The organism is Cerasicoccus frondis (assembly GCA_031296915.1).
In the GTDB taxonomy this organism is placed as follows: Bacteria; Verrucomicrobiota; Verrucomicrobiia; order Opitutales; family Cerasicoccaceae; genus Cerasicoccus; species Cerasicoccus frondis.
This window is the reverse complement of record JAVDPC010000039.1, coordinates 1-41868: the sequence shown is the minus strand read 5'-3', so window position 1 is coordinate 41868 and position 41868 is coordinate 1. Positions and strand designations below refer to the sequence as shown.

At 47.7% G+C, this 41868-nt stretch carries 45 protein-coding genes; 14 read left to right on the top strand and 31 right to left on the bottom strand.

Going from position 1 to position 41868, the window contains the following annotated elements; all coding sequences use genetic code 11:
• The first annotated feature begins 256 nt into the window (after window positions 1-256).
• Window positions 257-574: a hypothetical protein gene (locus RBB63_RS21455; protein WP_309387302.1), complete on the top strand. Its 318-nt coding sequence runs from the start codon at window positions 257-259 to the stop codon at window positions 572-574.
• Window positions 575-618: 44 nt separating this feature from the next.
• Window positions 619-819 carry a ribbon-helix-helix protein, CopG family gene (locus RBB63_RS21450; RefSeq protein ID WP_309387301.1) on the top strand — a complete coding sequence of 67 codons (201 nt, stop codon included), beginning with the start codon at window positions 619-621 and terminating at the stop codon, window positions 817-819.
• 412 nt (window positions 820-1231) lie between these two features.
• On the opposite strand, the gene RBB63_RS21445 is transcribed toward RBB63_RS21450, so the two are convergent.
• The gene (locus tag RBB63_RS21445; RefSeq protein WP_309387299.1) at window positions 1232-1504 is read right to left on the bottom strand and encodes a hypothetical protein; all 273 of its coding nucleotides are present in this window, start codon (window positions 1502-1504) and stop codon (window positions 1232-1234) included.
• Between the two features lie 200 nt (window positions 1505-1704).
• Window positions 1705-1914, bottom strand: coding sequence for a hypothetical protein (locus tag RBB63_RS21440; protein WP_309387297.1), 210 nt, complete (start codon window positions 1912-1914; stop codon window positions 1705-1707).
• A 212-nt stretch (window positions 1915-2126) separates the two neighbouring features.
• Between RBB63_RS21440 and RBB63_RS21435 the strand changes: the two genes are divergently transcribed.
• Window positions 2127-2927: a hypothetical protein gene (locus RBB63_RS21435; RefSeq protein ID WP_309387296.1), complete on the top strand. Its 801-nt coding sequence runs from the start codon at window positions 2127-2129 to the stop codon at window positions 2925-2927.
• A 280-nt stretch (window positions 2928-3207) separates the two neighbouring features.
• On the opposite strand, the gene RBB63_RS21430 is transcribed toward RBB63_RS21435, so the two are convergent.
• Together RBB63_RS21430 and RBB63_RS21425 are read right to left on the bottom strand one after the other, a co-directional pair.
• Window positions 3208-4251: a helix-turn-helix domain-containing protein gene (locus tag RBB63_RS21430; RefSeq protein WP_309387294.1), complete on the bottom strand. Its 1044-nt coding sequence runs from the start codon at window positions 4249-4251 to the stop codon at window positions 3208-3210.
• Between the two features lie 199 nt (window positions 4252-4450).
• Complete coding sequence (locus tag RBB63_RS21425; RefSeq protein ID WP_309387292.1) at window positions 4451-4771, bottom strand: hypothetical protein; 321 nt, start codon at window positions 4769-4771, stop codon at window positions 4451-4453.
• Between the two features lie 113 nt (window positions 4772-4884).
• On the opposite strand from RBB63_RS21425, the gene RBB63_RS21420 reads away from it, so the two are divergent.
• Complete coding sequence (locus RBB63_RS21420) at window positions 4885-5328, top strand: hypothetical protein (protein WP_309387289.1); 444 nt, start codon at window positions 4885-4887, stop codon at window positions 5326-5328.
• 91 nt (window positions 5329-5419) lie between these two features.
• On the opposite strand, the gene RBB63_RS21415 is transcribed toward RBB63_RS21420, so the two are convergent.
• The 8 genes from RBB63_RS21415 to RBB63_RS21380 all read right to left on the bottom strand — a co-directional run bounded on the left by RBB63_RS21415 (window position 5420) and on the right by RBB63_RS21380 (window position 9812).
• Window positions 5420-5593 (bottom strand): hypothetical protein, encoded by a 174-nt coding sequence (locus RBB63_RS21415; RefSeq protein WP_309387287.1) that lies wholly within the window; start codon window positions 5591-5593, stop codon window positions 5420-5422.
• 11 nt (window positions 5594-5604) lie between these two features.
• Entirely contained in the window at window positions 5605-6636 is a 1032-nt protein-coding gene (locus RBB63_RS21410) for a hypothetical protein (RefSeq protein ID WP_309387284.1), read from the bottom strand.
• Entirely contained in the window at window positions 6617-6907 is a 291-nt protein-coding gene (locus RBB63_RS21405; RefSeq protein ID WP_309387283.1) for a hypothetical protein, read from the bottom strand. Before RBB63_RS21405 ends, RBB63_RS21410 begins: the two co-directional genes overlap by 20 nt.
• A 104-nt stretch (window positions 6908-7011) precedes the next feature.
• Window positions 7012-7986: a tyrosine-type recombinase/integrase gene (locus RBB63_RS21400; RefSeq protein WP_309387280.1), complete on the bottom strand. Its 975-nt coding sequence runs from the start codon at window positions 7984-7986 to the stop codon at window positions 7012-7014.
• A gap of 106 nt (window positions 7987-8092) precedes the next feature.
• Window positions 8093-8512, bottom strand: coding sequence for a hypothetical protein (locus tag RBB63_RS21395; protein ID WP_309387278.1), 420 nt, complete (start codon window positions 8510-8512; stop codon window positions 8093-8095).
• Window positions 8509-8874: a hypothetical protein gene (locus tag RBB63_RS21390; protein ID WP_309387277.1), complete on the bottom strand. Its 366-nt coding sequence runs from the start codon at window positions 8872-8874 to the stop codon at window positions 8509-8511. Before RBB63_RS21390 ends, RBB63_RS21395 begins: the two co-directional genes overlap by 4 nt.
• A gap of 88 nt (window positions 8875-8962) precedes the next feature.
• On the bottom strand, window positions 8963-9142 hold the full coding sequence (locus tag RBB63_RS21385) for a hypothetical protein (RefSeq protein ID WP_309387275.1): 180 nt from the start codon (window positions 9140-9142) through the stop codon (window positions 8963-8965).
• 97 nt (window positions 9143-9239) lie between these two features.
• Window positions 9240-9812 (bottom strand): tyrosine-type recombinase/integrase, encoded by a 573-nt coding sequence (locus RBB63_RS21380; protein WP_309387273.1) that lies wholly within the window; start codon window positions 9810-9812, stop codon window positions 9240-9242.
• A 110-nt stretch (window positions 9813-9922) separates the two neighbouring features.
• Here RBB63_RS21380 and RBB63_RS21375 point away from each other — a divergent pair, with 110 nt between their 5' ends.
• Together RBB63_RS21375 and RBB63_RS21370 are read left to right on the top strand one after the other, a co-directional pair.
• Window positions 9923-10570, top strand: a complete 648-nt coding sequence (locus tag RBB63_RS21375; protein WP_309387272.1) for a hypothetical protein — start codon at window positions 9923-9925, stop codon at window positions 10568-10570.
• 478 nt (window positions 10571-11048) lie between these two features.
• Window positions 11049-11861 (top strand): hypothetical protein, encoded by an 813-nt coding sequence (locus RBB63_RS21370; protein WP_309387270.1) that lies wholly within the window; start codon window positions 11049-11051, stop codon window positions 11859-11861.
• Window positions 11862-11874: 13 nt separating this feature from the next.
• On the opposite strand, the gene RBB63_RS21365 is transcribed toward RBB63_RS21370, so the two are convergent.
• From RBB63_RS21365 to RBB63_RS21325, 9 genes are all read right to left on the bottom strand, one after another.
• Complete coding sequence (locus RBB63_RS21365; RefSeq protein ID WP_309387269.1) at window positions 11875-12414, bottom strand: hypothetical protein; 540 nt, start codon at window positions 12412-12414, stop codon at window positions 11875-11877.
• A gap of 12 nt (window positions 12415-12426) precedes the next feature.
• On the bottom strand, window positions 12427-18696 hold the full coding sequence (locus RBB63_RS21360; RefSeq protein ID WP_309387267.1) for an RHS repeat-associated core domain-containing protein: 6270 nt from the start codon (window positions 18694-18696) through the stop codon (window positions 12427-12429).
• A complete protein-coding gene (locus tag RBB63_RS21355; protein WP_309387266.1) occupies window positions 18693-19073 on the bottom strand; it encodes a hypothetical protein in 381 nt (126 codons plus the stop codon). Before RBB63_RS21355 ends, RBB63_RS21360 begins: the two co-directional genes overlap by 4 nt.
• A 23-nt stretch (window positions 19074-19096) precedes the next feature.
• A complete protein-coding gene (locus RBB63_RS21350) occupies window positions 19097-19885 on the bottom strand; it encodes a hypothetical protein (RefSeq protein ID WP_309387265.1) in 789 nt (262 codons plus the stop codon).
• Complete coding sequence (locus RBB63_RS21345) at window positions 19882-20697, bottom strand: hypothetical protein (protein WP_309387264.1); 816 nt, start codon at window positions 20695-20697, stop codon at window positions 19882-19884. Before RBB63_RS21345 ends, RBB63_RS21350 begins: the two co-directional genes overlap by 4 nt.
• Window positions 20698-20835: 138 nt before the next feature.
• Window positions 20836-21756 carry an N-6 DNA methylase gene (locus RBB63_RS21340; RefSeq protein ID WP_309387263.1) on the bottom strand — a complete coding sequence of 307 codons (921 nt, stop codon included), beginning with the start codon at window positions 21754-21756 and terminating at the stop codon, window positions 20836-20838.
• 160 nt (window positions 21757-21916) lie between these two features.
• Entirely contained in the window at window positions 21917-22267 is a 351-nt protein-coding gene (locus RBB63_RS21335; protein WP_309387261.1) for a hypothetical protein, read from the bottom strand.
• Window positions 22264-22581, bottom strand: a complete 318-nt coding sequence (locus tag RBB63_RS21330) for a type II toxin-antitoxin system RelE/ParE family toxin (protein ID WP_309387260.1) — start codon at window positions 22579-22581, stop codon at window positions 22264-22266. The genes RBB63_RS21335 and RBB63_RS21330 overlap by 4 nt, the downstream gene beginning before the upstream one ends.
• Window positions 22578-22814, bottom strand: a complete 237-nt coding sequence (locus tag RBB63_RS21325; protein ID WP_309387259.1) for a hypothetical protein — start codon at window positions 22812-22814, stop codon at window positions 22578-22580. Before RBB63_RS21325 ends, RBB63_RS21330 begins: the two co-directional genes overlap by 4 nt.
• Window positions 22815-23246: 432 nt before the next feature.
• Between RBB63_RS21325 and RBB63_RS21320 the strand changes: the two genes are divergently transcribed.
• The 4 genes from RBB63_RS21320 to RBB63_RS21305 all read left to right on the top strand — a co-directional run bounded on the left by RBB63_RS21320 (window position 23247) and on the right by RBB63_RS21305 (window position 27591).
• Window positions 23247-23819, top strand: coding sequence for a ParA family protein (locus RBB63_RS21320; RefSeq protein WP_309387256.1), 573 nt, complete (start codon window positions 23247-23249; stop codon window positions 23817-23819).
• Window positions 23816-24175 (top strand): hypothetical protein, encoded by a 360-nt coding sequence (locus RBB63_RS21315; RefSeq protein ID WP_309387253.1) that lies wholly within the window; start codon window positions 23816-23818, stop codon window positions 24173-24175. Before RBB63_RS21320 ends, RBB63_RS21315 begins: the two co-directional genes overlap by 4 nt.
• Before the next feature lie 63 nt (window positions 24176-24238).
• Entirely contained in the window at window positions 24239-25183 is a 945-nt protein-coding gene (locus tag RBB63_RS21310; protein WP_309387251.1) for a DUF3991 domain-containing protein, read from the top strand.
• A 932-nt stretch (window positions 25184-26115) separates the two neighbouring features.
• Entirely contained in the window at window positions 26116-27591 is a 1476-nt protein-coding gene (locus RBB63_RS21305; protein WP_309387250.1) for a replication initiation protein, read from the top strand.
• Window positions 27592-27605: 14 nt separating this feature from the next.
• On the opposite strand, the gene RBB63_RS21300 is transcribed toward RBB63_RS21305, so the two are convergent.
• The 3 genes from RBB63_RS21300 to RBB63_RS21290 are packed head-to-tail and all read right to left on the bottom strand — an operon-like array spanning window position 27606 to window position 31150.
• Window positions 27606-28031 carry a type II toxin-antitoxin system VapC family toxin gene (locus tag RBB63_RS21300; RefSeq protein WP_309387248.1) on the bottom strand — a complete coding sequence of 142 codons (426 nt, stop codon included), beginning with the start codon at window positions 28029-28031 and terminating at the stop codon, window positions 27606-27608.
• Between the two features lie 3 nt (window positions 28032-28034).
• Window positions 28035-28250 carry a type II toxin-antitoxin system Phd/YefM family antitoxin gene (locus RBB63_RS21295; RefSeq protein WP_309387246.1) on the bottom strand — a complete coding sequence of 72 codons (216 nt, stop codon included), beginning with the start codon at window positions 28248-28250 and terminating at the stop codon, window positions 28035-28037.
• A complete protein-coding gene (locus tag RBB63_RS21290; RefSeq protein WP_309387244.1) occupies window positions 28229-31150 on the bottom strand; it encodes a type IV secretory system conjugative DNA transfer family protein in 2922 nt (973 codons plus the stop codon). Before RBB63_RS21290 ends, RBB63_RS21295 begins: the two co-directional genes overlap by 22 nt.
• A gap of 168 nt (window positions 31151-31318) precedes the next feature.
• On the opposite strand from RBB63_RS21290, the gene mobF reads away from it, so the two are divergent.
• The 3 genes from mobF (at window position 31319) to RBB63_RS21275 (ending at window position 36081) form a co-directional block, all read left to right on the top strand.
• The gene (mobF, locus tag RBB63_RS21285) at window positions 31319-34732 is read left to right on the top strand and encodes a MobF family relaxase (protein ID WP_309387242.1); all 3414 of its coding nucleotides are present in this window, start codon (window positions 31319-31321) and stop codon (window positions 34730-34732) included.
• Window positions 34732-35280, top strand: a complete 549-nt coding sequence (locus tag RBB63_RS21280; protein WP_309387241.1) for a hypothetical protein — start codon at window positions 34732-34734, stop codon at window positions 35278-35280. Before mobF ends, RBB63_RS21280 begins: the two co-directional genes overlap by 1 nt.
• 78 nt (window positions 35281-35358) lie before the next feature.
• The gene (locus RBB63_RS21275) at window positions 35359-36081 is read left to right on the top strand and encodes a hypothetical protein (RefSeq protein ID WP_309387240.1); all 723 of its coding nucleotides are present in this window, start codon (window positions 35359-35361) and stop codon (window positions 36079-36081) included.
• 51 nt (window positions 36082-36132) lie between these two features.
• Here RBB63_RS21275 and RBB63_RS21270 read toward each other — a convergent pair whose 3' ends face one another.
• From RBB63_RS21270 to RBB63_RS21260, 3 genes are all read right to left on the bottom strand, one after another.
• Window positions 36133-36345 (bottom strand): hypothetical protein, encoded by a 213-nt coding sequence (locus RBB63_RS21270; RefSeq protein ID WP_309387239.1) that lies wholly within the window; start codon window positions 36343-36345, stop codon window positions 36133-36135.
• Window positions 36346-36669: 324 nt separating this feature from the next.
• Complete coding sequence (locus tag RBB63_RS21265) at window positions 36670-36936, bottom strand: hypothetical protein (protein ID WP_309387238.1); 267 nt, start codon at window positions 36934-36936, stop codon at window positions 36670-36672.
• Window positions 36937-37142: 206 nt separating this feature from the next.
• Entirely contained in the window at window positions 37143-37433 is a 291-nt protein-coding gene (locus RBB63_RS21260) for a hypothetical protein (RefSeq protein ID WP_309387237.1), read from the bottom strand.
• 8 nt (window positions 37434-37441) lie between these two features.
• Between RBB63_RS21260 and RBB63_RS21255 the strand changes: the two genes are divergently transcribed.
• The gene (locus RBB63_RS21255; protein ID WP_309387236.1) at window positions 37442-38821 is read left to right on the top strand and encodes a DNA polymerase Y family protein; all 1380 of its coding nucleotides are present in this window, start codon (window positions 37442-37444) and stop codon (window positions 38819-38821) included.
• On the opposite strand, the gene RBB63_RS21250 is transcribed toward RBB63_RS21255, so the two are convergent.
• The 4 genes from RBB63_RS21250 to RBB63_RS21235 all read right to left on the bottom strand — a co-directional run bounded on the left by RBB63_RS21250 (window position 38822) and on the right by RBB63_RS21235 (window position 41732).
• Window positions 38822-39253 (bottom strand): hypothetical protein, encoded by a 432-nt coding sequence (locus tag RBB63_RS21250; protein ID WP_309387235.1) that lies wholly within the window; start codon window positions 39251-39253, stop codon window positions 38822-38824.
• Between the two features lie 77 nt (window positions 39254-39330).
• Complete coding sequence (locus tag RBB63_RS21245; protein WP_309387234.1) at window positions 39331-39540, bottom strand: hypothetical protein; 210 nt, start codon at window positions 39538-39540, stop codon at window positions 39331-39333.
• A gap of 18 nt (window positions 39541-39558) precedes the next feature.
• Complete coding sequence (locus RBB63_RS21240; RefSeq protein ID WP_309387233.1) at window positions 39559-39708, bottom strand: hypothetical protein; 150 nt, start codon at window positions 39706-39708, stop codon at window positions 39559-39561.
• A gap of 149 nt (window positions 39709-39857) precedes the next feature.
• On the bottom strand, window positions 39858-41732 hold the full coding sequence (locus RBB63_RS21235) for a ParB/RepB/Spo0J family partition protein (RefSeq protein ID WP_309387232.1): 1875 nt from the start codon (window positions 41730-41732) through the stop codon (window positions 39858-39860).
• Window positions 41733-41868: the final 136 nt, after the last annotated feature.

The following is a 41868-nucleotide window of genomic DNA, read 5'->3' as shown; positions in this document are numbered from 1 at the left end:
AAACCTGCCCTTCGGCGAGAACGGGGAGGCAACGCGCAATGCCAGGCCGCCGGAGGCGGGGCCGGTTTGGAGGGCATTGCGCGGCGCCAGGGGCGGCGCCCCTTAGCCTTTATCCATCAAATTGTGGGGGCGTTGCGGGGATCTCCCCGCTAGAATGGGGTGCGCTCAAGACTTCGGCTTGAGCCAGGGGAAAAGCCTTTCCCCACCAACAAAGGAGAACAGTCCATGAGGGGATATAATAAAGAATCTCATCACCATGTCTGAAAAAATCACCTTTAGTGAATCCATATGGCGATGGCTCGCTGTCACTGGTATGACCACGACGATTGTCTCAGTAATATTCTGGCACATCATCGGGGGGTGGGTAGTCACGCGCCTTTACCTGACACGGTCGGTCATGAGGCTCGATCTGGAAGGAACCCTGATAGGAATGCACTTTGGGGCAACGGTGATATGCCTCATCGCCGGCATTAAGCTACGATCGATCGACAGACAAAAGGACATGGGAAATTGCTCGATGGCGGCTTTTTGCCTGGCTATTGCTTTCAGCCCAACATTAACTGTGGGCATCTAAACTAGCTTGTGCTGAAGCACCGAATACTTTACTGCCTGAGTGCTATGGCGAAAAAGAAAACAGTAAAACGGGCTGCCAAAAAGGCCGCTAAGAAAAGTGCGGTCAACCGCGCAGCTGGTAAGACCCAAATTTCGATCAGCCTTCCTCAAGAGCTGGTTCATAAAATTGATATGATGGCTGCGGCCGAGAACCGCAACCGTTCCAATTTTATTGCGACGGCTCTGGAAAACCTAACCGAACAATAGCGCGGACGCGATCAACACCATGTTCAGCTCGGAACTCGAAGCCCTTCAAATCATCCACCAAAATGGCGATGAAATGGCATTTCGTCCTGAATCGGACTCCAGGTCCGACATACAGGCTTTCCAGGAAGACATTAAATTACTCAGGAATCTGAAGAATAAACTCCTGATTCGTTTTGTCGGGGAACCACACCGATCTGCCCGAACCGCAAAAACTACCTACGATAGTGTCAGCGTCTTTCTGACTGAAAAAGGGATAAAGCACCTTGAAAGTGTAACCGATTAAGTCAGCCACCGAAGACCATATGCCTCGGGAAATAGTTATTAGGCTGCAATAGCGGCTATCTTCGATCTCGATGGCAATGCCAGTGCGAGGCGTCGAAATCGAAGCCGGGGCAATAGGAAAATAACGGCTTTAGAATGGCATCAGTTCGTCTTCGAGGTGTGGGTGATATTTAACTTTGACGATGCGCTCCTTGTAGCTAATGCGGGCAGAACGAGTGTCCTCGTGGACCTTGATTGCCTGCTCAATGTCTTTGATTAAACTGACTGGGAAAGTGTCACTGCATTCGAGAGCCGCTGCCAGAAGGCCGTAAGCATAATCAAGGTTGGCCAGGATCGTTAGGGAATAGTGGACGGATTGCTCAATGGACTCTTTGAGGTCATTTTTGCTTTGTTGGTCTGTCATTGGAACTCCTTCGTTTAGTAGGCCATGGTTATCACGGCCTTTCTGGCTTCTCCGCGACAGGGAGCCCAGTGCAAGAACGCAACAGCCTTCTCGGGAGACCGCTCTGCGGCGGAAGGCTATTGTGGCGAAGCACGCTTCCTGTAGGAGTAACCAGATGAAAGGCCGGTAGTATGGCCTACCCGGAGGAGTTCCTGCGGCAGTTATCTAAGCGTCTGATATGGGTTGATGAGCGTTTTACCACGACTCGGTTGAGCGGCGACAGCCTTGTCGATTTCGGCTCTGACCTTGGCTTCGATGAACTCAAGGAATTCACTGGATACGCGACTCCTGGACAGGTGTGGCCGCGTGCGTTTGATGGTGCCGAGCGCGTAGGCTCGGACTTGCTTCTTGTTGATGAGTTTGGGTGACATTGAACCCTCATTATATCAAACGGCCTTGGCGCAATCCGCTATTTAAAGCGGATTTAGAGGCCTCGTCGGCCTCTAAGCCTGATAAACACTAGGGTAAGAATATCCCTTGACACCGTGGCTACTGGCCCAGCGCGTGGCAATTACGGGATTTACGACTCGCCAGCCCTCTATCCATGCGGATAAATATTTAGGAATGGAGGGAAAATAACATTATGAATGAAGAATTCAATAAGCTGTTTGATGAAGTCGATTCTGCACTGTCGAAGGCTCAAACCACTGCTGATCTTGCAAAACGGACAGAAAATCTAGAAATCGCACTCAATCTTCTTTGCAATTATACTAAGAAACTGAAGCGAGATCTAAGGGAAATAGCAGCCACAGTGGTCGAGGTCCTCATGGAAGAAGATGCAAAACCAACGACGATTCTTGACCTAGCAGCAGGCGATGATCGCCTGATTACATTTCGTAGTGAACAAAACTTCGCACTTTTTCTTGATTCAACTTTGGACACTTTAGAGATGCAGGGGCGATTCGAGAAAGAAGTTTATGGGCGCATTTTCTCTGATCTCAAATCGAGCTACTCCGAGATTGTAGAGAGTAAATTGTCAGTTGATTATATTGAAGTGGAAATTTTTAAGAGACTTGAAAGTTTCTTCTGCCGACCACCCTGGGGGCCTGGCGGCTTCGGAAACATAGTTAAGCCGGATGGGCCCACAGGAGGGGGAGGCGTCGGGGAAAAAGCGGTCAAAGTCTTAAAGGAATACGGAGCTTTATTTGTGCATACCGCATACGTCATTGTTCAGGTCGTTGAGAAATGCATTACGATGCAGAATAAAGAGTTTATGAAAGTGTCTGACCGAACTTTTAACTACGACGATCCCATGACATACCAGGTATTTAGACTATACGCACTCAAAGCACTGGTTAGCGATATTGAGGATGATTTGGGTTTTGATCTACTCAAGAACAAGCCCAAAATCAAAGTGCCAGTTCGGGGATACGCCGGAGCTTAAGCGAGATCATCGGAAATGACACAGAATAAACCTTATATCTAGAACACGTTCCCATCACCATATCAATAATTAATTAAGAAAAAGGGGGAGTCCGCCAAGACTACCCCTTGAAAAGGAAATTACTAAGCTAAAACTTTACTAAGTTTAAACTTAGTCAATAACCTCAATTGCTTTCGCTTGAAAGCGGTCATCAATGCAATTTTGGCTTATACTAATTGCGTTTAGCGCCGTTGCTAAGCATACAAAAGCCACTAGCACTAATGCCTTATATGGTTTCATTTTACCTCCTTTCATTGTCTTTTAAGCTGCCTGAATTAGCAACAAATCCCCAAGAGAAAACTATCCTAAAAGTCTTTACGTCTTTTGACTCATTAAACTTGGCTCTATATTGATCCGCAAATATCTTAATGTCATCAATTCCTTTATTTATATGCTTCTCGACATAACCGACAAGGAGATCATCCATATGCAACATAAGCAAAACCGACATTGCTTCCGTGTTCCTACCAAGACCTAAAGCCCCATCGATGATATCACTAGGCTTCTTTGACGCAACATCACTACTTACGAAATCTCCTAATACTGATGTACAAAAATTTGGATCTTCACCATCGCGTCCAAGCGACGCGTTTTTACTTACTCCGACTAAGCTTTCGTATAGAGCAATATTTTTTTTCCTTGGATAGAGGTCGTCACGAATGGCTATAGCAGCTTCAAATGGAAGCTCCAAATCTATGTATGCATGCTTCAACCCATCCAAAATATCACCACATTGCTTTTTTCTGTGAAGCAACTTTAGGTGCCGCTGTATTCCGGTTTGTGGTGTTGGTGCGACATACTCTGACTGTATCCGATATGTGGTATCTCCATTGATGTCGACGATAGCTAACGCCTCAGACAAGACAAACTCTCTAATGATAGCACTTCGTTCGAGATGTGACACCCCCAAATCTTTTAGTTTACTAATAACTGAGCTCTTGCTTAATTCATCGCCTCTCTTTTTACCTGAGAAACAGCTGCCAAACACTCGCCCTAGCTCAGAGCGCCTTTTCTCCGACAGAAGACTAGTCGGACCCTGTTCTAAAAAGCGTTTCTTGATTTTCCGAACCGAGCTCTCGCTTATCCCAAGAATTGCTGCAATATCAGTTTGGGTTCGACCTTCAAGGTTATCTATCCTTAGAAACTGAATTAAGTCACATAAATATTTGCTATCAATGTGAAAATTGTTGGCTGCTTGAATGAATTCATCAGCGGAATCAAGCAATAGCTTAAACTCATCTGTAGAAATCTCCTCTGGAGTGAACTGTATCTCTCGGTCTGACATAGCTCTGAAGTTCTCGTTATAATACGGATTCTCATCGAACAATGAAACTGGAATGTTTTGCGGCTTAAATGCGTGACGCGATGCCGGTTACAACCGGTAAAGAATTACCGGCTGGAGACCTTCCGATCGTGTGAAAAATTGATGGAAACTGTTCCTATATGCAATTTATGGCAAACGGGTGTATAACTTCCAAACGCATTTAACCATTAAATTCTAAATCATGCTCAACAATCCGTTTTCTGTATCCGTATTTTTGGGGTTCACACTCATTTTGATGGGCTTCTATCTGGCAGTGATCGAAATGAAGCGTCCTCCGACAGATAGTCCAGGCGAACTCACAATCAAGGTTCTTGGTAGCAACTTCACATTTCGTGGAAACCGCTCTTCCCGATTTTTCTTGGTCGGAGGTATCATTGTTATCCTTGTTGGCTTTTTGATTGCCGCAAGTTCTTAATAGCTGATCAATCATCAGCATTAACTTTCCGCCAATCATAGCCTCACGTGGTGCTGATGTCGACATGACCAGCTATCTCCTGCACCTTGGCCAGATCTATATCACTGGTAAAAAAACATATTTCTTGAATATTATTGCGATAATAGTATTGAATCTAGCCTGTGTCACCTAGAAGAATAATGCTTATCATTAAGCTTTCATGGGCAATTATTTGGACATCATTATTGCTTTTCTTGATGGTTTGGCTGCTCGATGCCTTTTGGACAGAGGAAGACATTAAAGATAAAGATGGTTTTGCATTGGTAGCAATTATAGGATGCTTAGGCGGATTTGCTCGCTGGTTGCATGATATGGGCAAGGACATCAAGTACGCCCTTAGTTATAGATCTTGCATCGATCTCCTTATTAGCCCTCTGAAGAGTGCCGTGCTAGCGGTGATCGTTGCCTATGCACTTAAAGGTGGCGTGCTAGCTTTGGGAGCTAAGGGAAGCGATGGGAATTGGGAATTCCTATATGGAATCGCTGGTTTTGTTGGTCTATTCGCCCCACAAACTTTCATTTGGCTTGAGAACGCCTTCCGCAGTAAGGCAAACGAAAAAGTGCCTCCGTCAGATAACGATTAGGTATTGCTACAGAGAATATGTGATTGGGGATTGGGCTTCTACTCAGGCAAAATCATCTGTCAGATCAGATAGAAGCTTTTACACAAAATATTCAGTCTTCATAATGTCGAATCCAGGCCCCTTTTCTAGGTGGCGGATGGTCTTCACGCTCTATTGAAACGATTGGCACATCAAACCATGGTCCATTAAGCAAATCAACCAATGCAGCATTCTTTTGCATGTCATTCTCAAGAACTTTTTCGTCTCTTTGTCTGTCAGTTTCCATATCGCTATTAACTAAGATGATTCTGATTTCTCCAAATATCTAACCATTTCAATAACTGCGGAATTCTCCCTCATAGACTTTCTCGCTGAATCTAGGAGCTCGACCTGCCGATTTCTTTCCTCGATTAGCTTGATAGACTTTCCTGCATCGATCTCGCCACCGTCTGGTGCAGGAGCTATCAGCTGGACTTTCTGTCCCCCACTGACGGCATCTAATGCAGCATTAAGGTTTCGAATGCTCGATGTAAGGTCACCAATGTAACGAACACTGTTAGCATAATCAATTGAATTGCTCCTTAGCGAGCTCTCGTCCTTTTCGGTATACTTAAGCTCATGATCCGGCATCGCATTGTCATCGTATTTGTATATTTTTATTTTGGTATTGTCCGGTATAATATTAACTTTATTAACTTTGGACAAAATTGCTGCTGCTTCCGGATCAGTATCTTCATTGGCAATAAGCGCCGCACGATACATGTTGAGAATACCTTGCTCAGTTAATGGAATTGTCTCGGTTTTTTTCGCAATCTCATCAAAAGCAGCCTTAACCGCTTCTGGATTAGTGTTACCAGATTCATCGCGAGAAAACATAAGAGCAGCACCAGGCTGACCGACCGCGTTTTTACCTACTGCAAGACGCTGATAGATACTAGCATTGAATGAAAGCAAGCTAGTCGCCTTAAGCTCCATTAAGACATCCGTGGATTTATCCGAACCTTCAATCTTACCCAGTCCATTTGCGTTAACTGTTCGAGTTTCTTTGGTAATTTTACCTTTATCATTATACTCGACAGCATATACCTCTGATCGTGGTTCGTTGTCAGGCTGCATCCGATCCGTAGGCACAAGAGCTAGCTCTTGCCTGGCATAGCCAACCTCACCCTCAGGAAACTGGGTTCCTGGGTTTTGGGCTACCTTTACACCGATCAAAGTATTCGAGGCAGCAACAACGTAATGGCCTTTACTAGAACACCCAGTAAAAAGAGTGAGTATAAAACCTGCGAGTATGCAGAGAATCCCGTATTTAGGGTTCGTTTCCTTCATTGTTGTCAGCTGGTTTGTAGATTTCCAGTTTGTCATGGGAGTGTTCCAAAATAATACCTTCCTCACCCAGCGGCGTTATCGCGACACGAGCCTGACTGATACCAACAGCCACAGATTGAACCTCTGAATTTACGATATTTACACCAATGGCTTGGGAAGTTCCTTGCACAACACCATCCTCCCTTGGCTCGTCCAGTCTCACATATCCCAAGCCAATGACAATGAATTGCCTGTCTGATCCATCTGGAAGCGGAATAGTGCAGCCTATCATGGAGACTAATGCAAAAACAGTGGCAGCTAGATAGCATAATTTTAACAAAACCTAAAAAGAATAGATTATAGATCTTATTATTTGTCTATAAAAATATTGATATGTCAGTAGCTAATTTTGTAGCTGGGACTATCCTCAGGCTTAAATTTCCGTCGATCATATCCGCGTGTGGTGCTGATATCCGCATGACCAGCCATCTCCTGCACCTTGGCCAAATCCACATCATGCTCCAGGGCATTGGTAATTGCAGTGCTTCGCATGGAGTGGGGTGAGAGGGAAGGTGCAATCACTCCGGTTTTCTTGGCGTAATGCTTGAACACGTCCACGTCGATGGCCTTTCCGGAAAGTCCTTTCCTTAATTCACCAGTCACGTTGTTCCGGACTGGTCTAAATAAAGGGCCAGTGAGGTCCTCGCCGTGACCAGCAGTGGCCAGATACTCCTGAATACACCGCACCGTGTGGGCATTGACTGGAATTTCCAGTGTCTTTTCGCCTTTGGCGGCGAAGCGCAGATACATCAGCCCCTTGTTCTGGTAAAAGTCACCGACCTTCAAGCTGGCGATTTCCTGACGTCTAGGGGCATGGAAGAAGCCCACGGATAGAATCGCGCGATCACGCAAGCCCTTTAGGGTATCGGAATCCGGCGCATCGAGCATGGCTCGCACATCTTTATCACTCAATGCTGGCGTCGCTTTGCTTTTGGCTTTGGGTCGGGTGACACCATTGACCGGATTGTGAGAAATGGAATTCTCGTTGCAGAGGTAATCACACAGAGCCGATAGAGCCGACAACTTTCGGCGGATCGTGGCTGGAGCCAGTCCATAGTCCTGAAGGCTGTCGCGCCATTTAATGACATGAGCCCGCGTCACCGTCCGGAAGGCCTCGGGCGATTTGATTTCCCAGAAGGTCATAAACTCGCGCACATCCCGCGCATACGCGTCACGGGTATTTTTGCTGGTGATGTTCGCCAGCCAGACCATTTCGGCGGGAACCTCGGCGAGTTGGAAGAACTCCGGCGCGGCCAGCGCGGTTCCGGCGGTCGGTTTGATTATGGGCAAGTGTTCCAGGTCATCATCCATGCTTTCCGAAACACCTTAGCCGCGCACTTATCTCCGGTCAACATTTAAGTAACATAACATATTTTATAGAACTTTAACCTGAAACCTAAATGGATGGGGAAAAGGACTAATCTACAGGCGTATTCATAGCACCGAATGTAGAACTGTTGGCATCCTTAGGGTCGCGTTTATTTGCATTACTTAATTCTCTAGCTAACTCTGATACAAATTTGCTGCCGAAACTACGCTGCATTGCCTTTAGCTTCTTTTTCGATCTACATTCGATCAAGTATTCGTCAAGTAAACGGCTATCAATCATATTCAGCCAACCAAGAGCTCTTGTTATCTCAATAATAAGCGACGATTTCAGCAACTTATCGGTTACACGAATTCTAGTGTTCCCATCAGACCGATGTGTAAGGTGATTTAGAACTTTTCGACTTACAGCGCATCGAAACGCAATTTTTGTCATTGCGCGGTGTCTGCGGGAATGGTTGCCTGACATTACCTTAACCTTGACGATTCGAGTTCTGCTTACCTTCTTCATGATTCAGGTGCCTCTTTCTTATTCTTCTCTGTTTCAATGATGATTTCAGCGAATTGCTTGGCGACCTTCAGTGAATGTCTCACAATGATCGTTTTAAGCGTAGCAAAAGGAAAACCATAGCTTGCAAGACCCAGAATTGGCAGCGCTTTGTCTTCTACTGCGAATGGAATCCATGGGCTAGCTAGGGTATATAATAGGATTGCGCTAATAGGAACAAACATCAGGAAGTCGCATAAAATTTCGCGTCTCAATCCATTTTCAACTCGCTCTTGTTCATCTTGGCGACGCTGTTTCTCGGATTTGATTAGTATCCGGATTGAGAATGACTGCGAAAGCAGGTAGAACAGCTCAGCAACAAACATAACTACGAAAATCGACCCGTCCACGGTAAGTTGCTTAAGCTATTTCAAAAAATACTCAAGTTTTTTGCCTATTGTCGAAACGTGAACGCTAGTGGACAACGCAGTCACCGTCTTCAAAGGAAAAATCGAGTAGCATACGTCGATACCCCATCGCCTTTGCCAGCTCATCCACGGTTTGCGGCGCATTGTAACAATCTATTGCGTTATTAGGAATCGAACAGTCGGCGCTTCCTGGCGAAAGCCCCCCGATCTCAGTGGGTTTTGACATTGCGACCTCCTTATGGTCGGTTTAGTTTACCCGAATGTCTCAGAATTACCAATTCTGGGACACATCAAGCATGGGAAATCGAGACTGCATGGCAACCTCAATCCCCTATTTTATACAGGTTCCAGAGCCTTTTGGCAAAGGCTCGCTTCTCGGCCCCGAACGCTTGTTGGTAGATCAGTGTCGTTTTTACATCGGCATGGCCCATGAGCTCCTTGGCCTCTCCGATCGGTAGGTTCTCCATCGCACAGGCAAGACCGTAGCTATGCCGTAGGCCTTTAGGGGTCGCGTGTATCCCCTCGATGCCTGCGGCCTTCATGATGGCTTTTATCCATCTTAATGCCGTGCGCCGGTGAATCGTCCAAAGGCGGCCCCTGTGGGACGGCAAATTGAAATGCTGGGTCAAGTCGCTGATGAACTCCGGATCGACGTAAACCGCCCTGTAAACGGTCTTCTCTCGCTTTTTGAGCGTTCGGAAAACAACAAGCTCGGCCGCCAGGTCCACGCGCGTTCCATCTAGCTCCAAGGCCTCCGAGACCCTGCACCCGGTGTAAAGCAAAGTCATTGCCAATAAGCGCTGCGTCGTAGGCGCATCACCCGCCGCATTTTTGAAGCGCAGGCACTCTCCGACAGTGAGGTATTTTCTCTGTCCCCGGTTATCATACAGAGACATTCCAGAATTTTTGTCAGTCACGCGAGTTTCACCATGTCCCAGAATTGGTAATTCTGAGACATCATCTCACTAAATTCCTAAAAAACAGTTACTTACAAATCATTTAGACCATGAAAATTGGCGCAAAATCCTTAATAGCCGCGGCAACGGCCGCCTTTCTTGTCACACAAACATCCTGGGGGATTCTGAATCTTCACCTCGTCGGCGATCCGACAGAGGATCACCTTGACTTCACATTTTCGGGAACGGACACGGTCACCCAGGCATTTACACTAACGCCAGGAACAGAATTTGAGTCGCTCTTCTGGGACATGATTGACCCAGATGCACGGTATGCTAACGGCTGGGCCTTCATTGATACACGCTTTCCAACGGAGACTCTATTCATTGAAAATCTGACGACTGGGGCTAGTGGTAACCTCTCGGTAGTTGGATTTTCAAGTAATCAAGGCCAACAGGAGCTTTCAGTTCATTACGGCAACCCTGATGATAGTCCCTTTGTTGCCAATATCGGAGACACCATTGAAATCACTGGTAGCGGCACGGATGTGACGATTGGAGTTGGGGCGTCAACCGGATCATGGCCGTTCTCAGTATTTGATCCAGGTAACTATGCCCTATCTTCTCGAGACGGCCTTCTTGCCGGCAATCTGAATCTCGAAATTACTGCAATCCCGGAGCCGTCAACAACGGTCGTAATCTTTGCTCTAGCGGGCCTCAGTGTCCTGTGGATCCACGAACGTCGACTGAAATCATGAGATAAGACCCTTGCCTGAAATCATCCTCTTTGATGGTATTTAGGTATGTCATTAAGCAATGAGTGGGAAGAGGTATATTTGACACCGGATGGCTGGGTTGATGGCAGCTACAAGCATGATTTCGGAAATCGAAAAGACGTTCCTAAGCCGGACAATGCTGTCCTGCTTGTCCGACGAACGGTCTACATTGCCGCGATGGGTGCAAAGCCCGATATCAGAACGGATACAACGTCTTTGACCTCAGATAGAGCGCTGATTGCAAAGCTACGCAAAGAGCACGGCGAGCCATCCTTCGGGGTCTGATTCGCGCACAATTTATGTTGTGTAAACTATTGCTGGTCGTCTTCGCTGAAGTTGGTCTTTTGTTGCCATTTGAGAAAAGTATTGGGAATCGGCTATCGGATAATTCAGCCAAATATGGTAGTAATTCCCGCTTGATGTGGTAGCAAATACTACCAGTATCGGCTGCTGTATGAAAATGAGCATCACCTGGATGGCTACGACCGCAATTACAGCTTTCACGCTGCCATTAGAAGTGGATGCAGCATTGTCTATAAATTCCGCGTTTAGCCCGTTCAGTAACGTTGATTCATCCGGACTAGTGCTCGATGTGGATGAATTCAACCAACACTCCTCGCAAGACGAATTTGGAGCTTTTTGGTTCACCACAGATTCTTTAAAATCAGGTCATGATTCATACCTAGATGCAGATTTTCAGTCATCCCACGGCAAAACAGATATGCTAAATGGAGGGTTGTCCACCAGCAGTGCATTTTCTCAGAGTGCCAGTGGATATGGCTCATTTGAAGTAGGATTCGGCTACGAACAATCTATTACTGCGATTGGCGATGAGCCGATAATCATAAGCCGAACCCTTTCATTATCCGAATTTGGAGACATTAACGTTAGCGGACAAAGGAGTTTTAAGCTATTTGATAGTGCAAACGACCGAGTCCTCTACGAAAGTATTGGCGAAATCAGCACATTCGTTATCGAGTTTGAAGAATATACTCTCACAAGCGTAATAAATGACAATAGCAGTTCCGATCTGTTTTATTCATTTATGATAACAGATATAGTTGGTGAGTATGATTTGCTATTAGACTGGGACGCTAACTATAGTATGTTCCTTCCAGAAGGACTAGAAGAAAGCCTTCAGATTATAACCATGAATGAAAATGTAAGCATACAACCATTGTCGGCTCTAATTCCAGAGCCAACAACATACGCTATTTCCGTTGGGTTATTCTTATTCTTGGTAACTTATCTAATAAGAAGGAAAACTGATTGACGAATGGCTTTCTCTAAAATCCTATCATCGTGCTGCTAAAGCCCTCATATTTTTTGCCCCCCAGCAGAGCTGCACACTCTTGAACCTTGCGGTCCCCTAGTTCTTCATCATCCATATCGAATTCATCCGTCGCAGTCTTGGCAAAATAATCTGCGAGTAAGATTAGTCCACGCATTAGTTTTTCGCCATCTTGCGCTACAGCGCTAAAAACACGGTTACGATCTTCATGGTCTAAAAGCTGGAATTCTTTACTACCTAAATTGAAAACGAGAATGTCGAGTTCGACTTTGCCGAGCTCAATATTCTCATTACCGACGACAGGCTCATCAAAGAAAGAAAGTGAACCAATCTTCACTTGAGAAAGGTCCCAATCCCTAATCAATTCGAGAAAAAGATCATCATGAGCTTCTAGAGTGATAGGTGTTGAGCGCTTGATACATTCAAATTCATGCAGAGTGGATTCAATCTCAAGTTCACTAAAACCTGCCTGCGATAACTGTGACTTACTAGGAGCGGCTGAGGCTAGCTCTCTAACAAAATCTGCTGTGTTCATAATATAGTTATACTAATCAGTTGTTCGGTTATGTAGTTTACTAAATTCCCCTTGGTGGAATCCCTCTGGCAAAGCACCAGCAAAACGTCCTTGGTCAATATGGTGATGTATAAGTTTATCACCAGCAAAATCAGCATGCTGAGGATTATGCTTGATCCAAACGTCATCAACGACAGGGGCCTGCCCCTTTTTGATCCGATTAATGTTTCCTGCACTAAACATTTCTGGATTCTGCTTCCTCAATTGCCTAAAAAACCATCGTCCATTTCTTTTGAAGCCAAGGGATGTTAAATCAGATTTGGCAGGAGCATTATTCATATCTATGGCATTTTTGCCTGTAACAGCATTAGCGTCACTTCTGCTACGTAGTGCTGCAAGATAATCATCATCCACCCCATTAGCGGGTTGGTCAGTCTTAATTTTAGGTGCGCTGTCCGGGACAGCCTCATCAATTTGCTTAAGTGGCACTGAATCGACTGCTTCAAACGTATCCGCTTGCTTCTGTGCTCGCTTAGCCTTCATAAACTGAACAGCTTCAGCGAATGAAAGATCTTCAGGAATGCCCATCTTAGAGCGCGTTGCCTTAAGGCTCACTACACTAATATCCGCAGCTGCCTCAGCGGTATTGGCAAGCTTTCTGGTCATGTTAACGGCCTTTGCCCCAGTCCCTGCTCCTCCTGGAACAAATGGAATCAAAGCAGCCCCTACATCAATAACAACACCACCAGCACTTATAGCGGCTCCTGTATAATCACCCGTGTAAATATTCGCTCCGGTCTCAAATACTCCCAGAGCGATATTTCCGACATCCCAAACAGTCTCCGCAATGTAGCCGGAGGGGTCATTCAAGGACATTGGGTTATTCCGGACATAAGAATAATGATTGTAATTTTGTAAATCGTAAGGCGCAGCTATTACAGGATCAGGTGAAAGGAAACGTGCAATCTGTGGATCATAGATTCGGCCGTTCATGTGAACTAACCCCAAATTATCCAACATTTCATGTCCTGTATAACCGCGATCAGTGACGGTGGCAGTGGCGCTTGGAGCACCGTTCCAATCAGTATAATCCCGACGCAGTCCCCAAGGATCGAATCCATATTGCTCCGCCCATTGCCCCGAGTCATCAGACACACCAATCACTGATTTCAAGTGATCGTAATGAAAATAATGGCGTGTTACGGAGCTACTAGCACTATCGTAGGTCATCGTGCCAAGTGTGCCAATAGGCCCGTAAACATAGACCTTGCTCTTGATATCGTCGCCTTCGTAGGTGTGCTCTAAAGCATCAACGTAAACTTTCTTTTTAGAGGTAGCCCCATTGATTATTTCTTGAGTCAAACGCTGGTGGTCGGCTCCATAAGTAAATACGCTACTATTACCGCTTGGATCGTTAATCGTATGCGGTTTGTTAAATGCTTTCCAAGTGACTGTTGCACCGCCGCGACTAGTCAGATTTCCATTCGCGTCATACCCATAGGTAACACCAAACGCCGAGGTAACCGCATGAGGTCGAACAGCAACCGTCCCATAACTATAGGTGCTTGATTGCACTCCAGTGTCAGTCCTGATCTCTCTGGTGTTGATATTGCCATCTGCATGATAGGTATAAGTTAATTGGCCTAAATTCTGGACTGTGCTTGTGTAAAGTCGGTTCAGCCCATCATAGGTAAAATCCTCTCTTAAACCGGCATCAAAATCTTGCCTGTATTGAAGGTTCCCGTGCTGAGTGTATTGAAAATGCCAATCTTGTAATACGCCTCCTGGGCCACTCGCATCGATGTCGGTCAACTCATAAGTTTCAGGATCATAAGTCTTCTGAACAAAAACACCGTTTCCGAGCGTATATTGCTTAACCCTGTCGAGCATGTCATACTGTGGATTTTGAAACCAGGTGTGTCCGCTAGAGTCACTAATCGTCGTGGTAAATCCTCGCGTATTGTATGCATAGCGCAGACCATAAGAGCGCCATCCGTGATGTAGCTCATTGCCTGGCTCCTCCAATGATTTTGGTCGCCAGAAATAATCGATTTGCGTCAATCTACTATGGTCATCATATTTTGAGTAGTTGTAGTAGAATTTTCCATCAATTTGGCACAGTTCCAAATAGGTGCGGCTGAGGTCATCATAGTAGAATGATTTACGAAAATCATTCGGTCCTTCAACTAAACGCAGCAGCCCCTTCTTATTGTAATCGGCAGCGCCATCATAGTGCCAAATTGATGTTTCACCGCCAACCTCTCGGGTCTTTAGGCGATTTAAGGTGTCGTAAGTTATAGTCGTTGTTTGCGCCTTGGCATCTGTCTGAGTTCGCATGAGTCCCATGCCATCAAAAGTGTAGCTCCACTCACCCATATCAGGATCATCCAAGGCTGTTCGATTACCCTGTATATCATACTCCATCTCATACACGACTCCCCCTGGAGCTTCCACGCGGCGGATATAATCGCCGTGCGGTTCGTAAAAGAATTTGGTGGTATTTAGGATGTTATCTCGAATTTGAGAAATCTGCCCTTTGGGATTACGAGTTTTGATAGTCGTCTGCCCACCAGTAACTTCCGTAAGAGCGAAACCATTGTAAGTAAAATCTGTTACAAGGCCATTTGCTAAGGTAATTTTGTCGTTACGTTCAAAATCATCATACTCGTAAACCATCCAATCCGTAGGATTCAGATTCGTCGTTTTTTGAGATATTCGATATATTTGCCCTAAGTCGTTATACTCAGTATCTTCTATGATGGCGTTCCCATTCCAATCTTCTCTTTCAGCGCGAATTTCTCGCTGCAATCGGTCAAAATATGAAATGGATTCAGACCCGTCTTCAGGATCTGTAATGATAGCATAAGCAGTCCCACTTGGTGCACCAGTAGGCGAGAAAACGTAAGAGATGTCCGTTGTCGTTTCGTCCGGGCTAATGATCTTCTTGAGCCTTCCGAACGTGTCATATTGGCGTTCTGTTTCCAGGCCATTGGGATCAGTGATGATTGCTACATGCCCAAAACGCTCGTCATAGGTGGTCGTAACTTGGTGTCCGAGATCATTGTCCTCGTATTTCGGATACTTGTTACCGAAATCCGAATAGCCCGAATAGGTGATCGACCTGGTTTCTAAATCCCTCCCACTGATCGTAACTGATGTGACGTTTCCGTTGCTATCACGGCCATATATCTTCTCCAACTCCTTAAGAGTCGGAGAAGATTCTTGCATAAGTCGATCCTTATGCAGAAAGCGCGTCGATGAATAATAATCGTATTCTCGACGAACTGTGCGTGAAGGGATACCCGTCTGTTGATGCTCAGTTTCCTGCCAATCAAGTAACCCAATCGACCAATCCGCGCTGTAATTGTCGAAATGGCTCGTCGTAACTTGAACATAACCACCTCCATAATCAATTTCAATACGGTCGGCATTTCCGTAATCATCGTAGTCATAATCAGTAACGAGGGTCTGATAAGGATTCGACTGATTGAATTCATACTCTTTGATCGTTTCGATATCGACGTAGGGGAAAACCGTTTCCCCATTGCTCTCAACAATATCAAATTCGTTGCTGATTTCACGGATAGTTTGATCCTGACCGATAGAAGGATCAAACTTTATGGTTCTTTGTGAAAGCAGTCCGATGTAGGGGAATTCTTGAGAAAGAACATCTTGCACTTGGATTTCTTTTTCAGCATCGAAAGAATCAAAATTCTGAAATCCTAAAAAACCAAGCCCCTGGATATGGGTTCGCGCCTCTCCATAGGTGTAGTAACTATCATAGTGCAATCCAGTCGTTCCGTTGTCTTTGATCACATGAGAAACAACGTAATCTGACGGAACGATGTCGTAGATTGGGTGAGCAGCGCCAGTTCCTTTGGTGTATATTAAATCGCTTGGTATTCCAGGGTTCTTATACTCGATTACCATCTGGGATTGATGCCCATTAGTGATAGCAGTAATCAAGTCAGGCTTTGGGGCTGTATTGATCCAACCCATGCTTTCGTGGTCATTATCCCTGGGGTTGATCCGAGACATTATCATGTCTTCAAGGCCATCCCCATCGAGGTCCATTAAACGGACCCCACCATCGATACCAAACTTAGTGCCTACAGCATCAGCAATGACCGCTTCATCTACAAAGTTAGGTGGCCGGTAATTTGAGTGAGACTGCCATCCTGAACCTGTATTTATGTATGCTCCTCGCTCAACACTGTTAAAATTCGTAGGATGAACCCTTGAAAAAATAAAATCAGTCAACCCGTCTCCGTTCAGGTCAGTGAATCGAAGGCCTGCATCAAAGTCCTCATTGATATTATAGCCAAAGGTAATAAACACACCGGATGGGAGCTCATAATCTGAAGATTCTTCCCAACCTGCTCCGGTATTGAGATACGTTGCTTTATTTGAAGAATTTGTCTCTTGAGCGTAAACAATATCAAGCAATCCATCAGCGTTCAAATCAACTAAGCGCATCCCGCTATCCTGCCCATCTCCGTCATTGAACGGGTAAACAACAAAATCATGTGGTAACACGTAGTCGCTGCTTGGCGATCCAGCCCACCCGCTTCCAGTATTCAAGTGAACGGTTCGAGGTTGGCCCTCGCGGGCATAGAGGTGATCTGCCAATCCATCACCATTTACGTCAATAAACCTTACACCACCATCATTACCAGGTCCGCTATAAAGGTCACGAATTATTGGTTGAAGAGGTTTGTAGCTAAGCGTATCGATCCATTTCGCACTTGAATTGTCATCAACCGCACCTCCGGTATTATTCAAGTAGGCTGCTAAAATTTCGTTGAAACTTCCAAAATTACGCCCGCCAAACACCATATCCATTAGGCCATCGCCATTGAGATCTACAAACTCAGCTCCTGTGGGTAAGCCTTTAATGGATCGGGCGGTTAGACTGAGACGAATTCCACTACTAGAATAATAATCATAGATGAAATCCAGCGGTGGTTTATAGCTGGAATCGGCAACGAAGGTATAACCATTATTAATGTATGCTTCCTTAACCCCATTGTAACCGTAAAGCAGATCCGGCAAATTGTCTCCGTTTACATCTACAACTCGCAATCCACCATCTCGGTCCGCCGGACCAGTTTGATCAAGATTTACAGTGAAGTCGCGGTTCGAAGGTGGTCGATAAAGAATATTCTCTAGCCAACTGAAACTTGTATTAAGGTATGCTCGGTCATTCTCTCCCTGGCGGGCAAAAAGCATATCTGGGAGGCCATCTGCGTTCAAATCCGCAAACCGAACACCTCCATTAATGCCGTAGTTGTTGCCATAGGCATAAGCGATATCCATTTCGTCTTTTGGAACCGAAAACGTCGTCTGCCTGAGCCACGTTCCCGGGACCGTTGGAAAAAGTCCGTCATTACGATTCGGCCAGCTAAAGACGGTGGCTGGCATACTATCAAGGCCGATTTTTTGCTGAACAGAAAGAAGTAAGCTGAGGCCTGTTACGCCACTATATCCGTATGTAAAGTGATATTCTCGAACTGTGGTGTTGTCGTGTTTTACGTTGATGCTCTTTAGGCGTTTCAGCAATGAAACCTCAGCACCGGCCATGTAATAAGGTCGGATGTCATTTCGATTTTCGTAAACAAACTCAACAGTGTAGTCAGCATAATCAATCGACTTGATGACCGCATTAGACAGACCGTAGGAACTTTGCTCGTAATAATCATAGGTGATTTCATTTCCCGCTTTATCCACGACGCTGCTAAGCATCCACTTCAATGCGACATTGGGGAATATGCCTTCAGCATTAACAAAAGAATCACCAGTGTGGCCGTATTCCTTTATCAGACCTCCTTTAGTTCTGACAGTGAATTTAGATGAGCTGGAGTTTAAGCTGCCACCAGCAGTGATTTTGCTGAATTCATTGATCTCAGTTCGATATTCTGCGGTTGAGCCGGCATACGATGACCCACTCACAAGCATTAGACGCTGACCATCAAGCAACAGGCGATCATTGTCATCGAAATCGACCGCATCAATCATCTGGTCATGAAACAATGTAGGCCGGGTGCGGGTAATTTCAGAAAGACCAGCGATGCGCCACCCTACTCCCAATATGCCATCGCCAGACTGACTGTTATATTGAAGCGCCAGTTCAGGAGTCATTCCCATGATCCCAGGGGGCAGCTCAATTGGGATAGTGTATACCGCTTGGCCTTTGTTGTTTACCGACAAATCGCCAGATAACGATCCTGGCACTGAGACCGCATTCAAAGTAGCCGCCATGAGAATCATGGCGAGTGATATGAAGAATTTAAGGGAATTCATCATTGAGATTGTTCAGCTTGTATTCTGGCGCGGCGCATCTCTCTTAGCCGCCTTAATGTTGCTTGATTTTGTTCTGAATTTGGATCGCTAACTGCTGGCTGGCGCATTGATGCAAATGCTTTCCAATAATACGCTTCTTCCTCGGGCTCGTTACTTACGGCTTCAATTTCAGTAGTCAGCAGCTCGCCGAGGCCTTCAACAGCGACCGGAGGAACATCCGTGACTTTCGGCTCCTCCACACTATCAGATTCGACTATCTGCACAACCGTAGCATCTTCAGTTGCTTGCGGCATGATCCGCATCCGCTCGAAAGCAATGAGCAGCGCAACGACAAGTGCTGCAACAAGCAGAATGCTTACAAATGTATTATTTTTCGCCAAAATGCTCCCCTGCCCTGCTATGCTCAGAAATGAGGCACTTTGCCGCTCAGTTCCAAAAATGTTCCGTCATCAGTGACCATTTGGAATCCCTGTTCAGGTATGTAGATGACCAAATCTGCGTTGCCGGCAACAGAATCACTAAAGCCCGATACTTCCGGCCAGTCTTCACCTAAGGCACCTAAACCTGCCATGACACTAATAACCGTATCGGAATCAGCATCATCTTCAAAATTATCTGCGGTTTCGGAATCTCCCCCGGCTAGTATGTCACCATAGTCATTGAGTGCATCTCCATCGGCATTTCCAGTCCCATCGCGGCTTAAGCCACCCCAATAATAGTTTTCGAGATCGTCAGGGACGATATCGCCGTCAGAGCTGGAAGCATCGAGCGGATTCCAGCCAAGGGAAAATTCGGTAGTGCTCCCTACCCGGTCATTATCAGGATCGAATTCGAGCGGATTTTGGAGCGGTTTCGGGGACATCACTAATTTGAAAAATGATGCGCCCTGGGCAAGTTGATTTGGATCGGCGTTTGGATCATTGGGCTTCATGAAGGCCAATCCAGTAATTTCCTGATCCTGCCCAACAAAAACCTGCTCTGCGGCAACTGGAATTGTCCAAGTCTCCAAATCCGGTGATTGGAGAATGATGTAGGCATAATTATTGAATGCGAACCATTTAAGGTTCAGCTCATTAACCCCTGCCCCATCCACAATTTGAAGATCAGTATCCTGTTGCAAATCTGTTTGGGCATACAACTGGATGATCGGGCATAATCCCGCAAGAATGATAGTGGTGACTGTGTTTCTCATTGCTCAGGAACCCAATGGATGAAGGTGGTTTGTTGAGGTTGCTGATTTTGTTGGTGGTAACGTTTCTTCGCCTCGCTGATTTTTCTCTGGTCATGCAGAGCCTGTTGAAGCTCCTTTTTATTTTGATCGAGGTAGACCATGAGTGCATCAAGGCCAGAAAAGACTTCCTCGTTTTCTAATAAAGTAGGGTCGTTTGTTTCCACGAAATACTCAGTAACTCCATTGCTGGACTCTGGAAGATCAGGGATTTCGGGAATCTTTAAATCTACCCCCTCTCTCTTTGCTAATTTCTGCCGCTCCCTGAGATTCTCAATCGATTCATTTAGAACCAACGCCCCCAGAGTATAGGTAATGTCACCAGCTGAAAATCCACGTATCACTCGGCAAAGATTCATGTCCGCCTCAGTCCAGGCGGAATATTGCCTACCATCCGGATCACTCCAGCGAATATGTGACACCTTGTTATCGTAGACCCAAACGTTGAGGGAAAGGAATTTGTGTTTTCCTTCTTCGATGTCACCCAGCAATTCAATCTGTTCAGATGATAATTGAACTGGTTCAATTTTTTCTCTTTTCTTGAGTTGAGGCTTGGCGACCTCATCCATAACAAGGGTGCCACCATTATTTAATTCTACAACTCGACGCTGGAGAACCTGAAAATCTGGAGTTTCTGCCAGGCGTTTGGCTTCTTTTGCCTCCATTTCATTCGCCACGATGATGTCCGCTTGCCGGTCTGTAAGTGTATTATCGGCGAGACCCATCAACGGAATCATAAATACAGGTAATAATCTAAGGCGCATGAAGGAATGCATGCATATAGCTATCACGTGTCGAGAATAGATTATGATAAATTTTCCAATCAAATGTTAGGGCTTTAGAATTTCGGCATACCCCCACACACCTCTTGCAATCGAGAAAGATCGAATTTCGCGCGACACATGGGTAAGCCATCACCGGCCATGCTCCCCGAAATTCTTAAACAATAGCCCCTGCTGGATCTCTGGCTCACCCTTTTTACGGCGCTTCTTGATAGGTTCAAAAAGATACTGGTTTTCACCGTCGTGCTCGGTGCCTTTCAAATACTCAACAGCATGAGGCGGCGCTTGCTCGGTAAGACTATCAGATAATTCCGCACTTGATGATTTCGCATTATCGAAGAATGGCCTGACAAGCCATGGAGCGAAGCAATACCCATTTACCAAGGCGGCCTTAATAACGGTTTCGTCAACATCCTGGGCAAACAGGCGATATGAATAGTTGCTGGCGTGAAGGATCAACCGGCCCGTTCCAACGCACGGGTCACAAACAGTCTTAAACCGGCAATCATCCCCCTCCATGAGCATCCGGGCCATCATCTCAGAAACATTGTGCGGAGTCGGGTAGAACCCCCTCCCCCGCCCGTGTCGATTTTCAGCCATGAGATCCCCGAATACGTCAGCGGGACGGGCAATCATGATATCGAGGCAATATGTTTGGTAAAGACGGTCAAAGGCTCCTCTATCGGGCTCTTTAGGCGGTTCTTTCTGCCCAGGATGACCAAACCCATACAATAACCAATCGAGGTAATAGTTGAATAAATCCCAACTCCCCCACCCTTCCCAGCCTCCGGACCTGGTTATGCTGTTGAGCGCGTTCTCGTGCATCTTCCGGACAGGAGCTGCGGAGTGTGGGTCAAACTCAATCTGAGGAATAGGCTCATCGAGCACATTGCCATTCTGAATGACCTTTAGCCAGTGCTCCCAGCGTCCCCAGCATTCGGTCTCGACCCAATAGAGGACGTGGAGCAACCAGCCATGAGGCGGAATATCAGGATTGTCCCGGGCAATAGGCTTCTTGGGCCATTTCTTATCATTTGCGAAAGTATCGACCAAGGCTTGGCGATACTCGGCGCGTAAGCTCGCCACCCTACCCTTTTCTGCTTCTGACACATAGTCTCCATGCTCTTAATGTTGAGCCGGACTCTATAGCCAATATTGGTGCGCTTGAAAACCGTCACATACGAAAGTATTCAATCTCCCAATTGTAAATGCACTAAACGCGTTCAAAGCGCTCGATCTGGGCCCAAACCAGCTCCGGGTTCCACTGCGGCCCCATCATCCATTGTATCAGCATGATTGCGTCTCGTTGGTAATGATAATCAAATCGCTTCAGCTCCAGGAGCGACCACTGATATTCGTCCCCATCGATCTTGTTGGCGGCCTCGGCCATAGAACACAGCATACCGCGTGCAACCTGGCTACCACTGGTGTCATGACAAGCAATCTGTCCCAGCTTATCCAAGGCGGCCTCAACTTGCTCTTCTGGGAATTTCAGCGAATCGCCGTGTTGCATTGCTTCGCGGAGCAATCTTAGCGCTTCGTCTTTTTCAAGATCATCGCTCATAGCTTGTTTAGGTCCTCAGCCAGTCTCTTTCGTATATCCATAGCCCCGTGTAAAATGGATAAAATGACAACTTCATTTTCCTTCTCAGTGAAATAAACAAAGTGCTGCTGGTAGCGAAAAAACTGAACCACCCTACCCTTCACCTGCATTTGGCGAATATGCCCAAGACGAGATGAGTTGGCAATGTCTTCCATCGAGCTATGTAGGCCAGTCAGGTATCTTCTGGCTTGCTCCTCTCCCCAGCGCTCATCTGTATATTCCCAGATTTGCTGTAGGCGCTCAACGGCAGCAAGAGTAAGCGTTATCGGCTTCACTTGGCTCTTTTAGCCTTAAACTCTTCGTGCAAAGCGGCCGGATCGAATGGGACAGTTTTCTGATCTAGTAGCGGCTCTAAATGAGCTTTTAGATCATCAATGCTGTTAAGGCCTAAGCCACTATCCATTTGATCTAAGCCCACTTCCAGCACATCGAGCACGTCTCCCCCTGCGGCTTGGTATGCCTCAAGTCGCTTAGCAGTCGCGGTGTTGGCTGGAATATCGATTTTCATGTTAATTATTATAGCTCGATTTGAGGCGTTTCGTCAACATGTCTTCTTTACCGCCACCCATGTAAGCATATGGCATTTCTGGTGTGTTTGGTGTTCGATCAACCTCAAGGTTAAATATAAACCATAGAACACCAATTAAACCTATTGCACCATAAGGTGCATTACCCACCTTGCGGTTTCTAAAACACCTCAACAACCTCATGATTCACATGAACCATAAGACACACACAACACCACAATCACCTTGCGGTGCTTCCTCCACCACTTCAACCTTAAGGTTATTATACCACCGAACCAACCATGCAACACCTACAACACCGGAACCACCTCTTGGTTCAAATGAACCTTGACACACCAAACGCACCAACAATACCATACGGTTAAAACAACACCTTACACACCTTAAGGTTCACAGGACACCACAGGAAAGAGATGAAAAAGATTATTTCATTTATGAATTTCAAAGGCGGATGCGGCAAAACAACGCTAACCTGCCTGTCAGCTCTATATCTGGTTACGGCAAAGAAGGCCTCCGTGCGGGTCAGTGATCGAGACCAGGGGAAAGACACAGAGTCCTTTGTGCGCAACATCAACCACGACAAGATTAAGTTATTTGATGCGGCAGAAGATGATGACAACTACGACTACCTTCTCATAGACACTCCTGGAGGCATCGTAAAAGAAGAGATGGCTCAAATAGCCGAACTTAGTGACCTGATCGTTATACCATTTGCACTATCACCAACAGACATCCGACGCACGAGAAAGACGGGAGAAGCGCTTAATGGTGCTGAGAATATCCGCTTGCTTTTTAATCAAGTCAACACACGGACCCACGCCTTCACACAACGTCAAGGGGTATTGGAGGCTTTAGGATTAGAGGCACTTAAAAACCATTTATCCAAGAGGGTAGGGTATACCTACGCACTGGCTGGCGGTTCCGATAGTCTGACAACTGAGTGCATTGAAGAATTAGGCAAAGTAGTGGAGGAAATCATCGCATGAGCAAAAAGAAGCCAAACTTGAGTATCTTAATGGACACGCCGGCAGCGGAAACGTCCGGCATTCAGCCACAGAAAAAGGACGTTCCGGAGAGCAATGTCGGCAAGAAAGCACCTGCTGCGAAGAAAAAAATCGTGGCGAAAGTAGAATCAACGATCAAACGACGCCGATCGGTTGACTTTGATTCTCTGATGGAGCAAGACATCGAGCGCCTGGAGATTGAGCTCATGCAAAGACGGTTAAAACCCTTCAATGAACAAGGTATGATTGAATTTGCTCTGGCATTAGCTCTGAATAGCAGTGAAAGCATCGAATCCGTCTATGATCGCATAAAAAATAAAGACGGCACGCGTCGATAGGCACTAAGACACCTCACGGTGTTAAACACACCAAACACACCACAATAACCTTGAGAGATTCTGATGGCTACGCGCGACCAAGAACTCCAAAGTTTCAAAACGGACATCAATTTAACGGAATATGCCGCGTCACAGGGCTACGCTCTGGATCGCAAGGAAAGCTCTCGAAACAGCGTTGTGATGCGTGGTCCGAGCAATGATAAAATTGTCGTTACCGTTAATGGCCAAAATGGACACTGGATATATTTCTCAGTTCGTGATGATCGTGATAATGGCTCAATTGTAGATTTCGTTCAAAATCGCACGTCTGATAATTTCGGACAAATCCGACTGCGTCTCAGGCCGTGGGTGGGGCAGGGGGGTAATGTCGAACGGCCAGCTTCTGGTTTATTTGCGTCGAAGGTGGTGCCATGCAGTCCGGATACGGAGAAAGTGCTTAAAGAATACCACAAGACCTGGATTCCCACTCATAAGCCATATCATCCATATCTGGAGAGTCGTTCTATCGGGCCGGAAGTCTTTGAAATGCCAGAATTCAAAGAGAGAATCCGGATTAGCTATCATGGGAATGCTATTTTTCCACACAAGGACCTTGAGGGGCTCTGTGGTTTTGAAATTCGTGGAAATCAATACAAAGGATTCTCTCCTGGCGGGAAAAAGGGCCTATGGCTGTCACAGATGGCTCCAGAGGCCACAGAATTGGCTTTTTTCGAGTCAGGAGTCAACGCGCTTAGTTTCGCGCTTCTACGGGCCGGAAAATCCCGCTGGTATGCCTCTACGGCCGGCCAATGGAGTCCCAACACACCAGAATTGATAAAAAAGACTGTTATGGCCTTTAAAGGAGCTCGCGTGATTCTAAGTTTTGATCCCGATGATACTGGACATGGACTAACTGAACAAGCTCGCGATCTTTTAAATGACTCAGGGAAGGAAATCGTTGTAGACATGCCTCCCAATGGACAAGATTGGAATCAAGTGCTTGAAACCCAAAAATGCGCGGGACAATAGGAAAAGGACATCTGGGGGTCCTAGCTAGTGTTTCTAGCCACTTTGGTGCCGACAAGAGCTATTTGCAGGATAAACCCTAATCACCTTCATTTCCTATTGTCCCTTTACGGAGTATCCAATCGAGGACTTAGAGAAGCAGAACCCACCTATTGTCCGCATTGAGGAAACAACAAATATGACAAAAAACGGATGATCTTAGCCATCGACAGAGTTTAGAAGCATCAGTCAACTATGACAAATATCGGATAGACGTGCTTTGCTATTGATGGTGTTTATTTCTTTTATTCCTGATTAGTATTCTTGGTTTGGTGATTAGAGCACAAAAAAGCATTGAATAACAATGACTTACAAATCTAAATATGACACTTTCCGGTATTATTATGACATAAATCGGAGAAGGCGGACAAAACTCGGATGAACTATGACATAAATCGGATGGGATATGACTGTTGCCGGATCGACTATGACAAAAGGCGGATAGCGGGAATATAGTGACCCTCATGTTCAGAGAATTGTAGCAGAATTAGCCGGTGTAGGATAGGGAATCTTAAAAGTATGACATTTTCCGGATATCGTCTGTTTCAGAACTATGACATTTTCCGGATATAGAGAGGCAGCAAACGCAACTATGACAAATATCGGACGTGCGCTGTAGGCTAGTGTTTATCAGAGTTACAGACTCTGGAACTATGACATAATGCGGATTTCACTAGAAGACTGATCTTCAAAATTTCCGTAATATGACAAAATTCGGAGAGTGCACAGGATCGTATTATGACAAAAAGCGGATGACAATCGATGAGAAGAAAGCATCGCCTTTATTCGCCGCCAACTATGACAAAAAACGGATGAAATTCGACTGTGGATAATATGACATTTGTTCTAGACGTTTGTCATATTTAGCATAGTTTACGGCAGATAGGAGTAATGAAGTGTCAGAAGTTGCAGTGAAAATTGCCAAGAAAAAAGCCGCTGTTCCCTTACCTGAAGGGCTCATTGATCGTGGAATGGTCGCGATGGCCAATGAGTTTGCGATTGCTCCGACACAGATTACATTGGCGGAAAAAAGAATATTTAACATGCTCGTGGCAGCTGTCCACCCTGAGGACGACGATTTTAAAGTTTATCGAGTTGGGATCAAAGAAATTGCCGATCTTGCCGGCTTGAAGGGCCATCATGTCCATCAGCAGACCTGGGAAGTAACGAAAAGGTTTATGAGTCGGGTGCTTGAACTGGGCCGCGACGCTAACGGAAATTTGAGGAAAAATCCGAAACTCGTCAACTATGTCTCAATGGCTGAGCCATCTGATGACGGTAGTAGCATTCTCATCCAGATTAATCCACATCTGAAGCCATATTTCCTAGCGCTGAAAAGCGGTTTCGTCCGCTTTCCATTACGAAACATCGTGCCGCTGCGAAGTGTCTACTCCCAGCGTATGTATGAGATACTGAAGAGTTACCAGTATCAGAACCGGAAGATAGAGATAACCTTGGATGAATTTCGCGAAATATTTAAATTGGGCAACAAAAAATACAAGCTATATGCTGATTTCAAAAAGCGCATATTGAAGGCGTCCCAGGAAGATTTGAAATCGACTGATATTGGATTCAAATTCACTGAGAAGAAAAAGGGTAGGCGAGTTCACTCAATCGTATTTGAGATATTTGAAAATCAGCCCTCAGATCAGCTCGATTTTGGCCTTCCGGTTGTCAACGACAACCAGGACCGGATTGATTCAGAGGAAAGACTGATAGAAGACATTTTGGCGGCCGGATACACTCGTGATCCGACTAAGATTATCATACGTGATGGTTTAGAGTTAACCAGAGCGAGCCTCGATGTTGCACTGGAAGAAATGAACCGATCAGGATTTGAGGTTAAGAATCCAGGTGGTTTTATTGCCAAGAAACTAGATGAGAGAGCAGGCCTGGCCCGTCTTATTCAACGGGATCGCCATGAAGCAGAGAAGACAGCTCGAGCGCAGCTAAAGGCCAAGATGGATGCAGAGAAGGTATCCCAAAACGTCCAGGATGTCGTTGGAGTCTTGAAAGGTCTATTGCAGAGAGAACAACGGAATACAGCCGTCTTCCTAGCCGAAGGAATGGAGCCAGCGACAGAAATAGAGCTACGTCAGTTTCTTGAAAAGAACACACAAGATCTTCATCTGAGTAGGTATGACTTACGTCAGACATGGATAGATGAGGTTAAGGGCGATGATCCACTGGCGAAATATAGGCTCATGGGATTACGAGAAGACTTCTTCATGGATCGATTCCCCGAAACATTTCAGCCGCTGACGTATCGTTCAGTTGCTGTCAGCAATCTGGACAGTTTCAGTCCTAATCAAAGAAAATACGTTGAGAAGGCACTGGAATGGCTTGAGAATGAAGAAAATCGCGAACTATGACATTTTTCGGACGATCACAGCTCCGTAAAGATTTTAACCTTCATGGACCTGGCGGCTTCAAGCACTTGTCCATTTGTGGCAACCAACAATCCTTTTTCCTTTTGGGCTAGATACAGATAGACCGCATCGTTCGCGGGCAGATGATGTCCTTGAGCGATTTTCAATATATCCTGCCGAGGGTAGGGGACAGTGGGCTCAATCTCGATAGGAAGGTAATCAATTTCGGCCAGCTCATCGTTGAGTTCTGATTCCGTTAGCTCGCCACGGCCAGCTCTATCCAGAAATGCTTGAATGAGTCGGGTCATAAAGGATTCTGGCACGAAGGCCTTCATGCCTTCCCCCAGGGCCTCCTCGATGGCCACAAGTTCCTTGCTGGCAGCTCCGAAATACAAGTCTTCGATTGCAGAGGGATGTAGAATCAGCTTGGCAGTGGATTTCATGGCTTAGACTCCTTTTTTGGCTAATCGCCGTTCGCGGCGTTGTCGAATACGGCCGAGCGCATCCTTAGCCTGGTTCTGGCGATTATAGGGGATGATTTTACCGAAGGGCTCCCCTCGATCGGTAAGAACAATTTCCTGGCCGGCCTGGATGTCTCGCACCGCCTCCTTCTTCAACGATCTGAGTTCCTTCAGGGTAATTACAGTGGTTTTCTTAGCCATTCTTTAGCTGCCTTTCTTTTGCTTTTAAGGTCACCTTCACTCATTAATTCCATTGTCTCAATACGCTTACTGACTAGGGCCCGATGCTTTTTCACAAAATCGAATCGGTCCAAATGTGGCCGTATAATAAAGTGCTCTAAAACAAGAAAAATGCCGGCACTGCAAACGGTCCATACGGTCAGCGATATGATCAAACCGCGATAAAAGTCCACGTGATCCGGAATAGGTAAAGGGAACGCAATCGGTGATGCGCCAACGAGGTCGAAGTATTCGAGGAAGAAAAACACTAGGAAACCGATTAAAGTTGCGGCGCTAGAGGCTCCCAAGCGCATCCAAAATCCAATATCAAACTTGTAGATATTCCTCTTAAATGCCGATAAATTCTTGAGTTCGAGAGTCGTGAAGGGAAACAACATCGTGAGTTGCAACAAGAGCCCGTAAAATACGGCAGGAAGAAGCCCCAAATAGGATAGGGTAGGGGTCAGGAAAGTAACTGACATTGCAGCGACGGCAGCGTAGCACGCTGTCAGCGTCAGGCGACAGGTTGAATTCAAGATATATACTTGAATCAACATATTGTTAACCACGCGACTGACCGCCTCGTCCTGAAGATCGAGCGGATAACGATAAATTTTCTTGGTTATTTTGATGATGGGTCGCCTCTTGATCCAACACGCGAGCGCCAATGCACTGGCAAAAAGACCGCATACTGAGGCAGTAAAGAAACCAAAAATTCTCCATGGCTCCCACTCGGTAAAATACTCTGGAGTCAATGATAGGATGCCCAATAGAGTGTTCACGCCAATACTGCAAATTACGACACTTAGGATAAGCCAGGTGGTGTAGTTTGAGTGGGTTTTACCGAGTTTTTCCGGCTCTTGAAAGTATTGCAGGGCTTGCTGGAGATGATGTTTTTGGATTTCCACACGGCGGCGTGCGGCCTCTTCATCCAGACGTTTTTGAGATTCTTGCGCGTTTTGGTCTTTGTTCGTCTGAACAATATTCCGGATGGGCTGAATATCTGCTTCGGTTAGCGGGGGATATTCCCAGGAATAGATCAGGGTGATTTGCGGCAAGTAGCCACGATCAGGATTGGCCTCGAAGAGCCCACGGTTCTTGAGGTCCGTGGTAAGATTTGCTTCGAGAACTGACGCTCGACAGAAATTCAGAGAGTGGTGATCCTGGTAGATCATGCTCACAGGTTTCCTTCCGCTAGGTCTCGGCGTTTTTTGATAAATTAACTGAAAGAAAGACACCTTGGCGGGTCGGACCAAACCCTGGTTTCGTGAGATGAAAATTGCCTCAGTGCAAAATTGATTCTCTCGTCGGCCGTGTTTGAGCTCGCCAAATGCGCCCGGCTGGATTTTCGCCTCAATCGTTTCACTCCAACCCTCCGTGCTCTGCTCATTTGTGCCTTCATTGATTCCACGATTCTCTCCCCAATTCCTGCCTTCACTGGTGCCTGACTGCCTGCCTGACGTTGGGCTTTGACCGTAGTTGCTAGACCGGCCTGCATTTTCCCCTTCCTGGTAGCCTTTGTTTTCCCCTTCAAAGCTTCCCTCGGTTCGTCCCGTTGAGTCGCTTTGATTCCGCAATCTGATAATTTCCTTTGAGAATAGATCGGATGCCCATTGCTGGGTATCCTGGTCGGCCAGCCGATGAAAAAATTTCTCGGACATACATGCGGCCATTGCATTGAGATAATCGTCACCAACCTGATGGCCCAATTCGATACGAAACTTGGCCAGACTTTGAGACATGTAGACGGTGCAGACGCCAGCTGATCGCGCCATCGGTTGAAAATCGGTGTCCTTCGAGTAGGCGTAACACTGGCATTCGTCGGCCCAAAGAAAAACCGGAGGATACTTTTTCGTTCGGCGTAGCATGGCTTTCTGCCAGGCAAATTTGAACATGACCTGAATCATCTTACCTGTCTTGCCGAATAAGTTAATCGGCAAATTTATGATGATGATTTTGCCACGTATTGAGTCCTCAGGAACAAAGTTTGTATCGGAATCGAACAGGCTACTGTATGGATCAATTGCCAGTTTAGAAAACACCGACTGAAAAGTAAACACGACACTGGTGCGTGTATTGGGAGAAAGGCTGGGATAGCTATCTGTCCAATATCGTAAGGCACTCTTAAAGTTCTTAGAATTTCTCTCTTCCTGAAAATCGTCTTCTTGTTCGATCAGATCAATGAGTTTTAAACAGTAAGAAGATGTGCGTTTCTCCGGAAGATCGACTTCGGAGATGGTTTTTGGGGCGCTTCGGATAATCTCGTCGAGGCGCTCGAGTGAAATTTCTTCATGCGCACACTGCAACAAAAGGATACCGTTTAGCAGCATTGTTTCCATCGCATCTTTCCAGATCGGATCCCCGCCATCACGTCCGTCGCCCTGCGACACTTCAAAAGCGGTTAAAATCCATTCCAAAATTTGATGTGCGTAGGTGTGTCCCGGTCCGGAAATTTGATAATTGAGAAGGTTGCAACGGTTCTCACCGTCATCGGACACTACGAGTAGGTCTTGTTCCCGACCACATTCAGCGGCCATCCTCTGCCAGAGTTGCAAATCCCCATCATCCTCGTCATACTTCGAGGTCAATACAAGGCCGCCGATTCCAGCCCTTAAATAAGCCCTCGCTAGGTAAGCTCCGATTCCGCTGGTCTTACCACTTCCGCTAGCGCCAAGCACGAGCGTTCCGGTGAGGGCGTCGGACAAAGTAAACTTCCTTTGGGGCAACTCCAGAAGAACGGTTTCCTCTGGATTCTCAGATATAGGTTTCACATGAGGCTCAAAATACTGAAGGGCCTCTTTGTCAGCATTTGTCATCTCCAGTGGCGTCCACGGAGGGCGGCTATAGAGAGCGTCGGATTTAGCAGCGTCGTCCGATTCCATAATAGAAAATATGGAATACACATGAAGATTCACAGCACAACGAAAATCAGTCCGTAGTTTCGTGACTTTTGCGTGACATTGTGCATAAGGGGAGATGTCTGAAGATTTTCTCTGGACAACTTGTGGTTGCCCCCTTTCTTACTGATACTCGCTCACTAAAAAGTAAGGATGCTCCGAATCTACGCCAATAACTCGCAAGAGGCAGCTAAGAAATACTTCGACGAAAGTTTGAAGTGTGGTGATTACTATATGGAGGATCAAGAAGTGGCGGGCTCCTGGGGCGGCAAGGGTGCCGAAATGCTTGGGCTCTCCGGAGCGATTGAGCGCGATGATTTCCATCGACTGTGCGAAAATCGGACTCCAGAAGGTGAAAAGCTCACCCCCAGGGATGGCGTTATCAACAAGCAAACTGGGGAAACTGAACGGAGGGTTTTTTACGATTTCACCTTCGATTTGCCCAAGTCGGCCAGCATCATTTACACCTATACGGGAGATAAACGCATCCTCGAAGCAATGGAGCGAGCTGTTGCCAAAACGATGGATCGGATGGAAGCCGAAATGCATACGCGGGTCCGTAAGGACAAGGCTAACCATGACATTAAAACCGGCAACATGGTTTATGGATCGTTCCTGCATTTTACGACCCGTCCGGTAAATAGCGTTCCTGATCCCCACGTTCATATGCACGTGCCGGTCTTCAACGCCACTTACTCAGAGGAAGATCAATGCTTCAAGGCGGGCCAGTTTGGGCCCATCAAAAAAAAGGCATATTTCTACCAGGAACTCTATCACTCGGCGCTGGCCCAGGAGTTCAAAGAACTCGGATTCGAGCTTGCCAAAACCGATAAGTATTTCGAGATTGCCGGCGTCACACGGGCAACCATTGAGCGCTATTCCCGGCGGACGGAACTCATTGAGAGGATCGCCAAAGAGCGCGATTTGACCCCTGCCCAAAAGGCGGCCGTCGGCGCGCTCATTCGTGAGAACAAGAATAAGGATTTCACGATGTCCGAGCTTTGGGACATCTGGTATGGATCGGACCGCGAGCTCTGGCCGGAGATCGAGGGACTGGAAAATGCCTTGGTGGGCAATGTTCCCCGGCAGCTGACATCGACGGTCGAGGAAGCAGTCAATCATGCTCTGGAGAAGGTGTTTTTCAAGCATTCGACCGTCGAGATCGAGCGGGTTTACGCCGAGGCCTTGAAACATGGCATTACCTCCGTGACCGAAAAGGAAGTTGTCGAGGCCTTGCATTCTCGTGACGACATTATCGTGAGCCGTCTCAACGGCGAAACAATGATTACCACGCGCAAAGTTCTGGCCCAGGAACGTGCCATTGTTGGCTATATCCGCAAAGGCAAAAACGCCAAGGCCGCTTTGGTTGATGATGAATACGTTTTCCAAACGGACATCTTCAACGACCCCCGATACGACACGCGTGAACAGGAAAAAGCTACTCGCCTGGTCATGGAATCTAACGCCTGGATTGTTGGCGTGCGTGGATTCACGGGCAGTGGAAAAACGACCCTGATGGGCGAGGTGGACGCCGGGCTGGGGACGATAGGGAAAGAACTCGCGGTGTTTGCTCCGTTGGCGCTGTTAACGAATCGCCGCTTGAAAGTGGACTTTGAACAGGCCCAAACCGTCGAAATGCTCCTGCGAAGCGACCGGGTTCAAAAATCACTCAAAGACAAGGTTCTTTGGGTGGATGAAGCCGGGATGCTTGGCGTCGAGGATATGCTGAAAATCTTCCAGATCGCGGCGGAAAATGGTGCTGCCAAGGTCGTCCTGGGTGGCGATACCCAACAAACGCGTGGGGTCAAACGTGGCGACGCGCTACGGATTGCTGAAGAATTTGGCGGGCTCGACACAGCAACATTGACGCAGATTTTCCGTCAGAAAAACGACCAATACCGGGAAGCCGTTAAGGCGATCAATGAAGGTCGGGTTTCTGATGCGGTTGCCATATTGAAAAAGATGGGGGCCATCGTGGACGAAAAAACCATAAAGTCGAAAGACGAAAAAGAGCGTGAATCGAGATTCAGCGATCCGGTCAAAGAATCTGAGCTCGCCAAGGATGACTCTGAAAAAGAAAAAGTGCGCACTGAGCCGGAGCATAAAACGGAATCGGATCCGGAGGAAGTCGAACAAGATAAGCGACAGGAAGACAAACGAGAGGTTGAGGTCTTAAAGCCTGCCCTGGAGGAAGAAGCTGACCGCTGCGAATACTCGAATTACGAGCCTGGCATGATCATCGAGGTCGAGGAAGATATTCAATCCTGGGAGAAGGGCGCTTCAGCTGAGGTAGTCCAGGTCGATGAATCGCGGGGTAAAGTCGTGGTGGTGCGTAAGGATCAGGAGAATCCAGAATACGAATATTTCCCGGTTGAGTCAGCCGCGAAACACATTTCCGTCCACGAGCGTGAATCGATTCAGGTCGCGACTGGCGACAGATTGCATTCAACAAAATTGGGGCAATCCAAACAGGGGACCATGATCGGCTATGATGACCCGATCAAGATTGCCGGATTTACGAAAGAGGGGGACATCATTACCAACGAACACGGGATTATTCCCAAGGATTACGGCCATTTGCGCCAGCCTGAAGCTCAATCGGACCAGGAAAAGCGGGATGTGGCGCTTACCGAGTATCTGAGCGATCAATACGTCAATTACACCAAAGGCACGGGGAAGAGCGCAATGATCGTCTCACCAACCCATGTTGAGGGAGAGCAATACACGTCCGCCATTCGCGGCAAACTAAAGGATGCCGGCAGAATCCAGGACGCCAGGGAATTTGACACCCTGAAACCCACACACATGGACCCTGCGGACCGGGCGCAGTATTACAAATACGAACCCGGCATGGTGATCCGCGTCGAACAAGCCTTTGACGATTGGGAAAAAGGCGAAGCGGCCGAAGTCCTGGGCTATGATGGCTCAAGGGGGACCGTCATGGTCGTTCGGGAAGGGCATGAGAATCCCAAACTGGAGAATTTTCCCATTCATACGGCTGCTGATCGAATTTCCGTCCATGAGCGCATGGCCATCGAGATCGGGGCAGGGGATCGCCTTCAATCTACGCGCAACGGGACATCGAAGAACGGTGTGGACATCTACAACGGCGATTCGATCAATGTGGTTGGCTTCACCAAAGACGGCGACCTGGTCACCAAGGAACACGGCGTTATTCCGAAAGATTACGGCCACTTGCGTCACGGCTATTATACAACCCCGGAATCATCGCAGGGCATGGAAGCCGACAAGGTGTTTGCCTCGTTCCGCGAAACATCGCTCGGTGCGACGGATCTAACAAAGTTCCTGGTTGCGGTGAGCCGCGGCAAGGATGATGTGATGATCGTTACTGACGATGTTGTCGGCCTCGAAGAAAGGGCTTCGGAAATCAATACACGCATGTCGGCCACGGAAATGGTTGGCGAGGCTCTGAGGGAGAAAGCTCTCGAAATCGGCGTTGATCTGGCGAAAAACAGCTTGATGGGCGAGCAAGGCCATCAGCTTGCGGTCCAGATGCAAGTTCAACAGCAACAGGATTTGGTTCGAGAACTCATGAGGCAACTTTGATGGCAAATAAAAAAGGTAGAGATTTATTCAATAAGATGAAGCTTGGTGAGGCAGGCCGAAAGATCGTCGCGCCAGAGCAAGATAACGAGGCTCAGCTCGGAGACCAGGGGCAGGGGGGACCTGACTCGGAAACTCTGGGCAATCCTGACTATGAACCCAAAATCCCGGGCCAGAGTTTCGAGGTTCGTGAAGGGTATGAGGCGATCAATGAGAATGAGGCGCTGGTCAAATCAGCTTTCCGGGTGCAGTTCTGGACCCATGAGGCCCGGTGCGAGGCCTTGCAGTCAGCTCATTTGGAGCCTGTCACCTGGGACGCCGGTGATTTGATCATCCGGAGTTTTGGGAATGGCATTGATGAAGTGCGAATTACTTGTTCTGGCAAGGAAAGCCAGTATGTCTTTGATTTGCTTTGTCAGAATCGAATTAAATGGCTTGGTGTTCATCAGAATGCCAAGCTGGAAAAAGCCAAGGGCGCACCCTTCGTCGTCGAGAAAATAGAATTCGTGCGCTCGCCAGTTAAAGGGAATGAGCGGGTTCGGGAATCATAAAATACCATTAATTTTTAATACATTATTAACCTTTGTATCCTAATACTATACGCATAGATCAACACGTATGAGGTTTATGTGCCGGTTCAACAGCTTTCAAGAATTGCAGATTTTCTAAGCCACAAGCCTGGCGACGGCGAACATACGGCCTCATTAAAGGGTCGCTTCCATCAAGAGCACCCGAATGTTCAACAATCAGATCAAAATTCACTGATTCAGTCGTTGGCTCGTGCCGACTATCTTGATCAAATACCATTTACGACAGCCGAGCGAAACGACCTGGTCAAAATCATCGCGCTGCTCGCTAACATTCGGAAATCACACGAATACCTTGCTGAATCAGGTCGATCACCTTTTGGTGGAAAACTACCGGATGCTATTCAGACGCTTTCCGACACCTATCGGCCGGAAATGATCGAAGACCTCGCCAGTGGCAGTGAATCCGTGGTGATTGGTCTTCCGACATGGAGTCGCATGGTAATGGCGAAGGACAGCATTCAGACTCTCCCGGATAATTATGGGGTTAATCTCAGTCGCCAGCCGGCAACGAGCTTCTCTTTACCAAGAAAATCCGAGAGTGCTATGACGCAATCTATGGAAGCGGCGATCAATGAAAAGGTTCAAGAAGATCGCGCGGCACTTCTCGATGTTGAGATTCAGATGTTTGAAGATGTCGCACAGCTCAACGAACTTCTGGAAAAAATTGAAGCACGGGCCACGTCTCAGGAAAATGAGTCACAGATGGGATCATCAGGGCAGGGGCTCACCAAAGCAGCGTTCAATCAGCTACTTGGCCGTTAGGCTGCGGCAAAATAAGGGAGCCGCCCCCAGTTGGGGACGACTCCGTGAAAGTTAGGCCTTTGGAATAAAGGCAACCAGGTTTCCTTCGTCCTCGGTTAACGAGCGGTAGGAAAGTCGGCCATCCACATCAATGATGGGAATGTAGTTCAGCCGGACGCTGAAGCCTGCTTTGTGTTCCCACATCACGCCGATTCGTAGACGTTCGTGGAAAATTTCCAAATCAGGTTGTTTCGATTCAGGTTTTTTAGTTTGTTTATCGGACATAAGATACTCCTTTGTTGTCCTAGGCCGTGACCATCACAGCCTTTCTGACACCTCGGCCGAGGGAAGGTCAGACTGAGAATTTCAATGGCTTATTTGCTTCGCGCTGGAATGCCGCTGGCGGCACCGGAAATAAGTCGTTGAGCCTTGCGCATAAATTTTCAGGTCTTCCCTCAGAGTGACGGTAAAAGGCCTGTGTTGGTTGAGGGCTTGGCCAATGCAATGGAGTCGCTTATTCATCTGATCGGCATAAAACCCGAAGCCGGACGCCTGATCGGTGAAGGCATCCAGGATCGGATCGTATATCAGCGTGATGTGATTCTTTCTTTAGTAATCTTCAGGAAGCAGGATAGTTGTGACACTGCGATCCCACTCAGTGATAATCCAAAACTTGATACCTTGGGCGTCTGTATAGACAGACATGAGCCTTTGGCCATGCGTCAAGCCATCCTCGTTGAGTTGGGCATCTTCGGCGCACACGTCACCCCAGTCTTCTTGAGCGTGACGGGTAATAAGCGCTTCGTATGCGTCCGAGAGATTCAGCGTTTCAGCCGCGTTTCTTGTAATCACGACTTCTCCTAATTGAAATTTCATGTGGTCTCCTTTGGTTCGGGGCTGGCTCCATTGCCAGCCGATGACCGAGCGACAACACGGGTTCGGCCCATCTGCGTCATGGGCTTCTCGGGAGACCGCTTGCGGCGGAAGGCCCATTGACGCGGGCCGGTTCTGTGTTTCGCTAACGGGCAGGTTGGCGTCGATGGAGACGCCATGCCAAAAGAGCAGTGAGAGTGACGATGGAGTCAGTCCGTGAAAAAAAGATGCTCCTCGATCTCCACGGCGATTGACCACTGGACGGCCTTGGTATCATAAACGATGTCAAAGTAGCGTTCAGCTCGTGTTTTCACGACGAAGTGGACATGCAGGGCCAAGCCTACCTTGTCCTGGTAGACTCGGCGAATCGTGGCAATTTCGTGTTCGTCTCCCTCCTGGGTGAAAAAACGGTAGGGGGTAATGCGCCGCCTGACCTGGTCGTCCTTAAAAGCGGCGAACAGGGCAATGACATTGATTTTTCTTGGCGCGGCATTTTGCACAAATTATCATGATGCTCAAATTTTTATACCCATCAAGGGCGAATTCTCGATTGATGACCATGAACGGGCCAGCGCCAGGCTATGATTTAATCCGAAATGTCCATCGGATAACGCTTTACAGCACAATTGCGGCGGATCATCAGCATCCCAGTAATTTGAAAAATCGTCTGTATCTGCATGTGGACATGAATTGCTTCTATGCGCAGGTTGAACAGCACTCTTATAATCTGTTCGGCCTGCCAGTCATCATTGGCGGCTGGAGAAAGGAGAATGGCACGCCACGGGGCATTGTGGCGACATCGAGCTACGAGGCCCGCAGCTGCGGCGTTAAAACCGCCATGAGCTTTTTGGAGGCAACGCAGCTCTGTCCGTTTGTGATCCCGCTGCAGGTCCACTACGAAAAATATGTGGCCGTAAGTCGCGAGACCAAGCGTATTTTCCTGCGCTATGCGCCGGAAACGGAAGCTTACTCGATGGATGAAAGTTTTTTGGACATATCGTATCTCCTGGGAAAATCCCGCGAGGATCTGCGCGCCTTCGGCGATCAGCTCCGCAATGAGATTTACCAGCGCTGTCGGCTTGTCTGCTCGATCGGGATCTCCTATTCAAAAACCTATGCGAAGCTGGCCAGTGATTTGAAGAAACCCAATGGCCTGACCCTGATTTTGACGGAAGGGGATGCCAGGGGATACTTATATCCCTTGCCTCTAAAGGAAGTGTGGGGCATCGGATCGAGGCGATTCGAGAAGCTTCAGGCGGCCGGTCTGTCGAACATTCAGGATGCGGTTGACCAAGGGCCCGGCGCATTCCAAAAATTATTCGGCGCGTATTTCGGCCGGATGCTTTGGGAAACGGCGACGGGTCGGGATTGTGCGATGGTCCGAGATCCGGAGAATCATGTTCCCAAAGAGGTGGGCTATATGCACACGTTCTCGGACTGGACGGATGAACCGGACCGGGTGCAGGGGGAAATGACCAAGGCGGTCCGGCAATTGTGTTACCGGATGCGGGGCTATTGCCGGCGCGCAGAACGGTATCATGGATATATTCGATTCCAGGATAACACGTGGACGGGGGTCGGGTTTGATTTTCGGACGGACGGCCTGACCAATCTGGATAGTTACATCGCGGAGGCCTGCATCGCATCGGGTATGCCACTGGTGCGCCGATTTCTGGGGGAAGGTCACAGAATCCGCGGCATTGGTCTGAGCACACAGGAGATGGAAGATCAGCGGCAATTAGAGTTGTTCTTCCAGGAAGATGAAAAGCTTCGAGGCCTCTTTTACGCAATGGACAGGGTGAACAATACTTATGGTTTGGATAGCCTCATGCCAGCAAGCGTGCGCTATGCCGTCGAGGGCAAGACGCACTTTCTGGAGCGCAGTTGATTACTCGCGTTTCTTCGGATTTATTAGGGCTTCAGGCGGCAGCAGGCCTTCGGCTACCAATCGTCGATTATTGGCGTTCACCTTACGGTGAAGGGCCTCAATATCGACGTTGTAGTAAGCCATCTCGCGCATCTTGTTTCCCAGGGCTTCTTTTTCTTCAGGGTCAGTTGTGGCGAGCATCTTTTCAAACAGCGCCATATACTCAGGATTATCCATGAGCTGGGTTGCCTGTTCAACGGCGTCCTCGTTTCGATCCAGGTATTCCTGGCGGGATTCTTTTTGCAAGAATTGCTGGGCGACTTCTTCCATACTTTTACCGCTCGTTGCCATCTCACGGCGGATACGACCCATGAGGGTAATCATCTCCAGCTGCATTTTACGCTGCTCTTCTGGAGTCGGGGTCTCATCGGGATTCTCGTTGTCCTCAGCCATATCGGGCAGACTATAGAGCGTTGCGGCTTCTGATGACAATGAAAAGATAACACGATTCCCTACAGGAGCGTGGGTTATCAGCTTCCTTGTTCCATCCAATCGACGGCTTTCATGATGGTGGCCGTTGGCACGGTTGTGACCCAGGTGGTCTTTTCCTCAATGAAACCTTGTTCGTATAGGTATTCGAGAAACTGACTGGTCGTCAGGTTCAGATGATTGAGCAAGACGGCCACACGGCGCTTGTCGTGTGGATCGGTCGGATAGCCAACGGCGATATCGGTGCTCATGGTGCTTTAATCGGTAGTCTAACGCTGCGACCTCGGCAATTTCCAAATATAGGCCAAAACTGCGAGCGCCAAAATGATGGATACGATGCAAAGGGCGGTTGTTGGATTGATGACGCCAGCCAGGCTGATCATCATCTCGATGATTTTGATTAGTGTTTCGATACTCATAAATATATTTCTCCTTATTTATTCATGATTCTTTACACTAAATTTTGGCTCCTTTTAGAGCTGTCCCCGCATTTTGCAAATTTTTTACATTTAGGGTTGGTGAGGATAAATGGGCTGGCGGTCGATTCGACTGCCAGCCCATTGTGATATTAGTCGTTTCTGATGCACTCTGGACACCATTCAGCCAGTCTCGCCTGTGCCTCTGGCGTGATGAATGGGGTTTCAGTCTTGGGATCGACTGCATCCCCGATTGCGTTGGCCAGATCGCCTTTCTTGCTCTTGGCGTGCCGTTGAACGAAGGCCTGATCAATGATCTCTCCGGCCATAGTCTGCATATACCGCTTGGTTGTGCGGGCAAAGAAATCAGCATTGGGAGTCCAGTAGGTTCGCACATCCATATTCACGAGCTGGGCCGTGTGGTCGAATGTGTTGTTTTGATAGCGAACCATCATTGAGGCGGCATAGGCCTGTAGGCTGGTTTTTTCGTCATCAGTCAGGGCGCGATAGGCCTCGAAGGCCTCTACGTCGTCTTCGATCTCGAAGCAGGCGAGGGGGAGCTTGGACACTCTCGACTCAAGAAGGTCGGGCGCATCGAAATCCCCCATAAACCCATGTTCCTTAGACGGATTTCCAACGACTTTTCCGGTCGTTAAATAGAATGGACTGTTGTCAAGCGTGCCATAGGGAGCCAACACGTTCTTGATGGTGTGGAAAGCCAGTAGGTCACGGGCAATGGTCGGGTTTTTGAGCAATTCCAGCTTGAAGGCGATCAGCCGAATAACGGAGAGATCATTACTCAAAGATTGGCTCAGATCCGGTTTCTTGGCGCTTTTTTCCTCCTTGGCTTTTTTCTTCGCTGCGGCCATCTGCTCATCATCTTCGGGCTGGATAAAGCCGAGTCGAACGGCGAACTCGCCGTGATGGTCGAGGCTTAAAAACCCGCCAGCGCTGGCTTTCTGCTCATCGGTGAAGGCGTGCGCCTTGGCTTCGAGCTCGTCCCGTTGGGTCTCAATGTCCTCGCATTCCTGATAGAGTTCATCATCTCCGCCATTGGCCGCTTCGACAATCTCGTCATAGCGCTTGTTGAGCTGGTCGAGCTTGGCCTGATCCTCGTCGGACAGATCGATCTCAACGGGGTGAATCTGGCGCATTCTCTGACCAGCGGTGTAGTCAGCATCGAATGCATATTCAATCCATTTCCAGCCATCCACTTTGAGTCGGTTGGCCTCGGCTTCCATTGCGCTGGTGGCAAGGCTGGTCAGCAGATCGGCGTCTTTATAGTAAACGACGTCCTCAAAGAGATCGGTGCGAATCTCGCCTCCGGCGGCCTCGTAGGCATCGCGGCCAACGATCTTAGCGATCTTGCTGGAACTTGGGATTTCGTTTTCGGTGAGAGCGGACCGGATATGATCCTGATGCAACCCATGCCAATGGGTTTTCAGGGACTCGTAAACTGTCTCCTGCCGTTGATGGTCGTCAGTGATCGTAAAGGCGCACGCTGCCTGTAGGTCAAACTGGCCTTCTCTGAACGCATCGAGCAGGACGGGCGAGAGCCGTCCGAGCTTTAGGCGCTGTTCAACCAGTTTTGGGGTGGCTCCGTGGCGGGTGGCTATTTCGCTGACACTGAGGCCTTGGTCGTGCATTTTCGACCATGCCTCAAACTGGTCTGCGGGGTGCATGGCCAGACGGTGAATGTTCTCAGACAGGCTGGCGCTGGTATGCTGGGAGGTGATCAGTTTGCACGTTACTTTGTGCGTGGGCTTGATCTTCTTGCGCTTGACCAGCACGGCAAGGGCGCGCCTCCGGCGTTCCCCGCCAGTAACGGCGAACTTCCCGCCAGTGGCTTTCCGAACGACCAGATTTTGCAGCAGGCCTTCGGCAAGAATGTTGTCGGCCAAGGCATCGATACCGTCATTGGTTCGGGTCTTCCGGGCATTCTCCGGGTCTTGGATCAGTTTGTTGAATGGCACTTCGATGGTGCCATCTTCTGTTTTAGTGGACTTGGTTGCGGTTGTCTTACTCATGGTATTCTCCTTTATTTGGGTTGGTTTTCGATGAGCGAAGCACAGCTCGCTCGCTCGCAAAACCTGCCCTTCGGCGAGAACGGGGAGGCAACGCGCAATGCCAGGCCGCCGGAGGCGGGGCCGGTTTGGAGGGCAT

Bases quoted from the DNA above. Each gene is read 5' to 3' on its own strand.
- RBB63_RS21370 (WP_309387270.1), top strand. From the start codon at position 11,049: ATGAGCATCACCTGGATGGCTACGACCGCAATTACAGCTTTCACGCTG.
- RBB63_RS21350 (WP_309387265.1), bottom strand. From the start codon at position 19,885: ATGAGAAACACAGTCACCACTATCATTCTTGCGGGATTATGCCCGATC.
- RBB63_RS21380 (WP_309387273.1), bottom strand. From the start codon at position 9,812: ATGTCTCTGTATGATAACCGGGGACAGAGAAAATACCTCACTGTCGGA.
- RBB63_RS21270 (WP_309387239.1), bottom strand. From the start codon at position 36,345: ATGTCCGATAAACAAACTAAAAAACCTGAATCGAAACAACCTGATTTG.
- RBB63_RS21440 (WP_309387297.1), bottom strand. From the start codon at position 1,914: ATGTCACCCAAACTCATCAACAAGAAGCAAGTCCGAGCCTACGCGCTC.
- RBB63_RS21410 (WP_309387284.1), bottom strand. From the start codon at position 6,636: ATGAAGGAAACGAACCCTAAATACGGGATTCTCTGCATACTCGCAGGT.
- RBB63_RS21290 (WP_309387244.1), bottom strand. From the start codon at position 31,150: ATGGAATCGGACGACGCTGCTAAATCCGACGCTCTCTATAGCCGCCCT.
- RBB63_RS21310 (WP_309387251.1), top strand. From the start codon at position 24,239: ATGGCTACGCGCGACCAAGAACTCCAAAGTTTCAAAACGGACATCAAT.
- RBB63_RS21445 (WP_309387299.1), bottom strand. From the start codon at position 1,504: ATGACAGACCAACAAAGCAAAAATGACCTCAAAGAGTCCATTGAGCAA.
- RBB63_RS21245 (WP_309387234.1), bottom strand. From the start codon at position 39,540: ATGAGCACCGATATCGCCGTTGGCTATCCGACCGATCCACACGACAAG.
- RBB63_RS21280 (WP_309387241.1), top strand. From the start codon at position 34,732: ATGGCAAATAAAAAAGGTAGAGATTTATTCAATAAGATGAAGCTTGGT.
- RBB63_RS21430 (WP_309387294.1), bottom strand. From the start codon at position 4,251: ATGTCAGACCGAGAGATACAGTTCACTCCAGAGGAGATTTCTACAGAT.
- RBB63_RS21315 (WP_309387253.1), top strand. From the start codon at position 23,816: ATGAGCAAAAAGAAGCCAAACTTGAGTATCTTAATGGACACGCCGGCA.
- RBB63_RS21235 (WP_309387232.1), bottom strand. From the start codon at position 41,732: ATGAGTAAGACAACCGCAACCAAGTCCACTAAAACAGAAGATGGCACC.
- RBB63_RS21365 (WP_309387269.1), bottom strand. From the start codon at position 12,414: ATGAACACAGCAGATTTTGTTAGAGAGCTAGCCTCAGCCGCTCCTAGT.
- RBB63_RS21345 (WP_309387264.1), bottom strand. From the start codon at position 20,697: ATGCATTCCTTCATGCGCCTTAGATTATTACCTGTATTTATGATTCCG.
- RBB63_RS21455 (WP_309387302.1), top strand. From the start codon at position 257: ATGTCTGAAAAAATCACCTTTAGTGAATCCATATGGCGATGGCTCGCT.
- RBB63_RS21320 (WP_309387256.1), top strand. From the start codon at position 23,247: ATGAAAAAGATTATTTCATTTATGAATTTCAAAGGCGGATGCGGCAAA.
- RBB63_RS21435 (WP_309387296.1), top strand. From the start codon at position 2,127: ATGAATGAAGAATTCAATAAGCTGTTTGATGAAGTCGATTCTGCACTG.
- RBB63_RS21240 (WP_309387233.1), bottom strand. From the start codon at position 39,708: ATGAGTATCGAAACACTAATCAAAATCATCGAGATGATGATCAGCCTG.
- RBB63_RS21415 (WP_309387287.1), bottom strand. From the start codon at position 5,593: ATGGAAACTGACAGACAAAGAGACGAAAAAGTTCTTGAGAATGACATG.
- RBB63_RS21450 (WP_309387301.1), top strand. From the start codon at position 619: ATGGCGAAAAAGAAAACAGTAAAACGGGCTGCCAAAAAGGCCGCTAAG.
- RBB63_RS21325 (WP_309387259.1), bottom strand. From the start codon at position 22,814: ATGAAAATCGATATTCCAGCCAACACCGCGACTGCTAAGCGACTTGAG.
- RBB63_RS21265 (WP_309387238.1), bottom strand. From the start codon at position 36,936: ATGAAATTTCAATTAGGAGAAGTCGTGATTACAAGAAACGCGGCTGAA.
- RBB63_RS21360 (WP_309387267.1), bottom strand. From the start codon at position 18,696: ATGATGAATTCCCTTAAATTCTTCATATCACTCGCCATGATTCTCATG.
- RBB63_RS21250 (WP_309387235.1), bottom strand. From the start codon at position 39,253: ATGGCTGAGGACAACGAGAATCCCGATGAGACCCCGACTCCAGAAGAG.
- RBB63_RS21395 (WP_309387278.1), bottom strand. From the start codon at position 8,512: ATGAAGAAGGTAAGCAGAACTCGAATCGTCAAGGTTAAGGTAATGTCA.
- RBB63_RS21405 (WP_309387283.1), bottom strand. From the start codon at position 6,907: ATGATAGGCTGCACTATTCCGCTTCCAGATGGATCAGACAGGCAATTC.
- RBB63_RS21400 (WP_309387280.1), bottom strand. From the start codon at position 7,986: ATGGATGATGACCTGGAACACTTGCCCATAATCAAACCGACCGCCGGA.
- RBB63_RS21255 (WP_309387236.1), top strand. From the start codon at position 37,442: ATGATGCTCAAATTTTTATACCCATCAAGGGCGAATTCTCGATTGATG.
- mobF (WP_309387242.1), top strand. From the start codon at position 31,319: ATGCTCCGAATCTACGCCAATAACTCGCAAGAGGCAGCTAAGAAATAC.
- RBB63_RS21300 (WP_309387248.1), bottom strand. From the start codon at position 28,031: ATGAAATCCACTGCCAAGCTGATTCTACATCCCTCTGCAATCGAAGAC.
- RBB63_RS21335 (WP_309387261.1), bottom strand. From the start codon at position 22,267: ATGAGCGATGATCTTGAAAAAGACGAAGCGCTAAGATTGCTCCGCGAA.
- RBB63_RS21425 (WP_309387292.1), bottom strand. From the start codon at position 4,771: ATGTCGACATCAGCACCACGTGAGGCTATGATTGGCGGAAAGTTAATG.
- RBB63_RS21420 (WP_309387289.1), top strand. From the start codon at position 4,885: ATGCTTATCATTAAGCTTTCATGGGCAATTATTTGGACATCATTATTG.
- RBB63_RS21390 (WP_309387277.1), bottom strand. From the start codon at position 8,874: ATGTTTGTTGCTGAGCTGTTCTACCTGCTTTCGCAGTCATTCTCAATC.
- RBB63_RS21375 (WP_309387272.1), top strand. From the start codon at position 9,923: ATGAAAATTGGCGCAAAATCCTTAATAGCCGCGGCAACGGCCGCCTTT.
- RBB63_RS21385 (WP_309387275.1), bottom strand. From the start codon at position 9,142: ATGTCAAAACCCACTGAGATCGGGGGGCTTTCGCCAGGAAGCGCCGAC.
- RBB63_RS21295 (WP_309387246.1), bottom strand. From the start codon at position 28,250: ATGGCTAAGAAAACCACTGTAATTACCCTGAAGGAACTCAGATCGTTG.